The organism is Peribacillus sp. NPDC058002 (assembly GCF_042886655.1).
Lineage (GTDB): Bacteria > Bacillota > Bacilli > Bacillales > DSM-1321 > Peribacillus > Peribacillus aracenensis.
In genome coordinates this window covers 1-53,962 of sequence record NZ_JBHVQU010000013.1, presented here as the reverse complement: position 1 = coordinate 53,962, position 53,962 = coordinate 1, and the positions used below count along the sequence as shown (strand labels likewise).

Below are 53,962 nucleotides of genomic sequence, written 5' to 3'. Positions count from 1 at the left end.
CACCTAAATTGGCTGGAAAGCTTGAATCAGGTTTGATCTCGGACGTTACATTTATTGAAGAAGAAGGCGGAAATATCGTTTTCACCCGCCCGATATATTCTGGTAAAGCATTTGAAAAGAAAATTGTTACGGATGGCGTGATATTCGCGACAATCCGTCCGAACAATATCGAACCATTAGCTAAAGATGAGTCCCGCTCTGGTGGTGTTTCTACATTAAGTGTGGACATTAAGGATTTACGTACAATCATTAAAGATGTTGTCAGAAAAGCTAGTGAAGGGGTCGACCTTTCAGAAGCGAAAGTAATCATCGCAGGTGGACGGGGCGTGAAAAGTGAAGATGGTTTTGAACCGTTAAAGGAACTTGCACAAGTTCTTGGCGGAGCGGTAGGAGCTTCACGCGGAGCATGTGATGCGGACTATTGCGATTACTCTTTGCAAATCGGGCAAACGGGTAAAGTCGTAACACCTGACCTTTATATCGCCTGCGGAATTTCCGGTGCGATCCAGCATTTAGCGGGGATGTCCAACTCCAAGGTTATCGTTGCCATCAATAAAGATCCGGAAGCTAACATATTCAATGTAGCTGATTACGGAATTGTCGGAGACCTTTTCGAAGTCGTTCCATTACTTACGGAAGAATTCAAAAAACTAAAAGTTAACGCTTAAAATAATACAAATTAGGGGGCAAGACATTTGGCATAAGCCGACACATGTCTTGCCCCTTTATTTGGGCTAAGAGGCAAGGACTTCGGCCTGCATATTTATTCTTTTTTTGGACATCCTACCACTGAAGCAAAATATTAGCATCGATTCGAGCAACAATGGTATACTGTCTTTAGTTATTTGAGTAAATTTGAGGAGGAAATATATATGGCTATTGTAAATGCAACTGACCAAACTTTCACAACAGATACTAGCGAAGGTGTTGTTCTTGTAGATTTTTGGGCTCCATGGTGCGGACCTTGTAAAATGATCGCTCCAGTTCTTCAAGAACTTGATACTGAAATTGGCGATACAGCAAAAATCGTAAAAGTGGATGTAGATGAAAACCAAGAAACAGCAGGAAAATTCGGTGTAATGAGCATCCCGACATTAATCGTCCTTAAAGACGGTGAAGTGGTTGATAAGGTTGTTGGTTTCCAACCTAAAGAAGCACTTGCTGAACTTATTGCAAAACACGCGTAATAGTAAGTTAGCTAAAAAAAGCTTCAAGTCTGCGGACTTGAAGCTTTTTTCGCTATCTTGATATATAATGATTGTAAAAATGGGAGAACAGGAGGCTGAATCATGAATCAACAAATAAAGAATAAACTTGCCCTTCTTCCCGATCAACCTGGTTGTTATTTAATGAAGGATCGTCAGGGAACGATCATATATGTAGGCAAAGCGAAGGTGTTGAAAAATCGTGTCCGATCTTATTTTACGGGATCTCATGATGGAAAAACATTTCGGCTCGTGAATGAGATTGAGGATTTCGAATACATCGTCACCTCTTCCAATATCGAGGCTCTTATTTTAGAGCTGAACTTAATCAAAAAACATGACCCAAAATATAATGTCATGCTAAAGGATGATAAGACGTATCCTTTCATCAAGCTGACTGCGGAACGCCACCCGCGTCTAATCATTACGCGAAAAGTCAAAAAAGACAAAGGGAAATATTTCGGTCCTTATCCGAATGCATTTGCAGCTAACGAAACGAAAAAATTGCTCGACCGCATCTATCCCCTAAGAAAATGCAATACTTTACCAGATCGCGTTTGTCTCTATTATCATCTTGGCCAGTGCCTGGCCCCATGTGTATATGAAGTAGAGGAACAGGAATATAAAAAAATGGTGGATGATATCAACCGGTTCTTGAACGGCGGTCATACTGAAATAAAAAAAGAACTGACTGAAAAAATGCTAGTGGCATCTGAAGAGCTCGATTTCGAGAGGGCCAAGGAGTTCCGTGACAAGATTGCCCACATTGATATTACGATGGAGAAGCAAAAAATGATGACGACCGATTTCGTCGACAGGGATGTATTTGGCTTTGCCTATGATAAAGGGTGGATGTGTGTTCAGGTATTTTTTGTCCGGCAGGGTAAATTAATAGAAAGGGATGTTTCACTTTTTCCGGTCTATGATGAACCCGAACAGGAACTACTTACATTCCTGGGACAGTTTTACGAGATTACGAACCATTTTAAACCAAAGGAAATCTTGCTCCCTGAATCAGTGGATGCCGAAATGGCCGAAGGGCTGCTTGGGGTCAAAACGATTCACCCCAAAAGGGGGGCGAAAAAAGACATGCTTAAATTGGCGAATAAAAATGCCTCCATCGCCCTTCAGGAAAAATTCTCTTTGATTGAAAGGGATGAAGAAAGAACGATCAATGCGGTGGAAAACCTCGGGAACCAACTGGGCATCTACACCCCGCATCGAATTGAAGCTTTCGATAACTCCAATATCCAGGGAAGTGACCCTGTTTCCGCTTTAGTCGTGTTCATTGATGGGAAGCCGGAAAAAAGAGAGTACCGAAAATATAAAATCAAAACAGTCCAGGGACCTGATGATTATGAATCGATGCGTGAAGTGATCAGAAGAAGGTATTCACGAGTATTGAAAGAAGGGCTGCCGCTACCGGACTTGATCATCATTGATGGCGGAAAGGGACATGTCGAAGCCGTACGGGATATTCTGGAGAATGAATTGGGCCTTGAGATTCCGCTTTCAGGTCTCATTAAGGATGAAAAGCATAGGACATCTCAATTGATGATCGGAAATCCTCTTGAAATCGTACCTCTTGATTCTCGGAGCCAGGAATTTTACCTATTGCAAAGAATTCAGGATGAAGTGCATCGGTTCGCGATTACTTTTCATCGCCAGCTACGCGGGAAAAATGCGGTTCACTCCCAGCTTGATGATATTCCAGGAGTCGGGGAAAAACGAAGGAAGCAATTATTAAGGCATTTTGGATCATTGAAGAAGATCAAAGAGGCAACAGTCGAGGAAATCATGGAAGCTGGAATGCCAAAAGGGGTAGCCGAGGGAATCGTTAGAAAATTACAAGAATAATCTTGCTACCGATAAATCACTATGCTATGATTAAAAGGAATTTTTAACTAGACAACTTAAAAGTGCTGATAGAGGTGCGGAATTCAAGAGTAAAGACCTGGAGAAGTATGAGCTTCCATGAAAGGTTTTGAAAGGGGATGACGCCGAAGGAAGACAAGACTCATACCTTGTTTTCCTGGTCCGACATTTAATAAATGGCGGATTGTCAGGGTTTATACCCTGGAGAGCTATCTCACTGTGTTTACAGTATTGGATATGTGATCACAGCAATGAGATATTTCTCATTGCTTTTTTTATTGCCTAAAAAGTAGAGAGGGTGCATGAGGATGGCATTAATCGTTCAAAAATTCGGCGGAACATCCGTCGGTAGCGTAGAAAAAATCAAAAATGTTGCCAATCGGGTAATCGAGGAAGCGGAGAATGGAAATGAGGTAGTCGTCGTTGTTTCAGCCATGGGGAAAACAACGGACCAATTGGTTTCCATGGCCCGTGATATTTCCGGAACCCCGAGCAAAAGGGAAATGGATATGCTATTGACCACTGGGGAACAGGTAACGATTTCCCTGTTAACGATGGCATTGATTGAAGAAGGGCATGAAGCCATTTCGTATACTGGCTGGCAGGCTGGCATGCAAACGGAATCCGTTCATGGGAATGCCCGGATTTTAAACATTGATGCTTCAAGGATCCAAGCTCAGCTTCAACAGAAGAAAATAGTGGTCGTGGCCGGTTTCCAGGGGAACGATGTAAATGGGGAAATCACTACATTGGGGCGAGGCGGTTCAGATACGACGGCGGTTGCCATCGCTGCAGCTCTGAATGCGGATAGATGCGATATTTATACGGATGTAACAGGTGTTTTCACAACGGATCCACGCTACATAAAAGGCGCGCGAAAACTCCAATCCATTTCTTACGATGAAATGCTGGAACTTGCCAACCTAGGGGCGGGCGTCCTCCATCCAAGGGCTGTCGAATATGCAAAAAATTATCAAATTCCGCTTGAAGTCCGTTCAAGCATGGAGAGAGAATCAGGAACGATCATTGAGGAGGAAGCAACTATGGAAGAAAACTTAATTGTACGCGGCATTGCTTTTGAAGACAGTATTACGAGGGTCACAATTTATGGTTTGCCCCAATCACTTGGTGCATTATCCACAATCTTCACGACACTTGCGAAAAACCGGATCAATGTGGACATCATCATTCAAAGCATGACAGCCGAGGATACGACCAATCTATCTTTTTCCACAAAAAGTGGAGATACGGAAGCGGCCTTGATCGTGCTGGAAAATAATAAAGAACGATTGGGATTCGACCGGGTCGAAACGGAGAGCGGGTTGGCCAAAGTGTCCATCGTCGGTTCTGGTATGGTATCCAACCCCGGTGTGGCTGCCGAGATGTTTGAAGTGATGGCCAATACAGGCATCCAGGTGAAAATGGTCAGCACATCGGAAATTAAAGTTTCGACTGTCGTCAATGAAAAGGAAATGGTGAAGGCGGTTGAATCCCTTCATGAAGCATTTAAACTTGGTCAGCATGCAAATGTGCTAGCTTAAGTGCAGGAGTCCAATAAAAAACAGACTTCCGGTAAAAAGGGTAAGTCTGTTTTAAGGGCTAATTAGATTGGATCTCTGGGATCCCATTGGATGGTGAATATCACTTTTTTTGCGCGGCGTTTGATTTCTTCCGTTGATTCGCTGAGGAATTTTTTTTGCAGTGAAAACTGCTCGGCAAGGAAACCGGCTTCAAGCTGGAAGTGACAATCAGGGTGTAAGTCCAAGCGGCGGCTGATTATTTCACCCGTCAGGGATAATTCCATCTCGTGTTTCGTATACTTCATGATTTCAAGATTGCCCCATCCGGCGCTTTGGAAAAATTCAATAACTTCCTGATCGCCATTCAACGGGAATTTTCTTGCTAATTGTTTACCTGCCCAATAGAGGATTTGATTAGAGTCTTTTCCGAGAACATCGTTCAATAGAACTTCTCTGATTAATTCGTACCCGAAAGCTGGAACTTTGAATTCCTCAGCTTGAATTTCTTCAGTTTGAATCTCTTCTTCTATCGCAGCAGCAATATTTTTTTTCATAATTTATCGCCTCTTTCTGTAAATCTATTATAAACGTATTTCTTTTTCAAATTATACTGTTTTTTATTTATTTAAATAGCAAATGGAAAAAAATGAGAAATTATAGCGGGATATTAATAGATTAATTTGTAATTTCTCCAAAATATATACTTGATAGATTAAAAATTGACAATTTAATCCAATAAAATCTATTCTGAAAAAGAGATTTCTTGTATCCGTTTTCTTGACGCACATTGAAGTCAGGAGTAAAATGGACATGTCACATAATTGTAAAGGAAGTATAGAGGAGTTTTTTTGACTCTATACTATATTTTCACGCGGAGATAAAAGGTAGCCACCAGATTATCTTTGCATGATTTTTCACAAATTAAGGGGGGGCACTTAGTGGCAAAGAATCGTGAGTTTGGGAATCGCAGGCTTCATTCACTTCTAGGAGTAATTCCAATTGGTCTATTCCTAATTTTTCATTTATCGGTAAACTTTATGGCAACAAAAGGAGAAGAGACTTTTAATGGGGCAGTTCATTTGATTGAATTTACGCCCGTAAAGCTTTTGGTTGAATGGGTCGTCATCTATCTACCAATCCTTTTCCATGCTGTATACGGAATTTATATTGCCTTTACAGCAAAAAACAATTTGGGGAGATTTAGCTTCTTCCGTAACTGGATGTTCATGCTGCAACGCTTGACTGGAATCATAACTTTGATCTTCCTTGTTTGGCACATTTGGGAAACTAGAGTCCAAGCAGCTCTAGGGGCAACAGTTGATTTCGATATGATGGCGGAAATTTTCTCTAATCCATTCATGATCGGGTTCTATATTGTCGGTATTATCTCAGCAATTTTCCACTTTGCTAATGGATTATGGTCATTTGCAGTGAGCTGGGGTCTGACAGTTTCACCAAGATCGCAAAGAATCATGACATACTTTACATTGATCGTTTTCGTTCTTCTTTCTTATATCGGAGTTAGTGCAATTTTCGCTTTCGTATAAGAAGATAGAGTTCATTTATAAGTATTAGGAAAAACATAGCTTGGCTAATGGAAATAAGGGAGTGACAGAATTGGGTAAAGGTAAAATAGTTATCGTTGGTGGAGGTCTAGCTGGATTAATGGCTACGATCAAAGCAGCAGAGCTGGGACAACAGGTTGATTTATTTTCTTTAGTGCCTGTTAAACGCTCTCACTCAGTTTGTGCCCAAGGCGGAATTAACGGGGCAGTAAATACAAAAGGTGAAGGGGATTCTCCATACATCCACTTCGACGATACAGTTTATGGCGGAGATTTCTTGGCTAACCAACCGCCGGTTAAAGCGATGTGCGAAGCAGCACCATCGATCATCCACATGTTTGACCGTATGGGTGTAATGTTCAACCGTACTCCGGAAGGTCTTCTTGATTTCCGTCGTTTCGGTGGTACTCAACATAGCCGTACAGCATTCGCTGGTGCAACAACTGGTCAGCAATTACTTTACGCATTGGACGAGCAGGTTCGCCGTTATGAAGTTGAAGGCCTTGTAACGAAATATGAAGGCTGGGAATTCCTTGGAGCTGTTATCGATGATGAGCAAACAGCACGCGGTATCGTAGCTCAAAACCTGACTTCAATGGAAATCAAATCATTCCCTGGCGACGCAGTCATCATGGCGAGCGGCGGCCCTGGAATCATTTTCGGTAAATCAACTAACTCAATGATCAATACAGGATCAGCAGCATCCATCGTTTATCAACAAGGTGTAAATTATGCAAATGGTGAGTTCATTCAAATTCACCCGACAGCAATCCCTGGAGATGATAAGCTTCGTCTAATGAGTGAATCCGCTCGTGGTGAAGGTGGACGTATCTGGACATATAAAGACGGAAAACCTTGGTATTTCCTTGAAGAAAAATATCCTGCTTATGGTAACCTTGTACCTCGTGATATCGCTACACGTGAAATCTTCGACGTATGTATGAACATGAAGCTTGGTATTAACGGAGAAAACATGGTTTACCTGGATCTTTCTCATAAAGACCCTAAAGAACTTGATATCAAACTTGGCGGAATCATTGAAATTTACGAGAAATTCATGGGTGAAGATCCTCGTAAAGTTCCAATGAAAATTTTCCCTGCCGTTCACTATTCTATGGGCGGACTTTGGGTGGATTATGACCAAATGACTAACATCAAAGGTTTATTCGCTGCAGGTGAGTGTGATTACTCACAACATGGCGGTAACCGTCTTGGTGCGAACTCACTTCTTTCTGCAATCTACGGTGGTTCAGTCGCTGGACCGAATGCCGTTAAATATATTGAAGGCCTTGATAAAACTTCAGAATCCATTCCTTCTTCATTGTATGAAGGGTACGAAAAACAAGAACAGGAGAAATGGAATGAAGTCATGTCTCTTGATGGTAATGAAAACGCGTATATTCTACACAAAGAACTTGGTGAGTGGATGACACAGCATGTTACTGTAGTTCGTTACAATGACAAGCTGAAAGAAACGGATAACAAGATTCTTGAGCTGATGGAACGTTACAAGAAAATTAACATCAACGACACGGCAAAATGGAGCAACCAAGGAGCTGCCTTCACTAGACAGCTTCAAAACATGATGCAATTAGCTCGTGTAATCACAATTGGTGCTTTAAACCGTGACGAAAGCCGCGGAGCTCATTACAAACCTGATTTCCCAGAACGTAATGATTATAAATTCATGAAAACTACAATGGCGACATTCAAAGGCTTAAATCAAGCACCTGAATTCCATTACGAAGATATTGATGTATCACTTATCGCACCGCGTAAACGTGACTACACAACGAAACACTAAAGAGGGGGAGCAAAAAAATGGTTGAAACTAAATCTGAGACTAAAACAGTCCGTTTTATAATCACTCGTCAAGATACACCGGATTCAGCTCCTTATGATGAGGAATTCGAATTAGCGTACCGCCCGAATATGAACGTAATTTCCGCTCTAATGGAAATTCGTCGTAATCCAGTAACTGTACAAGGCAAGCACACTACAGCAATCGCATGGGACATGAACTGTCTTGAAGAGGTATGTGGTGCTTGTTCAATGGTTATCAATGGTAAACCAAGACAATCATGTACAGCTCTTATCGATCAATTGGAGCAGCCAGTTCGTCTAGCTCCAATGCGTACATTCCCTGTTGTTCGTGACCTGCAAGTCGATCGCAGCCGTATGTTCGACTCATTGAAAAAGGTAAAAGCATGGATTCCTATCGATGGAACTTACAATCTTGGACCAGGACCTCGTATGCCAGAAAAGAAACGCCAATGGGCTTACGAATTATCTAAATGTATGACTTGCGGTGTTTGTTTGGAAGCTTGTCCGAACGTAAACAGCAATTCAGACTTCATTGGGCCACAACCATTATCCCAAGTTCGTTTATTCAATGCACATCCAACAGGTGCAATGAACAAAGCTGAACGTTTAAATACGATCATGGGTGATGGAGGGCTTGCAAACTGCGGTAACTCGCAAAACTGTGTGCAGTCTTGTCCGAAAGGCATTCCATTGACGACTTCAATTGCCGCGTTGAACCGTGATACTACGATCCAACAATTCCGTAACTTCTTCGGCAGTGATGAAGTTTAATAAGTAACATGAAAGAACCTGTATCTTATGATATGGGTTCTTTTTTTATTGTTTTACGCACGTTGACTTGGTTGGGAATCGATTGCAAAATATAAACGATCGATAACTGGAATTAAAGTGTAATTGCGGCCCAAGCCAACGGTGAAGGATTTGATTAATGAAGTGAGCTTGATAAAATTAACCTGCTTCAATAGAAAATCCTTTTCATTATCGTTGTTTTCTTATAAAATGAGTGAATAGTCATTCAATTCAGAAAGGGTGTGCACAAGTTGGGCAGAATATCATATATCGATAATATAACGGAGTGGATCAATGATTTTTCTTTTAAACATGAGATTAAGGTCCGCTTTTCGGAAACTGATATGTTTGGGCACTTGAATAACACGATTCCTTTTACTTATTTTGAGGAAGCTCGGATTGAGTATTTCAACAGTATGGGGTTCATGAAGGATTGGGCCTCGGCTGAATGCGGTGAGATGCCGGTTGTTGCAAATTTACAGTGTGATTACCTGAAGCAGGTGTTTTTCAATGATCAGTTGACAATCCATGTGAAAGCTGACCATATCGGAAATTCTTCAGTGGACTTACATTATATGGGGGCCAAACAAGATGGCTCAATTTGTTTAACGGGCAGGGGGACGATTGTGCAAGTCTCAAAGGACACCGGAAAGCCCGTACCTTGGACGGAAGAGATGAAACGATCGATGTGGCATACAGAGCTGAACAATCCTAAAAATATTTCCATTTAGACAAGTAAAAGAGTCACTCCATTGCCCCAGCCGACATACTATATCTTGACTAAATAGACACCCACTCCGGGTTTTATGCTGGTGAAGGCAAGGAGGGTAACATTACTTGAAGGAGAACGAATTCACTCATAAGCCACTACTCACCAAAAGAGAAAAAGAAGTATTTGAGTTACTAGTACAAGACAAAACAACAAAAGAAATCGCAGGTGAATTGTTTATTAGCGAAAAAACAGTTCGAAACCATATTTCGAATGCGATGCAGAAGCTTGGAGTTAAAGGACGTTCGCAGGCAGTCATAGAACTCCTTCGTATGGGAGAACTTAAGCTTTAATGTGTTAACTCTTAATACGTAAGCCTTAAAAATAATTTCTCTCCCGTTTATTGGCAGCATATAAGGAAGGGCAAAGCAACCTGGTTGTTTTGACTTCTTTGGATGCTGCTTATTTTTATGTATGGGGTTTCATAATGCTTCCAGGCAATCAATCTTGAAAATCATTTCACTTTCATCCAAAATGGTAGTATGATAAGTTTCATGAAGTGGGGAGCTGTGTATATGGATGAAGAGAAGCAGGCGGCATATGTAGCCGATATCGAGAGGGAATTGCGCTATGTATCGACGTGGCTTAAACAAAGGGGAAGAGAAATTCTCCATGATTATAAAATTACCATTCCTCAATTCGTGGCTTTGCAATGGCTTTTTGAATCAGGCGATATGACGATTGGCGAATTGTCCACGAAGATGTTTCTCGCCTTCAGCACAACGACGGATCTGATTGACCGCATGGAGAAACATCAGCTTGTTCAGCGTGTCAGGGATGAAAAGGACCGGCGTGTGGTTCGAATTCACCTTCTTGAAGAAGGTGAACGGATTATCGAAGAAGTAATTAATAAACGGCAGCAGTACTTGAGTGGCGTGTTAGTCAATTTTAACGAATCTGACATCAGGTCCCTCAAAGGGATTCTAGCAAAACTACATCTAGAAATGAAAGAAAAATGAGGCGAGTTTTTTGAAACAACCGATAGGCATCATTGATTCAGGGGTAGGCGGCTTGACAGTAGCTAAAGAAGTCATGCGTCAGCTTCCAAATGAAAATATAATTTACTTAGGTGATACAGCAAGATGCCCTTATGGGCCGAGGACTAAAAAAGATGTCCAGACCTTCACATGGCAGATGACGAGGTTCTTGATGAAGAAGGATATAAAAATGCTGATCATCGCTTGCAATACGGCGACTGCAGCTGTATTGGACGAGATCAGGGCAATACTTCCGATTCCTGTGTTGGGTGTCATTCATCCAGGGGCAAGGGCGGCATTGAAAGTTTCTGAGTCCTTGAATATTGGCGTAATTGGTACGGAAGGCACGGTAAAAAGCAAAGCTTATGACGACGCGCTTGCTTCCATCAATTTCGATGTGAAAGTAGATAGTTTAGCATGCCCGAAATTTGTCCCGATCGTGGAAAGCGGGGAGTTTCAAGGGGGTATCGTCAATAGGGTCGTGGCACAAACCTTGAACCCGTTAAAGAAAACGAAGATAGACACATTGATCCTTGGCTGTACCCATTATCCACTGCTGGGGCCTGTAATCTCTTCCTATATGGGGGACGAAGTGCAAGTCATTTCCTCTGGTGAAGAGACGGCCCGTGAGGCAAGTGTCATTTTGGATTACTATAAATTAATCAATAAAAGCAAGCTCCGTCCAGTTCATCGCTTTTACACGACTGGTTCAAGAGATATGTTTGGTTCCATCGCGTCGAGCTGGCTCGGTATTCATGTCAATGACATCGAAACAATTAAAATTGATCACTTATAAGACTTCCATTTGGAAGTCTTTTTTTTCGGAAGGGGCAAAAATATATTGTTATGTAAATAGCTGCAAGCCAGGATGGATATATCGCTAGAGAAGATGAAGCCTAGATGGGCTTTAATTTAAGGGATAAAAAGGGAAAGGGGATTCGGGTGTTCCAATCAGGATTTCCTGAAATCCCAATGAAGCTGACAAAAATGCAGCAGTACGGGCAAGTTGCCCAGCTCCATTTCAGAGAGAAAAATAATTGGTCTATTTTCCCCCAGGGCTCGTATAAATAGGAGTACAAACTGTCCTAGGAGTGATTTTATGTCCAATAAATCAAAAGTAACAATGGTTGTGACCATTCTGGCATCTTCTTTTTGGCTCTCGGGCTGCGGATTATTTGGCGGTGAAGAGAAAAAGGAAATTGATCCACCAAAGGATGTTACATTAGTCGAGGATGAATCTTCATTGAAAGAAAAAGAAACGAATGGTGAGGAAAAGCCAGCGGCTGATGGAGAAGAAGGCGCTGTTGAATCGAAAACGGTGAAGACGGAGTTATATTTAATTGATAAAAGCGGGTATGTGGTTCCACAGACATTGGAACTTCCTAAATCGGAGGCTGTAGCTAAACAGGCCCTTGATTACCTTGTCAGTAACGGGCCAGTCACGGATAAACTTCCAAATGGGTTCAGGGCCGTCATTCCTGCCGATACCCAAATAAGCGTGAACATTAAAGACGGAGTGGCTGTGGCGGACTTTTCGCCGGAGTTCAAAAACTATCAGAAAGAGGATGAACTTAAAATCCTTCAAGCCATTACATGGACCCTGACACAATTCGACTCGGTCGATAAAATCCAAATGAGAATCAATGGGGAAGATATTTCCGAAATGCCGGTCAATGGCACACCGATAGATGAAAATATCTCAAGGTCGTCAGGAATCAATATCGATACGAGTGACGTAGTCGACATTTCCAATACAAAAGCACTGACCGTTTATTATGTAGGCGGTGACGAGGAGTACACTTATTATGTTCCGGTGACGCGCAGGATCAGTGAAACGGTGTCTGATAATGTAACAGCCGTCATTAAGGAATTAACGAAGAGTCCTTCGGGTTCCAGCCTGCAAACAGGGTTCATGAGTGATGTAGCTTTACTTGACGAGCCTAAAGTGGCAGAAGGTAAGGTCAGCCTCAACTTTAATGAAAATATCCTTGGAAGCTTTAAAGAGAAAAAGGTATCACAAGAAGTCCTTGATGCCTTGGTTCTTTCTTTAACGGAACAGAAAGGAATTGAAAGCGTTGAAGTACAAGTGCAGGGCAGCGCTGATGTTCTTAATGAAGAAGGAAAGAAATTATCCGAACCGGTGGTACGTCCAGAGAAAGTCAACACTGGCAGTTTTTAAAGAACGGAATAATATTAGAAATAGCGCAATGAGGCAGCCTGAAGCTGTCTCTTATTTTTTTGCCTCCAGAATTGAATTACCACCCTTTTAGAGCCCCTGTCGTATAAAACTTAATTATTGCTTTAGATGAGAACTAATACCCCTGTCAGGCAATTTCCCGTATCGTGAGAAAGTTTTTACATAAATAAATTTTTAAAAGGGGAAATTACTTTTAATAATGCGATAAATGGGGGGATATTCTGGATCTAAAGGTAATTCAGGCTGTACACATGTATGTTTTAATCATTATGAATACAGGATTCACGGTACATGTACTGCTCCTTCCCAATATCTTGACCGCATCTCAACGCGATGCTTGGCATAATGAGTGTTGTTCCCTGTATCGTTTGGACCCTATTTATTTTTTATATTTATAAAAAACTAGATAAAGAAGATATAAACGCTTTTCTAAAAAATGGTCTACACCTTTAAGTGTTAAAAAATCATGGACCCCACTGCAAAAATCATCGTGTTGGAACAGGAAAAGAAACCTTTATATGATTTAGAAGTTAGAGCAGTATAGATAACAATGATATGGAAAAAATCGAAAAAAGGTAGAAATAAAAGTTAAGGAAGATATTTTGAAGACATTGGAGACAGGGGGGAATCAATACAGACCTTTTTAACATCAGTGAAAAGGCATACAGATACCATGTGAATAAGTGGGATAATAAAATTATTAATTCCTTTGATAAGACTTCAATAAATAACATAAAAGTTAATATCCATAATAGTGAAAATTACAAACGTTAGATTACAAGTTTCGGCTTATTGCAGATGAGGGAGTTGTGTTAGACTTAAGTTATCTGGATGATGCAGCGGCCTTTTTTATCGTGAAAGGGAGCGCTGAATTCTTCCGTTTGGCACTGGAGAAGAAGTGGCTTTTACATATAACGAGTTACAGCGGATTCTTTCTTAGCCGCCAAAAGCTTCATGCCGATAAAATAAAAAAGGGTGAAATGAAAAATGAAGACAGTAATCATTGCAACGAAAAATAAAGGGAAAGCCAATGAGTTCGAAAGCTTATTCTCTGCAAAAGGATATGAAGTCAAAACACTTCTCGATGTACCGGGTGCTCCGGATGTTGAGGAAACTGGCACGACTTTTGAAGAAAACGCGATCCTGAAGGCAGAGGCCATTGCCCATCAGCTGGGCCACTTTGTCATTGCTGATGACTCCGGATTGATTGTAGATGCATTGGAGGGCCGTCCTGGCGTATATTCTGCGCGCTATGCTGGAGAGTCCAAGAGTGATGTAGCAAACACGGAAAAAGTCCTCCGGGAGCTGAAAGGCGTACCAAAAGAGGATAGAACGGCGAGATTTTATTGCGCATTGGCACTTGCGTCACCCAACCAGGAAACGATTACGGTATCAGGAACGATGGAAGGCTTGATTACAGAACATCCTTCTGGAACAAATGGATTCGGTTATGATCCAATCTTTTTTGTTGAGGAACAGGGCAAAACAAACGCCGAATTGACAAAAGGGGAAAAAAACAAAATCAGCCACCGTGCCAACGCATTGAGGGCTCTAGATGAAAAACTTGATCTATTTCTAAAAAGGGAAGAAGGAATATGACGATGAAAGTGCTAATAATGAGTGACAGTCATGGCTTAACTCATGAAATCAGCATGATTGCCGACCGTCATAAACAAGAGGTTGCTGCCATGATCCATTGCGGTGATTCAGAGTTGGATAGAAATGACCCTCACATGTCGGAATTCTTAGCCGTTCGTGGGAATTGTGACTATGATTCAACATATCCGAATGATATTGTGGAGAGTATCGCAGGCAAACGTTTCTTCCTTACGCATGGACACCTCTATAATATAAAAATGACCTTGATGAACCTTTCATATAAAAGTGAAGAGACAGGGGCGGATATTATTTGCTTTGGCCATTCCCATGCTGCAGGCTCAGAATTGATTGACGGCAAGCTCTTCATCAACCCGGGAAGCATTAGGCAGCCGCGAGGACGAAAAGAGAAAACCTATGCCATTTTGGATATCGGAAATGACCAACTTGAAATCATCTTTTATGACCTTGAAGGAAAAATCGTTGAGGGACTAAGAAATGCTTATCAAATGGAATGACTTCATGTATAATGAACAGGAAGCGTTTTTCCCCGCTTCCTGGTTCATAAAAAAAGAAAAAACTTTTTTTGAAAAACCGTTGACTTTCTTTTGATATCCTAATATAATAAGAAGTGTCCTAAGGGAACAGTTAAGGTATTACATAAGTTTTACCGCAACTCATATCATAAACGTCTCAGTAGCTCAGCTGGATAGAGCAACGCCCTTCTAAGGCGTCGGTCGGGAGTTCGAATCTCTCCTGGGACACTAACTAAAAAAGCCAAAACCTTCCAAGGTTTTGGCTTTTTTTACTTTTTTGGCTGTATAAAATAACGAGGGTAATTTCGATTCGCATCCTTTTATAATGTTCGTATAACGATAAGAAGTTTTTTATTTCATATTTATCGCAGGTGGATGATCCTTTTATGTCGAATTTGTTATAAATAAGGAGATGTTTAAATGAATAAAGATAGATTATTCAAGTTCATTCAAACTTCCACTCGGGGCAATTTTTTCTCAGTCGAAATAACCGAAGATGGAACTGAAGTGGTCCAATTAGCCAAGGAGTTAGAAAAAGAAGGAAGAATCAAGTTGAGGGAATGCACACGTAAAGAACAAGGTGTTTATCTGGAAGGAATACTTAAGTTTGTGCCTAGCTAATACTTAATGAGCTCTGACGAAGGACAAATACTATGCTCCATAGAAAAAGGCATCCATGATCGGGTGCCTTTTTTCTATTTCCAATCAATGTATTTTTTTATGATTTCACGGTTGCTGGAATTATAAAAAAATCAGGAAAAACATTGACAAAAAGCAAACAAATTAATATTATGTTTATTATATTATAAACTTTATAGGGAAGTGTTTGTTTTATGAAGGACGCTGAAATATTTTGGAGCGCGACTCAGGATGAGCTTAAACAAGGGTATATAGAAGGTGAGAATAAATATATTTGTTTGCTGTGCGGAAATGCAATTGAAAAGGGGATCGTATACCCGGAAGATGGAGTTCTTTATGAAGCGAAGAGGTATATGGGAATTCATATTGAACATGCACACCGCTCCGTTTTCGATTACTTGATTGATCTCGATAAAAAACTTACAGGTCTCACGGACCATCAAAATCGCCTTCTTCGCCTTTTTTACCAAGGGAAGAATGATGCTGAGGTTCAGGAGGAAATGGGGATTGGGAGTCCTTCCACCATTCGGAACCATCGCTTTGTGTTGAAGGAGAAAGAGCGTCAGGCTAAGTTGTTTTTAGCCCTGATGGAACTTTTGAAAGATAAAGATGAACATGCGCCGGCATTTATCCCGCTTCATCAAAAAGCAAGGATGGTCGATGATCGTTATAACGTTACCGAGGATGAAAAGGTGACTGTACTGAAAAAATACTTCCCTAAAGGCAGTCAGGATGCATTAAAGTCTTTCCCGCCAAAGGAAAAACAAAGGCTGATCATTCTCCAAGAAATTATTATGAACCGTTTTGAAAAAGAGCGGAAATACGAAGAAAAAGAAATCAATCAAATATTGGGTGCCGTTTATCCTGATCATGTTCTATTGAGAAGATATTTAATAGAATATGGATTCTTGGATAGAAAGCCTGATGGAAGCCAATATTGGCTGAAGAAATGATGACTGGAGGCATGAAATATGGATCGTAAAAAAGAATTGAAGCAATTATATAAAGAAACGAAAGTAGAAGCAGGTGTATACCAAATAAGAAATAAGGTAAATAATAAAGTCTTTATCGGAAGCACCAGGAATTTAAAGACGTTGAAGGGGAAACAATTTGAATTGGAAGTCGGAACAAACACGAATAAAGTGCTGCAAGGTGAGTGGAACGAATATGGGAAAGAGGCTTTTTCTTTTGAGGTACTGCAGGTAATGAAACCGAAAGAAACAGGTTTTTTTGATGCTAAACGGGAATTGAAAAAACTTGAAGAAGAGTGGCTTGAAAAAATACAGCCATACGAAGAACGGGGATACAATAGAATGAAATCCAACTGACTTGTATGCAGCCTTTAGAGATTCTGAATGATTCCCGGCTCCTGTGATTGTTGTCCTTTTACACGAATTACTAAACTTGCACAAAGGAACTTCGGGTCTGGGTGGGAAGAAAAAAATAAAAGAATACATGGATAAGGATAATAAAAACGGCTGAATTTGGGCGTGTTCAAACAGGGAGTCATTTATGGCTCCTTTTTTGCGTGAAGATATTAAGGGATCTCACTTGTTGTTAGTTTTTAAATGGTTTAAGCTAGTAATGAGGGAACTTTTTAAAATAAGGGGAAACCCGTGGGGGACCTTCACTAAATAATTAATTTTAGGAGTTGCGAATGAAAAAAATAGGATGGACGATAACGGGGATAGGGACAATCGTTGCGCTGGGGGCCTTTCTTTATCCTTTGAATGTTATTGATAAAACACTATGTATATATTTATTACTTGGCGGTGCAGGGCTAATGTTTGTCGGGTCTATGATCAGGGCTTTTCGGCTGCTGAAAAGGTGATTGATTTTTAAGGTTGAATAAAATTGTGCGATTAAGGTGATGACATGGAGAAAGACCAATTGAAATATGCGCAGCAGCATCTGGCTAATGAGCGCACCTTCTTAGCGTGGATAAGAACGGTGATTGCGATAGTGGGGGTTGGTTTTCTTGCGACAAGCCTGCATTTTACGATCGGTGTGCATCGGGATGCCCGGATTGATCTGATCAGTATCGTGCTGGGGATGTTTGCATGTGCATTGGGCTTTGTGATTACAGTTCTGGCGACATTCGGATATCTTCAGAAGAAGCGGCAAATCAATGAAGGAACGTTCCGGCCTTCAAGTGCGCATGTAATTCTAATCGCTGTTTTTATGGTCATATTGTTATCGATGATCATTTTATATTTTGTGTTCATAAAATTTTAAAAACTGCCCTAACCTAAATAGGGCAGTTTTTTTAGTATCATCTATTATATGCTTATTCTTACATCACCACGGGAAGATTTATACCATTAAGTAAATGCTATCAAAAAACGAAAGCTTGAAAAACACTGTATTTCAATTTGGGTTTGAAAGAGTAATAAAAACCTTTTAAAAGAATTTCATTCAGTATTTTACACGTCAGCCATGGGAAAGCTTAGTTTTCACCGGAAGGGAATATCAGCTGCAAGGAAAAGGTCGATCAAGTAATGTCTTTTGCCTTCCTTGAAAAAATATGAACAGCCATCATCAGTTTGTGAATAAACTTAACATGGTCAACGCTAGCTTTAAAGCTTTTGGAGGAACTTTACTTTATTCAATTTCGATTACGTTTTAATATTTGTTTAATTTCCGTTTTGTGAGATATGATAAAGAGGAACTATAAGGAGGTCATCAAGATGGTGGATATCAAAAAAGGTGAAAGTTCTTTTTTTGTCGAAGAATCTGGTGAGAAACTAGCGGAAATCACATTCTTTAAATCAGGTGATGATGAAATCACGGTGGATCATACTGTTGTTTCTGACAAGCTTCGCGGGCAAAAGGTAGGAAATGCCCTAGTTGAAAAGGTAATAGGATTCGCACGGGAGGAAAAACTGAAAATTGTTCCGGTATGTTCTTTCGTTCAAAAACAATTTGAAAAAAATGCAGAATACGAGGATGTATTGGCTAAATGAACTAGAGGGCTGACCAGGGGATGAGTAATATCACCTGTGTTCAGCCCTCTGTCATTTTTTTAGATGATCTTCACCCCCGCTATTTGGGAAAATCATTACCGGTGACTGGCATCATGTGGGTAGTGCGAGGATATTTCGGTGGGGAAGTTAAATTTAATGGGATGGTTGATATTTTAAAAATTAAAAATTGAAAAAACTTTTTTTGTAGAATGTGGTCATGATAGGTATGTAAGCGTATACAACAAATCTTTCAATTTGGAATTATCAAAAAATTTCAAAAAACCTGTTGACTACTACCTTAAATACACGTAAGATAATCACAAATACAAGACATCAAACATAAGCGTTTTGAAAAATGTGAATAATGCGAAAAGCATTGAAGAGGATAAGTAGTCTTTTAAAAAGGCAGTCACAGAGAGCCGGGTAGCTGAGAGCCGGTATTGTCCCGAAAGATGAACTCACCTTGGAGTTTCAGCTTGAACGTCAGACTAGTAGGGCTGAACGGGTGCGTACCAGTACCCGTTACCAAAACAGAGAATAGTGTAGGCTATTCAAAGTGCGCATGGATGTTCATGCGAAAAAGGGTGGTACCGTGGAGTGGCTCATCAAGCCTTTTCACCCCTTTAACTTGCCGAGTGCAAGTACATTTGGGGTGAAAAGGCTTTTTTGTATGCTTAAAAAGCTGAAAATTCTGAATCTTAGGAAAACGTTTAGTGGAAAAGTGAAGGAGGTTTTTACGAAATGACACAAAAGTCAGTTGTTGCTGATCGGAAGAGTGGAAAGACACATTATAGTGGAGCCGAATTTCTGCTGGATGCATTGAAAAAGGAAAATGTTGAAGTCATCTTTGGTTATCCGGGTGGATCTGTATTGCCGATTTATGACAAGCTTTACAGTTCAGAACTTTTTCATATTTTGACAAGGCACGAACAAGGTGCGATTCATGCAGCGGAAGGATACGCCAGGATTACCGGCAAGCCGGGGGTGGTCATAGTCACATCCGGTCCAGGGGCAACGAACATTGTCACCGGTTTGGCCGATGCGATGATTGACTCTTTACCGCTTGTGGTAATTTCGGGTCAGGTTGCTACCAGTGTAATTGGTTCGGATGCTTTCCAGGAAGCTGATGTACTGGGGATTACTACCCCGATCACAAAACATAACTATCAGGTGAGGAAGCCGGAAGACCTTCCGCGCATTATAAAAGAAGCTTTTTATATCGCTTCAAGCGGCCGCCCCGGTCCAGTATTAATCGATATACCTAAGGATATGGCCATTATACAAGGTGAATCGACTGATAAGGAGCCAGAAATGGATCTCCCTGGCTATCAGCCGACGACCAAGCCTAATTACTTACAGATCAGAAAGCTTGTTGAAGCCGTAAGCGGAGCGAAAAGACCGGTCATTCTTGCAGGGGCAGGAGTCCTGCATGCAAAGGCCTCCCATCTATTAAAGGAATATGTCGAGCAGCAAGGCATTCCCGTCGTCCATACTTTATTGGGTCTTGGAGGCTTTCCGGCGGAACATCCTCTCTTTATCGGAATGGGTGGTATGCATGGCTGCTATGCAGCAAACATGGCGTTATCGAAATGTGACCTATTAATCAATATCGGTGCCAGGTTCGATGATCGATTGACTGGGAATCTGGCGAAATTCGCACAGCATGCAACAGTGGCCCATATCGATATTGATCCAGCGGAAATCGGTAAAAATGTGCAGACAAAAATTCCGGTCGTCGGAAGTGCCAAGGAAGCACTGGCGGAGCTGATTGCGCAAAATGGAAAGAAACCGGAAATTGATGTATGGACAACGCAGCTGACGGCATGGAATGAAGAGTTTCCATTGCGTTATACACATGAAGAAGGCGTACTGAAACCTCAGCGTGTCATCCAGATGCTTCATGAAAAAACGAATGGGGAGGCCATTGTTACGACGGATGTTGGACAGCATCAAATGTGGGCAGCACAATACTATCCGTTTAACAAACCGAATTCATGGGTCACTTCCGGTGGATTGGGGACGATGGGCTTTGGCTTACCTTCGGCTCTTGGAGCTCAATTGGCGAATCCGAAAGCGACGGTGCTTTCCATTTCGGGGGATGGTGGATTCCAGATGTGCCTGCAGGAACTTTCGGTCATTGCCGAAATGAATTTGCCGATCAAGATCATCATCGTCAACAACGGGGCACTCGGGATGGTAAGACAGTGGCAGGAACTCTTTCATGATAACCGATTCTCACACAGTATTTTTCAATCGCATCCGGATTTCGTGAAATTGGCCGATGCTTATGGTATACCAGGATACAAAGTGACGACGGAGGAAGAGGCTAGCAACTGTCTGGATGCAGCGTTAAAGACTGATGGTCCAGTGTTGATTGATTTCCGTGTAAAACAAAACGAAAATGTCTTCCCGATGGTAGCACAAGGAAAAGGGCTTGATGAAATGGAAGGAGTTTAATCAATGAAGGGAATTCTTAGCCTAACCGTGAACAACCGGCCAGGTGTCCTGAATCGGATTACGAACCTGTTCACGAAAAGAAATTATAACATTGAAAGCATGACTGTCGGACCCTCCGAACAGAATGGCATTTCAAGGATGACCTTCGTGGTCGATGTTGATGATGAAGCTGTCATTGAACAGATCACCAAGCAATTGAATAAGCAGGTCGATGTTTTGAAAGTTTTTGATATTACGAATCAATCGATTGTGGCGAGGGAACTGGCACTCATTAAAATATTGGTGACCACACAAACCCGAGCCGAGATTTATTCAGTCATCGAACCCTTCCGAGCGTCAGTTATAGATGTCAGTAAAGATAGCCTGACAGTTCAAATCACTGGGGAATCGGATAAAATCGAAGCCTTCATTGAACTGATCAAGCCATATGGCATCAAGGAATTGGCAAGGACAGGGACAGCCGCCATCCCGCGTGGAATGCAAATTGCACACGCTAAGAGTGCAACAATCGTATAAACCAAAACAAAAAAACAAAACAAAAACAATGATGAAAAGGGAGATGTAATTATTATGGCAAAAGTATATTATAACGCAGAAGCAAACGAGAATTTTTTCAACAATAAAAAGGTAGCGGTAATCGGATATGGTTCACAAGGACATGCACACGCACAAAACCTACGTGACAGCGGTGTAGATGTAATCATCGGAATCAGGAAAGGTAAATCATTCGATAAAGCGGTGGAAGACGGCTTTAATGTTTACACAGTGAAAGAAGCAGCTGAACAGGCAGACGTAATCATGAACCTATTACCGGATGAAACTCAGCCGAAAGTATACCAAGAAGAAATCAAACCGGTATTGCGTGCAGGGCAAGCGTTAATGTTCGCACACGGATTCAACGTCCATTTCAATCAAATCGTTCCCCCGGCAGACGTGGATGTATTATTAGTCGCTCCAAAAGGTCCGGGACATCTTGTTCGCCGTACATATGAACAAGGTGCAGGGGTGCCGGCATTATTCGCCATCTATCAAAATGTAACGGGTGAAGCAAGGGAATTGGCGCTTGCGTATGCTCGGGGAATCGGTTCATTAAGAGCTGGCGGTTTGGAAACCACTTTCCAGGAAGAAACGGAAACGGATCTATTTGGAGAACAGGCAGTACTTTGCGGCGGATTGACTGCCCTTGTGAAAGCTGGATTCGAAACCTTGACAGAAGCTGGATATCAACCGGAAGTAGCATATTTCGAGTGTTTACATGAACTTAAATTAATCATCGACCTTATGTATGAAGGAGGAATGGAAAACATGCGCTATTCCATTTCTGACACAGCTCAATGGGGAGATTTCGTTTCTGGACCACGCGTTGTGACGGAAACTACGAAAGAGTCAATGAAAGCGATCTTGAAAGACATCCAAGATGGTGAGTTCGCTAAGGGATGGATCTTGGAGAACCAAGCGAATCGTCCAGTCTTCAATGCGATCAATAATCGTGAAAACCAACATCAAATCGAAGTGGTTGGCCGTGAGTTAAGAAAAATGATGCCATTCGTGAAACCTCAACAACAAGAGAAAGAAGTGGTTGCCGTTGCGAAAAATTAATATATTTGAAACTACACTTCGAGATGGGGAGCAATCAGCCGGTGTAAATTTGAATTTTACCGAAAAACTTGAAATTGCTTATCAGCTTGAAAGATTGGGTGTTGATATTATCGAAGCCGGTTTTCCGGCAGCATCCAAAGGGGATTTCAACTCAGTACAGGAAATCGCGCGCAAAATCAAAAACAGCTCTGTCACAGGGCTGGCGCGTGCTGTAAAGGGTGATATTGATGCAGCTTGGGATTCATTAAGGGGCGGCGCAGAACCAAGATTGCATACGTTCATCGCCACTTCGCCCATTCATCGTGAATATAAGTTGAAAATGTCGAAGCAGCAAGTGATTGAAAAGGCGGTAGAAATGGTTAAGTACGGGGCAGCGCGTTTTCCGATCGTGCAATGGTCTGCAGAAGATGCAAGCCGTACAGAACTTGACTATTTGGCTGAAATCGTTGAAGAGGTCATTCAAGCTGGTGCCAAGGTCATTAACATCCCGGATACTGTAGGGTATGCAGCTCCAATCGAATACGGAAACATTTTCAGGTACCTTCGTGAACATGTTCCTTCTATTGATAAAGTTAGTTTATCCGCACACTGCCACGACGATCTTGGAATGGCGACAGCCAATTCGTTGGCTGCCATCGAAGGAGGGGCTACGCAAGTCGAAGGGACAATCAACGGAATCGGAGAACGTGCCGGAAATGTGGCCCTTGAAGAAGTGGCGATGGCACTCTACATCCGTAAAGATTTCTATCAAGCGGGAACGGATCTTGTACTGAATGAAATTAAAAGGACCAGTGACTTGGTCAGCCGCCTTACGGGAATGCAAGTTCCAGCTAATAAAGCCATTATTGGTGCCAATGCATACGCGCATGAATCTGGCATTCACCAGGATGGCGTGTTAAAAGAAAAAACGACGTACGAAATCATATCACCTGAACTCGTCGGTGTTTCGTCCAATTCACTCGTTTTAGGAAAGCATTCAGGACGCCATGCTTTCAAAGAAAGATTACAAGAGTTGAATTTTACGGTAACGGATGAGGAAATGAACTCGTTATTCGTCCAATTCAAGGAATTGGCCGATAATAAAAAGACGATGACGGATGAAGATATCGTTGCACTGGTGCTTGAAGAGAAAGCGACGAATATCAGTTTTTATGACATGGTTGCCTTACAGATTTCCCACGGTACCCATCAGACGGCGACTGCGACGGTCACGCTGAAAAAAGGCGATAATGAAGAGATTCAGGAAGCGGCTACAGGTGCGGGAAGTGTAGAAGCCCTATATAACACGCTTGAAAGATGTTTGGGCAGCGAGATCAGCTTGCTGGACTATCGAATTCAATCGGTTGGCGGCGGAATGGATGCCCTTGCCCAGGTTTTTGTGAAAATTGATTATAACGGAGTGGAAACAAGCGGCCGCGGTCTTGATCAGGACGTCTTGGAAGCATCCGCCAAAGCATATTTGAATGCTGTGAACCGTGTGATCATCATGAAGGAACTAGAAGAAAAAGCAGTATTACTATAGGAAGGGGAGATTTCGATGAAAAGGAATATTGCGGTGCTTCAAGGAGATGGCATCGGGAAAGAAGTAACAAGAGGCGCTGTAGAAATCCTCGAAGCCGTTGCCCAAAGATATGGACACGATTTTGAATTTCAATATGGTGAGATTGGCGGCGGGGCCATCGATAACACAGGTTCACCCCTGCCGGATGAAACAGTGGAGATTTGTAAAAACAGCGATGCGGTATTATTAGGGGCCGTTGGAGGGCCTAAGTGGGATGACCAGCCTGCGCACCTAAGACCGGAACGAGGTTTGCTGAAAATCCGAAAAGATTTGAATCTTTATGCCAACATCCGTCCAATCAGCTATTATTCCAGCTTGTCGGGATCTTCTCCTCTTAAAAAGGAATTCATTGAAGATGTGGATTTCGTGATTGTCAGGGAACTAACTGGCGGCCTTTATTTCGGAAAGCCAAGTGAGCGCGTTGAAAAAGAGGGGAAAGAGGCAGTCGTCGATACCCTTTTCTATCAGAAAAGCGAAATGAAGCGCATCATTGAACTTGCTTTTGCATTAGCATCGGATCGCAAGAAAAAAGTAACATCCGTGGATAAAGCGAATGTTCTTGAATCCAGCAGGATGTGGCGTGAGACGGCTGAAGAAATTGCCAAGGACTATCCGGATGTAACCCTTGAACATATGCTTGTTGATAATGCAGCCATGCAATTGATCAAAAACCCGAAACAATTTGATATTATCGTGACGGAGAATATGTTCGGCGATATTTTAAGCGATGAAGCTTCGGTATTGACTGGCTCGCTTGGAATGCTTCCTTCCGCCTCCATTTCAACAAAAGGGCCAAATCTATATGAACCGATTCATGGCTCTGCCCCGGATATCGCGGGAAAAAATCTGGCCAATCCGATTGGGACGATTTTATCGGCGGCTTCCATGCTGCGTCTATCCTTTGGTTTGGAAGATGAAGCGAAAGCCGTTGAGCAGGCGGTGGAAAGGGTCCTTGAATATGGCTTGAGAACAGGCGATATCGCAAATGGCCAACCGAATATTACGTCCACTTCAGAAATGATTGCAGAAATTAAAGCAAATCTTTTAGACCAGGAAGCCATTTCCAACATCATGGGAGCTTACGCATAAACTTCTTTCACGGCCTAACATTAGGCCGTGTTTTTTAAAAAAAATACAAGATTGATCGAGGTGGGATAGTGATGGGAAAGTCGATTATAGAGAAAATATGGAATCGCCATATTGTAAATGAAGAGGAGAATAAACCGGATCTAATTTATATTGACCTTCAATATATTCATGAAGTGACCTCCCCGCAAGCATTTGAAGGTTTGAGATTAAAAGGACGCTCAGTCAGGAGACCAGGACGCACTTTCGCGACAATGGATCATAATGTGCCAACCGTTAATCGCTATTTCATCGAGGATGATATTGCAAGGAAACAATTAGAGGCGCTTGAGCAAAACTGTAAGGAGTTCGGTATCCGTCTTGCTGATTTAGACAGCCCGGATCAAGGTATCGTTCACGTTATCGGGCCGGAATTAGGCCTTACACAGCCAGGGATGACGATTGTCTGCGGTGACAGTCATACTTCCACACATGGTGCGTTTGGCTCGATTGCGTTTGGAATCGGTACGAGTGAGGTCGAGCATGTTTTGGCCACACAAACCCTATGGCAAACAAAACCCAAAACATTAAAGCTTGAGGTTAATGGCAAGCTTGGTCATGGCGTGATGGCGAAAGATGTCATTTTATATGTGATTTCTAAATTCGGTGTCGATTTCGGTACGGGACATATCATTGAGTATTGTGGGGAGGTTTTCCGCGATATGTCAATGGAAGAGAGAATGACGGTTTGCAATATGTCGATCGAAGGCGGGGCAAGAGCCGGGCTGGTAGCTCCCGATGAAACAACTTTCTCTTATTTGAAAGGTCGTAAATATTTGCCGAAAGGAGAAGAGTTCGAGCGATGTGTTCAGGATTGGAAGTCACTTTCCAGTGATGAGGATGCTGTATATGACCAAGAAATCATTCTTGATGGCAGTCTGATTTCACCAATGGTCAGCTGGGGGACGAATCCTGGAATGGCTAGTGGAGTGGACGGAAAAGTACCTACCTTCGCAGAAGATATCATGGATCCTAAAGAACTGAATCGGGCCATTGAGTATATGGGTCTTGAGGAAGGTATGCCGATCACGGAAATTCCCGTACAACATGTATTCATAGGATCGTGCACCAATTCACGCATTGAGGACTTACGGCAAGCCGCAGAAATGATCGAAGGCCAAACTGTTCATAAAGGGGTTCGGGCGATGGTCGTTCCTGGTTCACAAAGCGTCAAAAGGCAAGCGGAAGATGAAGGGTTGGATGAGATTTTCAAATCAGCGGGATTCGAATGGCGTGAATCGGGCTGCAGCATGTGCCTCAGCATGAATCCTGACGTTGTTCCCGCCGGTGAGCATTGTGCCTCCACAAGTAATCGGAACTTTGAAGGCAGGCAAGGAGCTGGAGCAAGAACGCACCTGGTTAGTCCGGCCATGGCTGCCGCGGCAGCCATTCATGGGAAGTTTGTCGATATCAGGAATTTGAAAAGAACTGAACAAGTCCATTAAGAATACGAATTAACCGGAGGTGCAGAGAATGGAACCCATTATTATATATAAAGGAAGAGCGGCGGCACTTGACCGTAAAAACGTGGATACGGACCAAATCATTCCTAAGCAATTTTTAAAACGGATTGAGCGAAGCGGATTTGGCGAGTTTTTATTCTATAACTGGCGTTTTGATGAAGATGGAAAGGAACGTCCTGATTTTGAATTGAATCAGCCCTATAATCAAAACACGTCCATTTTAATAGCAGGTGAGAATTTTGGCTGCGGTTCTTCGCGTGAGCATGCCCCTTGGTCATTGAAAGACTACGGATTCGATATCATCATCGCTCCTTCTTATGCTGATATCTTTAAAAGTAATTGCATGAAAAATGGCATGGTCCCCATCGCTTTAACCCAGACTGAAGTAAGCTATTTAATGGAGAGGGTGTCGGCACCTGATTATGAGTTGACGATCGACCTTCCCAATCAGACATTGAAAGATGGTCAAGGGTTTGAAACAAGCTTTGAAATTCATCCATATTGGAAGGAAATGCTCATCAAAGGCTGGGATGAAATTTCGATAACGCTCCAATATGATAAAGAGATTTCTGCCTATGAATCTCAAAAAAAGACTGTAACGAGTATTTAATCGAAGAAGGTCATATCCCGTTCTCCTTTCATAATTGAAAGGATGCGGGATTTTTTTTATAGGGGAAAGCCGAAAAGGCGTTCATCAGGCATATAATTTTTTGTGTTTCCAGCTATTACATGCTAAACTGTTTCTCAAAAAGCGAACGGTGAGGCGGAAAATAGGATGGATAATGAGAACAACGAAAAGAAGGTCGGAGAAACCAAAATTATCGCCTTTCCAAATCTCGGTGAAAGGCTGATTGTAAAAGGGCTGGATGAGCTTGGAAACAGAAACTTTAAAGCGGCTGCACAGCTTTTCAGCCAAGCCAGGGAGTATGAGCCCGAAAATGATGAAGTTTGCATGGGACTAGTGGTCTCATTAGTCGAACTTGAGTATTACCAGGAGTCAAAAGAGTTGTGTATAGAGATGCTGAATAAAGGCATCGGCGACTATTTTCAATTGATCAATATTTATTTGATGGTACTGCTGCAATTAGGCGAACATCAGGAAATGGTCACGACGATCGAACTGCTATTTGAAGAAAGCCAAATTCCTTTTGATAAAGAGGAACATTTCGAAAAGATGCTTCAGTTCAGTAAAAGGGCCCTTGAGGATAAAAAAGAGGAAAAGGAAAGGCAAAATCAGCAGCTTTCAGAGGAATTGCAGGAGGATGAACTTTTTGAAGGGAAAACGGATAATGACATGCTTATGGTCATTTCAAAACTCACGAATATCAATATTCGACCATTTATCCCTCAAATCGAAGAATTCCTACAAAAAGATGAGGAACACCCTTTCTTTAAAACGATGCTCCTTAACATCCTTATCGACCAGGAATATAACGAGGAAGTGACGTTGAAGAAATTCAATCAATCAAAGTCGGTCATACCAAGCGAATTGAAAAGTTTGAAGGAGACGGACTTTTATAAGAAGGTAACCGGGCTGACCGAAGAGGAAATCAGTCAGGATAATCCGAGCTTATTTGAAATGGTCCATAGTTTGATTGAACGTCATTCTTTTTTATTGTTTCCTTTTGAACCCGGACCAGAAAGTTTGCCTGCATGGGCAGCTGCCTATCATGCCTTGGCGGAAGAATACATGACCGGGGAAGTTTTCATGAGGGAATTAGCGGACCTTTACCAAGCTGATGAGGAAAGCGTTGCGGATATTCTTTCCAATATAAAAGAAATTGAAGAAATTTCTTATCCCATTATTTAAGCTATTGCTGTTGTAACAGATTAATCCTGTGGTATAATGTAGTGGTTGTAATGTATAATCGTCTAATTTTGACGATTACCCCAATATTTTTGGGGTATATTTGAAGGATGACTTGTTAACACTTGCAAAGCATATTCATCCAATGCTTATTATTGAAGTATATAGATTTTTGGAGGGAAACACATGTCTGTAAAATGGGAAAAACAAGAAGGTAACCAAGGCGTACTAACAATCGAAGTTGACGCTGCAAAAGTAAACGAAGGTTTAGACGCAGCTTTCAAAAAAGTAGTGAAACAAGTAAATGTACCTGGCTTCCGTAAAGGTAAAATGCCACGTCAAATGTTCGAAAAAAAATTCGGCGTAGAATCACTTTACCAAGATGCGCTTGATATCATTCTTCCAGATGCTTATGCAAATGCTGTCGAAGAAGCTGGAATTCAGCCTGTAGATCGTCCAGAAATCGACATCGAGAAAATGGAAAAAGGCGAAAACCTGATCTTCACTGCAACTGTAACAGTTAAGCCTGAAGTTAAATTGGGAGATTACAAAGGTGTTGAAGTTGAAAAATTCAATACTGAAGTAACTGACGAAGATGTTGAAAACGAATTGAAAACTTTGCAAGAGCGTCAAGCTGAGCTTGTCGTTAAAGAAGAAGGACAAGCTGCTGAAGGCGATACAGTTGTTCTTGACTTCGAAGGATTCGTTGATGGTGAAGCATTCGAAGGCGGAGCTTCAGAAAACCATTCATTGGAAATCGGTTCAAACTCTTTCATTCCAGGATTTGAAGAGCAACTTGTAGGTCTTGAAACTGGCGCTGAAAAAGATATCGAAGTTACATTCCCTGAAGAATACCATGCTGCTGAACTTGCAGGTAAACCAGCTGTATTCAAAGTGAAAATTCACGAAATCAAAACAAAACAACTTCCTGAGTTGGATGATGAGTTCGCGAAAGATGTCGACGACGAAGTGGAAACTTTGGCTGAACTTAAAGAAAAAACAAAACATAAATTAGAGCATGACAAAAAACATGAAGAAGAAAACTTCATTCAAAACACTGTAATTGGTAAAGCTGTTGAAGGTGTAGAAATAGACGTTCCTGAAGCAATGATTTCAAACGAAGTTGACCGCATGATGAATGAGTTCTCTCAACGCATTCAATCTCAAGGTCTTAATTTGGAGCTTTACTACCAATTCTCAGGTCAAGATGAAGAAGCTTTAAAAGCGCAAATGAAAGAAGAAGCTGAAGGACAAGTTCGTACGAGCTTAACTCTTGAAGCGATCGCTGAAGTTGAAAAACTTGAAGCTACTGACGAAGATGTAGAAGCTGAACTTGCACAAATGGCTACTATGTACAATATGGAAGTTGACGCGATCAAACAAGCTCTTGGAAACTTAGAAGGAATCAAAGGCGATCTTAAAATTAAGAAAGCAATTGACTTCTTGGTAGAAAACAGCAAAACAGTTGACGCAAAATAATTGTTATTAAATAAGTAGATTAAAATATTTCCTTTAAAAAACAAGGCGCGAGTAATCGTGCCTTGTTTTATACATATTGAGAATCAGTGTAAATTTCAAATATCGGTTATTTCCTGATTGATTTTTTTGGGATTTCGGTGTAGATTAGTTCTAATACCGCATATACATATTTATACAGCAAATGCTGCTTTTAAAAATCTAAAGTTTTGGGCATACTGGTAAAGGGCAAATACATATTGATTGATTATTGTACTTATTTAACAACTCGGACCGTGAGCATTTTTGTTACTAAACTTCCAAGAACATGATAAAATGCAAAACATACTTAGGATTTTGGAATGTTTAAGTAGATGTGTGCCTAGTTTCTTTTCATTACGATTGGGTACCGCTATGTTATAGAGTTGGAAGAGTATTTAAAGGGGTGAACGTACATGTTTAAATTTAATGATGAAAAAGGACAGTTAAAATGTTCTTTTTGCGGTAAAACACAAGAACAAGTCCGTAAACTGGTTGCTGGTCCAGGTGTCTATATTTGTGACGAGTGTATAGAACTTTGTACGGAGATCGTCGAAGAAGAGCTGGGAACTGATGAAGAAGTAGAATTCAGAGATGTTCCTAAGCCTATGGAAATCCGTGAAATTCTTGACGAATATGTGATTGGACAAGAACAGGCGAAGAAATCTTTGGCTGTCGCTGTTTACAACCATTATAAACGTATCAATTCCAATAGCAAAGTCGACGATGTGGAGCTTTCAAAAAGTAACATCGCCCTAATCGGACCGACTGGAAGCGGGAAAACCCTTCTTGCGCAAACATTGGCGCGATTACTGAATGTTCCTTTTGCCATTGCTGATGCCACTTCATTGACGGAAGCTGGATATGTTGGGGAAGATGTCGAAAACATCTTGCTAAAATTGATCCAAGCAGCAGATTATGATGTGGAAAAAGCGGAAAAAGGCATCATTTATATTGATGAAATCGATAAAGTTGCCCGTAAATCGGAAAATCCTTCCATTACACGTGACGTGTCTGGTGAAGGTGTGCAACAAGCTTTATTGAAAATACTTTAAGGAACGGTTGCAAGCGTTCCGCCTCAAGGTGGCCGTAAACATCCACATCAGGAATTCATCCAAATCGATACGACTAATATTTTGTTCATCTGCGGCGGTGCCTTTGATGGCATCGAACCGATCATCAAACGCCGTCTTGGTCAAAAAGTCATCGGCTTTGGCTCTGATGTGAAAAAGGATGATATTGCAGAAAAAGAATTGCTTTCCAAAGTCCTTCCTGAAGACTTGCTTCGTTTCGGATTAATTCCGGAATTCATCGGACGTCTTCCGGTAATTGCGACTCTTGAGCAATTGGATGAAGCTGCTTTGATTGAAATCCTTACACAGCCGAAAAATGCCCTTGTTAAACAATATCAAAAATTGCTTGAGCTTGACGATGTTGAATTGGAATTCGAACAGGAAGCGCTAAGTGAAATTGCTAAAAAGGCAATTGAACGTAAAACTGGTGCACGTGGTCTGCGTTCCATCATCGAAGGCATCATTCTTGAAGTGATGTTCGATCTGCCTTCACGTGATGACGTTGCAAAATGTGTAATCACTGGCAGCACGATTTCGAAAAACGAATCTCCAAAGCTCGTCCTAAAAGACGGTACAACCATCAAAGGCCAAGAAAAGAAAACATCTGCTTGATCTTATGGAAAAGCAAGGCTGCCAGTTCAACCTGGCAGTCTTTTTGTTTGTTGGAATGGAAGGTGCGAGACTCCTGATTGAATACGCGTCCTAGGGAGACCCCGTAGGCGCAGGGCGCCGAGGAGGCTCCCGGACCGCCCGCGGAAAGCGGTGCCTGTAGTGGAAAATCAATTCGAACTTCAAAAAAACAGTAGGGTAAAACCAATTTAATTTTGAGTTATTTACAGTCTAGACTGCCAGTTCAACCTGGCAGTCTTTTTCTTTGTCTTTTTATAAATTGTTGTTATTTAGGATAAAAACGCCAAAATTTTCAACACGAATTTCTTGGATAATTTCGCCCTTCCAAAGGAGATACTAACAGAAATGACAAACTAGGAGAGTGCAGGAGGGAATACGATGAATTGGACAGGATTGGCGTTGTTTATCCAGCTTTTTTTTGGGATCATTATTGGATTGTATTTTTTGAACTTATTGAAAGGCCAGCGGACACAAAAAGTTTCCATTGACCGTGATTCACGTAAAGAGATGGACCAATTACGGAAGATGAGATCGATTTCGTTAACAGAGCCATTGGCAGAAAAGGTTAGACCAAGCACATTTAATGAAATCGTCGGTCAAGAAGATGGGATTAAATCTTTAAAAGCTGCTTTATGTGGGCCGAATCCCCAGCATGTGATAATTTACGGTCCCCCAGGGGTAGGGAAAACGGCAGCTGCCAGACTTGTTTTGGAAGAGGCGAAGAAAAATGGCAAGTCCCCTTTTAAGAATTCGGCCGTTTTCGTTGAATTGGACGCCACTACAGCCAGGTTCGATGAACGGGGGATTGCCGATCCGCTCATTGGTTCTGTGCACGATCCAATCTACCAAGGAGCTGGGGCAATGGGGCAGGCTGGCATTCCGCAGCCTAAGCAGGGGGCAGTCAGCAATGCTCATGGCGGCGTACTGTTCATAGATGAAATAGGGGAGCTTCATCCAATACAGATGAATAAACTGTTAAAGGTATTGGAGGATCGCAAGGTCTTTCTGGAAAGTGCTTATTATCAAGAGGAAAATCAAAATATTCCCACTCACATCCATGATATTTTTAAAAATGGGCTGCCGGCTGACTTTCGGCTGATTGGAGCCACAACAAGAACGCCAAATGAAATCGCGCCTGCGATACGTTCAAGATGCATAGAAGTGTTTTTCCGAGAACTTGACCGGGAAGAAATAATCACCGTGGCTAAGAATGCCTCTGATAAAGTGGGGATCACCATCAGTGAAAAAGGCTTGCAGTCGATTTCGGATTATGCCCGAAATGGCAGGGAAGCTGTCAACATGATTCAGACTCTTGCAGGAATATCAATTAATGAAAACAGGACGTTTATCAGGGAAGAAGATATAGATTGGATGGCCCATAGCAGCCAGCTGACACAAAGAATGGACAGGAAAATAGAATCGAATTCTAAAATAGGCCTTGTCAACGGTCTTGCAGTCTATGGTCCCAACAGCGGGGCGTTGCTGGAAATCGAGGTTACGGTCATGGCTGCTTCTGATGAAAAGGGTTCGATAAACATTACAGGCATCGTTGAAGAAGAGAGTATCGGCGGCGGGAGTGGCAAATCGATTCGCCGCAAGAGCATGGCAAAAGGTTCGATAGAAAATGTCATTACGGTTTTACGGTCGATGGGAGTGCCTGCCGATCAATTCGATATCCATGTGAACTTTCCTGGCGGAAGTCCAGTAGATGGCCCTTCTGCAGGAATTGCCATGGCCACAGGCATATACTCGGCCATATATAAAATCCCTGTTGATCACACCGTGGCGATGACTGGGGAAATAAGCATTCATGGCGGCGTTAAACCGATCGGCGGTGTCATTCCGAAAATCAAGGCGGCTAAACTAGCTGGGGCTAAGAAAGTAATCATCCCAGCCGAAAACATGCAGCCACTTCTATCTGAAATCAAGGATATAGAAATCATTCCCGTTACGAATGTAAAAGAAGTGCTGGATCAGGCACTGAAAAAAGAATTGATGTCGGAACAAATCCTTACAACCTTGGACCTATCGAAAAAAGAAAGTGTATAAAGGAAATGCCCCGGCTAAAAAATGGAACCGGGGCATTTTAAGGACCATATTGGCGTTCCCGACAAACCTGACGTAAAATAAACCGCATTCAGACGTGCTTTTTTATCCAATATTGGAGATAATAAAAGCAGTCGAAACGTGTTAAGGTAAACGAATAGACACTTCTATATAAATAGGATAGAATTGTTAAAAGGTTGAGAACATGGGTAAATAGTTTACAACGACGATACTAATTAGATGGAGGTGTCAGGAAATGACTGATAAAGAAATCATCGTCCCCCTCCTGCCGCTAAGAGGATTGCTTGTATATCCAACGATGGTACTTCATTTAGATGTAGGCCGAGATAGATCAGTGCAAGCCCTTGAGAAAGCAATGGTGGAAGACCATCTTATATTTTTGACGACACAACAAGATGTTTCGTTGGACGAACCAGGTGAAGAAGATTTATTTACAATGGGAACTTTAACAAAGGTAAAACAGATGTTGAAGCTTCCGAATGGTACAATCCGGGTGTTGGTGGAAGGATTGAACCGCGCAGAAGTCATTGAATTTTACGATTATGAGACACATTATGGTGCCAAGATTAAAATATATGAAGACAGTGATGAAAAGGATGCTGAACATCAAGCATTAATGCGCACACTACTGGATTATTTTGAACAATACATAAAAATGTCCAAAAAAATAACCGGTGAAACGTTTTCTTCCACTTCGGATATTGAAGAGCCTGGGCGATTAGCGGATATAATCGCTTCACATTTGCCTTTGAAATTGAAGGAGAAGCAAGAAGTGCTTGAGACCATTGATATGAAAGAGCGTTTAAGCCGTGTCATCGAGATCATCAATAACGAGAAGGAAGTTCTTTTTCTCGAGAAAAAGATCGGCCAGCGTGTTAAGCGTTCGATGGAACGGACTCAAAAGGAATATTATTTACGAGAACAAATGAAAGCGATCCAAAAGGAATTGGGCGATAAAGAAGGAAAAACAGGGGAGATTGAGGTCCTCAACGAAAAGATTGAAGAAGCAAATATGCCTGAGCACATTAAAGAAACGGCATTAAAGGAATTGGACCGTTATGAAAAAGTTCCTTCGAGCTCAGCGGAGAGTTCTGTCATCCGCAATTATATCGAATGGCTGATATCGCTTCCGTGGACCAAAGCGACCAAAGATGACTTGAATATTCATAAAGCCGAAAAAATCCTGAACCGGGACCACCATGGTTTGGAAAAGGTGAAGGAGCGGGTGCTTGAATATTTGGCCGTCCAGCAATTGACCAATTCATTGAAGGGACCGATCCTCTGTTTGGTGGGACCGCCAGGGGTCGGGAAAACGAGCCTGGCTAAATCGATCGCTTCATCCCTGAATAGGAATTTTGTCCGTATATCTTTAGGTGGAGTGCGCGATGAATCAGAAATCCGCGGACATCGCCGCACATATGTAGGGGCGATGCCGGGACGGATCATTCAAGGCATGAAAAAAGCCGGAACGATCAATCCTGTCTTTTTATTGGACGAAGTCGATAAGATGTCCAATGACTTTAGGGGAGATCCATCTGCAGCGATGCTGGAAGTGCTTGATCCGGAGCAAAATCATAATTTCAGTGATCATTATATTGAAGAAACCTACAATCTTTCAAAAGTCATGTTCGTCGCGACGGCGAATAATTTGGGATCGATTCCCGGTCCGCTTCGTGATCGTATGGAAATCATTTCGATTGCAGGTTATACTGAGATAGAGAAACTTCATATAGCCAAGGATCACTTGCTGCCTAGACAGCTGGAAAACCATGGTTTATTGAAGACACAACTGCAAATCCGTGAGGAAGCTCTAACAAAAATCATCCGTTACTATACTCGGGAAGCCGGCGTTCGGAGTCTGGAGCGACAGCTTGCAAGCATCTGTCGGAAGACTGCAAAAATCATCGTGTCCGGAGATAAAAAGCGGGTCGTCATTTCTGAAAAGAATGTCGAGGAGTTTTTAGGGAAAACCATGTTCCATTATGGACAGGCGGAAGTCGAGAACCAAGTAGGTGTAGCCAATGGGTTAGCTTACACGTCGGTAGGTGGCGATACGCTGCAAATCGAGGTTTCCTTATCACCAGGTAAAGGCAAGCTGATACTGACAGGAAAGCTTGGCGATGTAATGAAAGAGTCAGCACAGGCTGCTTTCAGTTATGTCCGTTCAAAAACCGAGAAACTTCAGATTGATGCGAACTTCCATGAAAAATATGATATCCATATTCATGTCCCCGAAGGTGCGGTCCCAAAAGATGGCCCTTCTGCAGGCATCACGATTGCAACAGCGTTAATATCGGCCCTTACAAATAGGCCGATCAGAAAAGAGGTAGGCATGACAGGCGAAATTACATTACGCGGACGGGTTCTTCCGATCGGCGGGCTTAAAGAAAAATCTTTAGCGGCCCATCGTGCAGGACTTACGAAAATCATCATCCCGCAAAATAACGAAAAGGATATTGATGATATCCCGGAAAGTGTCCGTAAAGCATTAACTTTTGTTCCAGTTTCACACGTCGATGAAGTCCTTGAGCATGCATTGGTAGGTGTGAACGAATGAAAGTGACTAGTTCAGATATTGTCATCAGTGCTGTGAAGCCTGAACAATATCCCAATACCCCAATACCGGAATTTGCCTTGGCAGGCCGTTCCAACGTTGGGAAATCCAGTTTCATCAACAAAATGATCAATCGAAAAAACTTGGCGCGCACATCCTCTAAACCGGGTAAGACGCAAACCTTGAATTTTTATATCATAAATGAAGCACTCCATTTTGTGGATGTACCTGGTTATGGTTATGCAAAAGTATCTAAGACCGAGCGTGATGCTTGGGGCAAGATGATTGAAACGTACTTCACTTCCCGTGACCAGCTCCGCGCTGCGCTTCTGATCGTCGATTTGCGTCATCCGCCGACAAAGGATGATATCGCAATGTATGAATTCCTGAAGCATTATGATCTGCCCCGGATCGTTATTGCCACTAAAGCGGATAAAATTCCAAAAGGCAAATGGCAAAAGCACTTGAAAATCACGCGCCAAACATTAAATATGGAAAAAGAAGATGAATTGCTTCTATTCTCCGGTGAAACAGGCGAAGGTAAGGAACAAGCATGGGGCGTCCTTAAGAAATATATGTAAAAGAAAAGGGTATTCCGCATCTGGAATACCCTTTTTCATTATGGAATTCATAAAAATTGGCCAAACAAAAATTTTCACTTTTTTCGAACCAAAAAATAAATGCCGATTGCCATCAAGGCAAATGGCCAAAACCTTTCGATGTTCGCAGTAGTTGTATCAACAAACCCGAAAGACGTTTTGATTTTATCATAGAATAAAAAGGTGATCGAGATGATGAATATTACCATACCATGAAACATTCCAGAATTTGTTTTACGTGCCCGGAGAATAAATCCCAGAGAGATGATTAAAATAAAGATACCTATATTATCCGGCCAAATATCCAGGTTCTCGACGATGTGGAAGTGAGCCCCGAACCCGAGTAAGATGACGCCTGGCAGGATGGACTCATATTCATTACCGCTATATGCCTGAATCAGGAAGGCGGCACCAACTATACATAATAAAGTGGGCCAGCTGAAAAAGCCTGGAAAGATTTCGATTTGGGAATGTTCAAGAAAAAAATAGAGCCCGAAACCGATTAAAACGATTCCTGGGAAAATACGCTGCGTTTTCATTTTATCCTCCTATGCAATTCGATTACTTGAAGTTTTTTGCCATTTTTGATATGGTACTTTTGTACACAATGTCGAAATATGTATGTAACATACAAAACCCGCTTAGACACCTTTTGTAACAATTCAGGCGTTTTGGCTGTCTTTTCCATGGTAGCATACGTTTTCATAAACTGTTCATATTATTTGCGTGAAACCATTTTAGTACATGGTATAATAAATTTACATGAAAAATTTTGGGGGTGCAAAACAAAAGGATGCATATTCTAGCGGTTGGTATAAATTACAAAACTGCCCCTGTAGAAATTCGGGAAAAACTATCGTTTAACGAAGCCGAACTTGCCGAGGCAATGAAAGCTCTTAAAAATAAAAAAAGCATCTTGGAAAACATTATCATTTCAACATGTAACAGGACGGAAATATATGCGGTCGGTGACCAGCTTCATACAAGCAGGTATTATATAAAGGAATTTCTTTCGGAATGGTTTAATATCGATAAAGAAGAATTTTCTAAATATCTGTTCATTTATGAAGGCGATGGGGCCGTCGAGCATTTATTTTCAGTTACCTGCGGCTTGAATTCCATGATACTGGGAGAAACTCAGATTTTGGGACAAGTACGTTCAAGCTATCTGTTAGGGCAGAAGGATGATACCATCGGTACCGTTTTTAACCATCTCTTCAAGCAAGCCCTTACATTAGCTAAGAAAGCTCATTCGGAAACCGAAATCAATACCAATGCCGTTTCCGTCAGCTATGCGGCAGTCGAGCTTGCAAAAAAAATCTTTGGAGGCCTGAACGGCAAGAATGTCTTGATTCTTGGGGCCGGTAAGATGGGTGAGCTGGCCATTCAAAATCTTCATAGCAATGGCGCAGACAGCATTACGGTCATTAACCGTACCTTCCAGAAAGCGGTCGACCTGGCCGAGAGATTCAATGGTACGCCGAAACAGCTTCAAGAGCTGCAATGCGCTTTAGTGGATGCCGATATCCTGATTACTTCCACTGGATCAAAAGATCTTCTTGTAACAAAAGAAATGATGTCATTCATCAATAAGCTTCGTAAAGGCCGTCCTATTTTCATGGTCGATATCGCAGTGCCGCGTGACCTCGATCCAACATTGGGTGAGCTGGAAAATGTCTTCTTGTATGATATTGACGATCTTGAAGGGATCGTGCAAGCCAATATCGAAGAACGTAAAAAAGCTGCCGAGAAAATAGAATTGATGATCGAATCGGAAATCGTGGACTTCAACCAATGGATTAATTTGCTTGGTGTGGTTCCCGTCATTTCTTCATTACGGGAAAAATCCCTAACGATCCAGAAGGAAACGATGGAAAGCATCGAAAGAAAGCTTCCGCATTTGAGCGAACGTGACAAAAAAGTTCTGAACAAGCATACGAAAAGCATCATCAACCAAATGCTGAAAGATCCGATCCTTTATGCAAAAGAGCTGGCAGATGAGCCGAATGCAAAAGAGCAATTGAATAATTTCGTGAAAATTTTCCATTTAGAGGAATTGATTGAAGACCAGCTGGTTGCGGATGAAAAAGAACGGAACAGCTCCAAGTCATCCCTATTGAATCCAGTTCCTGTCCAGTAATGAGGTAGAGATGGAATTACTAATGACAAGATTGCATGAAGCCACTGTTTTGTTGTATGCCGTAAGTATGCTTTTATATTTTATCGATTTCCTTAATAATAACCAGAAGGCGAATAGGGTCGCCTTCTGGTTGCTTTCTATTGTTTGGGTGCTGCAAACAATTTTTTTGTTTCTGTATGTGTTGAAAACGGGAAGGTTCCCGGTATTGACGATTTTTGAAGGACTATATTTTTATGCATGGGTCCTCATATCGTTATCTTTAATCATCAACCGATTGTTAAGAGTCGATTTTACGGTCTTTTTTACGAATGTATTAGGTTTCATGGTCATGGCCATCCATACATTCGCACCTGTTCAGATAGAATCTCAAGTGCTTGCACAGCGCCTCGTTTCGGAGCTATTGCTCATACATATCACTTTTGCCATCCTATCATATGGGGCATTCACGCTTTCTTTCGTTTTTTCACTTTTATACTTAATTCAATATGATTTACTGAAAAGGAAGAAATGGGGAAAACGCCTGCTTCGACTCGGCGATTTAACAAAGCTCGAGCATATGTCTTATGTCCTCGCGGTAATAGGTGTTCCATTATTGGTGGTCTCCCTTATCCTGGGGATTCAATGGGCTTATATAAAAGTGCCTGGGGTATCCTGGCTGGACATGAAGATCATCGGCTCATTCATTTTGCTTATCGCTTACAGTGTGTTTTTATACTTGAAAATTCGGAAACAAATGTATGGAAGGACGCTAGCCTTTCTGAATATTGGTTCTTTCATGATTGTGTTGATTAACTTTTTCCTTTTCGGAAGCCTTTCAACATTCCACTTTTGGAATACTTAGGAGGAAACTATGAGAAAAATAATTGTCGGTTCTAGACGTAGTAAATTAGCGATCACCCAAACGAACTGGGTTATCGATCAACTTAAAGAGCTTGGGGTCCCATACGAGTTCGAGGTGAAGGAAATTGTCACAAAGGGTGACCAAATCCTTGATGTAACACTTTCCAAGGTAGGCGGAAAGGGCTTATTCGTTAAAGAAATCGAACAAGCGATGCTTGATAAAGAAATTGATATGGCCGTACATAGTATGAAAGATATGCCTGCTGTGCTGCCTCCAGGCTTGACGATTGGCTGCATACCACCTAGGGAGGACCATCGGGATGCCTTGATTTCAAAGAACCATGAAACTCTTTCCGAACTGAAGCCCGGTTCCATCATAGGTACAAGCAGCTTGCGCCGCGGCGCGCAAATTTTGGCTAGAAGGCCGGACCTTGAAATTAAATGGATTCGCGGTAATATCGATACCCGTCTGAATAAGCTGAAAACGGAAGATTATGATGCCATCATTTTAGCAGCGGCCGGACTATCAAGAATGGGATGGGAACAGGACATCGTAACGGAATTTTTAGATGAGGATATTTGCATTCCGGCAGTTGGACAAGGAGCACTTTCCATTGAATGCCGCGAAGACGACAAGGATCTGCTGGCTGAACTTGCGAAATTGACCTGTGAGAAAACGAAAAGAACGGTTGAAGCGGAACGTGCCTTTTTGGATAAAATGGAAGGCGGATGCCAGGTGCCGATTGCCGGATATGCGGTGGCAAAAGAAAATGGATCCGTTTCGTTGACGGCTTTGGTCGCTGCCCCGGATGGAAAGGTGATTTATAAAGAAATGGTCGAGGGCGCCGATCCCGAGGCTGTTGGGCATGCTGCTGCCAAACAGATTAGTGAAATGGGCGGTAAAGAATTGATCGATCGCGTAAAAGAAGAGCTTGATCAGTAATGAATCCCGTTCAACCTCTTAAGGATTATCAGGTGTTAATCACCAGAGGGAAAGGACAGGCAGATGGTTTAAAAGAGTCGATCGAAAAAAATGGCGGAACGCCGCTTCTTGTGCCATTGCTTGAGTTCACTCTTCCTGATCATTTGGAAGATGTACAACAGCGGTTAGAAGAGTTGCTTACATATGACTGGATCATTCTGACCAGTCAAAATGGGGTGGATTTCTTCTTTAAGCTACTTGGAGACCAGCCTTTAAAGCTTCCGAAAATAGCCGTAATCGGCTCCAAAACAGAAGCGGCCCTGAAACGGCATGGATATAAGGCGGATTTCGTTCCAGCTCAGTTTGTTGCCGAAGGGTTCGTGGCGGAGTTCAATACCCGGCTTGATCCGGGGGCACGCGTGCTGCTGGCAAAAGGAAATCTCGCAAGGGCAGTCATTGCGGAGGCAATCAATGAAGCTGGTGCATCTTGTGATGAAGTGATTATTTATCATACAGTGCTTCCCCGAAGCAGTGAAAAAAAACTGGTGCGTCTTATAAAGAACCATGAAATCGACATCATAACCTTTACGAGTTCATCGACGGTCAATCATTTTTTGCAGATCATGAAACGCCATGAATTGGATACATACATAGACCGGATCATCATCGCAGCAATCGGGCCGATTGCCGCTAAAACAGCTGAAAAACATGGGCTATCCGTCGATGTATGTCCAGATGTATATACGACGGATGCCATGGTTGCGGAGTTAATACGCTTCATCTTGAAAAGAAGTGAAAAGGGAGGAACTTTAAAATGAAAAACATTCCATTCAATCGCCACCGCCGCTTGCGTGCAAGTGCTGGCATGAGGGCATTAGTCCGTGAAACACAATTGCATAAAGAGGATTTGATCTATCCGATCTTCGTCATCGACGGGGAAAATGTGAAAAATGAAATCAACTCCATGCCGGGCATCTATCAGCTATCGATGGATAATCTGGGGGCCGAAATGGATGAGGTCGTGAGTCTGGGAATCAAATCAGTCATTTTATTCGGTGTCCCTTTTGATCATGATAAAGACGAACAAGGCACAGGGGCATTTCATCACAACGGACTTGTGCAAGAGGCAACCCGCTTTATTAAAAAACAATATCCAGAAGTTATTGTCATTGCGGATACCTGCCTTTGTGAGTATACAAGCCATGGCCATTGCGGGGTTGTTGAAGGGGAAAAAATCCTTAATGACGCCTCTCTTGACCTTCTTGCCAAAACGGCAATCAGCCAGGCAGAGGCCGGCGCCGATATCATTGCGCCTTCCAATATGATGGACGGTTTCGTTGCGGCCATCCGTACAGGTCTGGATGAAGCGGGTTATGAAGATATTCCGATCATGTCCTATGCGGTGAAATACGCTTCGGCTTTTTACGGCCCATTCCGTGATGCTGCGAATGGTGCGCCACAATTTGGCGACAGGAAAACTTACCAAATGGATCCCGCCAATCGCCTTGAAGCGTTCCGTGAGGCTGAATCCGATGTTGCTGAAGGTGCGGATTTCCTAATCGTGAAACCAGCCCTTTCCTATATGGACATCATCAGGGACGTTAAGAATAACTTTAATCTTCCGGTTGTTTCCTATAATGTCAGCGGTGAATATTCAATGGTCAAGGCTGCTGCCCAAAATGGCTGGATTGATGAAAAAGCGATAGTGATGGAAATGCTGACAGGTTTGAAACGCGCAGGTTCCGACTTGATCATTACGTATTTTTCAAAAGAGGTAGCACGCTGGATAAATGAAGATAATCAATGATATAAAAAATATAACCTGTAATGGAAAAAGGGGATGGAATCATGCGGTCATATGAAAAATCGAAAAAAGCGTTTGCCGAAGCAAAAAATTTGATGCCAGGCGGCGTGAACAGCCCGGTACGTGCCTTTAAATCTGTGGACATGGATCCCATTTTCATGGAGCGTGGAAAAGGCTCAAAAATGTATGATATCGATGGAAATGAATATATCGACTATGTTCTATCATGGGGACCGCTTATCCTTGGACACACGAATGACCGTGTCGTGGAATCATTGAAAAAGGTAGCGGAATCAGGTACAAGCTTTGGAACTTCTACGCTGATCGAGAATGAACTGGCCAAGTTGGTCATTGAACGGGTGCCATCGATTGAAATGATTCGGATGGTATCTTCAGGAACCGAAGCGACGATGAGTGCACTAAGGCTGGCACGAGGCATTACAGGCCGTGATAAAATCCTGAAATTCGAAGGTTCCTATCATGGCCATGGCGATTCATTGCTAATCAAAGCGGGTTCCGGCGTTGCAACGTTAGGTTTACCGGATAGCCCTGGAGTACCGGAAGGCATTGCTAAAAATACGATTACCGTAGCATATAATGATCTTGCTGCAACCAAATATGCGTTTGAACAATTTGGCGAAGACATCGCTTGCATCATCGTGGAACCTGTTGCAGGGAACATGGGCGTGGTTCCGCCACAACCTGGTTTCCTCGAAGGCTTACGTGAAGTGACGACCCAATACGGGGCTTTATTGATCTTTGACGAAGTTATGACAGGGTTCCGTGTAGGCTATAATTGTGCACAAGGCTATTTTGGCATCATACCTGACCTGACTTGCCTTGGGAAAGTAATTGGCGGCGGCTTGCCTGTCGGAGCATTCGGAGGCAAGCGCGAATTCATGGAACAGATTGCCCCGAGTGGGACAATCTATCAAGCAGGGACATTATCTGGTAACCCTCTTGCGATGACGGCTGGCCTTGAAACGCTGAGCCAATTGACTCCAGAATCCTATGATGAGTTCACCCGAAAAGGGGATATGCTCGAAAAAGGAATTGGAGAAGCAGCGGAAAAGTACGGAGTTCCCCATACATTCAACCGTGCCGGTTCCATGATTGGACTTTTCTTTACTAATGAAGAAGTCATAAACTATGATACAGCTAAAACATCCGACTTAGAGTTCTTTGCTTCTTACTATAGGGAAATGGCGAATCAAGGCATCTACTTGCCGCCGTCACAGTTTGAAGGTTTATTCCTTTCCACTGCACATAGTGATGAAGATATTGAAAAGACCATTGCAGCGGCAGAACAGGCTTTTGCAAAATTAAAAAAATGATGCAAGGCATCATGAACTACCGCTATATTAGATAATAATTTGAACTGGCTACCCTTTCTACCAAAGGCTTTTGGAGAAAGGCAGCCAGTTTTTTTTGCATACAATCAGTAAATGGAAGAAACGAATCAAAAGTAGGAGGCCGAATTAATAAGACGGTAGTCCGGATCATGCCGGATTTTTCAGCCCGATTGATACATAATTGGATCTCCTTCTTTTTAAAAGGCTTAGGAAAGATAAGGAGTATTGCAAATGAAATGAAGGAATAATCAGCTTCCTTCCTTCATAGATTGATATTGGTATAGGTACCGTTTCCTGAAGCTGAAAGGAGGAGTTGTCTTGTCGCAAGAAAATGAATCGTATTTACGATTTTCTTTAGAGGAATCCGTTTGGTTCCAGAAGGGACAGGAAGTGGCTGAGCTATATTCCATTTCCCTTGATCCGAATGTGGCGATTCAAGAAAGTGATCAATATGTTTATATACGAGGCTCGTTAGATTTAAGCGGTGAATACAAAGGCTCGCAAAATGGTGAAGAAGAGGAGTTTTCGCAGACCTTTTTGCCAAAAGCAGTTCAAAAGGTCGAGAGGCATCTTGATGGACTTAATGAGTTCACACACCGTTTTCCGGTTGATATAACGATTCCGAATAATCGGATTGCCTCATTGGATGAGGTCGATGTCTCGATTCAAAGCTTTGATTATGCCATGCCAGAGCATAATTGTTTGAAATTGCAGGCGGACCTTTTGATAACCGGAATCTATAATGATTCATATGTGGAAGAACGTTTCGATACTGAGCAGGAAGTTGGGGAAACAGAGGAACAGGAAGAAACGGATGGGGAAAACGAGTCATATATTCCTTATGCAGCTGCTGTGCCGCCAATCCCGGATTTTCAGCCTGTTTTCCGTGATGAGGAGGAAGAAGAGTTATACGCGCCTTTTTCTGCAGAATCAAAACGAGTTTCCGAAGCAAACGAAGAAGAAGAAGAGGAACCGATTTTTTTAAGCGATCAGCATAATGCCCCAGTTTTTGAAATGCCCGTTTCACCATATCCGGAAGAGGAGGAGTGGGAAGCGGAAGTGCATAGAGAGGAAGAAGCTGTAGAAGAAGAAGTAATTGGCAATCCGCATGACTCCGAGGAAATGGTACCTTCAATGGAAGAGGCGAAACTGGAGGAAGTACCAAGCAGGCAGGATTCCATGGAGAAGGTGGATATTCCTAAGGTGACATTGAGAGAAGATGTAGTGGAAGAGCCAAGTCATGCAACCATGCATCAAAATAGCCCTGTTTCAAATTTAGAATCCGAGGATGTTATCTGGCAGGGAGAAGATGACGTTGCAGCGGGCCCTATCCTTAATGAGAATGTGAAGGTGGAACAGGAAGAGGAATCCAATTCGTCCATAAGCGATCTATTCAAAAAGAGGGAAAGACCAGCGCCTCCGGCTAAGGAGGGTAAGTATTTCAAAGGCAGGAAACAAGCCGCGGAACGTGATGATAAAGAAACGGCCAATCATGATGAAAAGCAGCTATCCATCATGGATTTATTCGGACGGAAACAAGAAGAAGAACTAGTAAGGATGAAGGTTTGCATTGTTCAGCAAGGGGAAACGCTTGAAGACTTGGCTCAACGATATGATGTTACGGTTCAATCGATACTTTTCAGCAATGAATTGGAGTCGAATCAGAACGTCCATGAAGGGCAAGTCATCTATATACCGAAGGCGGTTGCATATAAGAATTGACCAGGACAGAGAGCAGAGCATATGGTCTGCTCCTGTTTTTTAGGTGCTAGAGGAATCGGATCGTTCAGTTTTTTAGAGAAAGTGAGTGAGTCTCGTGAGGGAAAACGAGAATCAGCAGCCTGCCAATCGGGATTGGGACGCGGAGACCGTATTGAAGGAATATGCCATGTATGTACAATATATTGAGGACTTCGGACGTGTAAAAAAAGTATACAGTGATCGCGGTACATTTGCCTTGAAATCCATGGTACCGCAGAACGGCATTGATTTTATGAAAAATGTTCAAAAATTGTACCATCGCGGCTATAACCGGATCGTTCCCATTTATCAAACGATGGATCAGCGTTACGCCGTTCTTCATAATGGACGTTTGTATTACCTGATGCCCTGGCTCAATAATGAAAGGGACGGGGAGCGCGATGAAAATCATAAGCAAATGTTCAGGGAGCTCGCTCGGATGCATACACTTTCCGTTAAGGAAATACAAGTGGATATCGAGGAACGGGAAGCCCATTATGAGCGGACGCTTGATGCCTGGAATAACGAGAAGGAATTCATCGATGAGTATATTGTCAGCTGTGAAAAGAAGTGGTATATGTCTCCATTCGAACTGACGGTTTGTTCTTTCTACACGGATATTTCACAGGCGCTGAGGTACTCGATCAAGAAATTTGAAACCTGGTATGAAAAAACGAAGGATAGTGAAAAGGTTCGAACCGTGGTCACGCACGGAAAGGTTTCCATGAAGCATTTCGTTTATGATGAGCGGGGTTATGGCTACTTCATCAATTTTGAGAATTCGAATACAGCTCCGCCGCATTTCGATTTACTGCCATTTCTCGTTAAATCAGCCAGGACCTATCCTGTCCAATGCGATGACTGCGTTGACTGGCTATATAACTATTTTCGTTATTTTCCGTTGAAAGAAGAAGAATTGCTGCTCATGCAAAGCTATCTGGCATTCCCTGGGTCAGCTTTGGAATTAGTGAAGGGTTACTCCGATGGCACGGGCCATCGTTCAGAGCTTGATAATGTTACACAACTGCAGCGGCAATTTTGGCTTTTGAAAAATATTGAATATATGGTGATGAAAATTGAAGAAATCGAACAGCAGAAAAAGGCAGCCGCCGAGGCTACCAAAGAAGAAGAACAATCACCCCCAAGCTAAATATACATGATTGGATCATCTCCAGTCATGTATATTTTTTTGCTGTAAGGGAATACTTAAATCCATTCGAAATACAAAGACATGGCCAGGAAAATAAAGGCGATTAGCAGGAGCATATCGAAGAAAGTCGGGAAAATCAGCGTACGTAATCCTTGGAACACAATAAAGGGGAAGATGAACTGCTGGCAGACACCGCGGAATTTCTTCACCCAAGGCGGTAAAGTATAGGGAGTATATCTTCGCTTCATAATATTACCTTCCTTTTTAGGACTTCTTATATTCTATGGGTGGGCAGTGAAAAAGGTGAAACAGCCGTCACATTCACTGTTTCTGGCGGATAAAATAAAGAAAATGAACTTGAATTGTATCAAAAGGGATGATTCCTGAGAAAGTAAGCGAAAAGATGATTGACTCGAGCCCCATGTTTTTTGTACTATATACTATATGCATTCAATGATTTTACTTATGAATATAAATCAATGCAAAGACCGGAAATAGTAAGATGAAATGCACTTTTCAGAGAGGAAACCAAATTGGTGCGAGGTTTCCAGGCAGCAGCATCCGAAGTCGTCCGCGAGCAGTCTTCGTGAACCCCTTAGTAGCGAAGGCCGGTGAAGAGCCGTTATCCGATTTGAGAGCCGAAAGAGATTTTTTTCTTTTTCGGAAAAAAGGTGGCACCGCGAACAACTTCCTTCGTCCTTTTGTGATGATGGAAGTTTTTTTTATGCCCAAAAAGGAGGAAATGTTATGGAAGAGAACCAAATTTCTATGCCGACTAAATATGATCCGCAAACGATAGAGAAAGGCCGCTACAAATGGTGGCTTGATGGAAAATTTTTCGAAACGACGGGTGACGATAAAAAAGAACCATATACGATTGTCATCCCGCCGCCTAACGTGACAGGTAAGCTTCATCTTGGCCACGCTTGGGATACGACGCTTCAAGATATATTGACACGCATGAAGAGGATGCAAGGCTATGACGTTTTATGGTTACCGGGCATGGACCATGCCGGTATCGCCACTCAAGCGAAAGTGGAACAGAAACTTCGTGCTGAAGGCGTGAGCCGTTATGACCTTGGGCGAGAAAAATTCGTCGAAGAGACTTGGAAATGGAAAGAGGAATATGCGAGCCATATCCGTGAACAATGGTCAAAGCTCGGTCTTGGACTTGATTATACACGTGAACGCTTCACTCTTGATGAAGGGCTTTCAAAAGCTGTGCGCGAAGTGTTCGTTTCGCTTTATAACAAGGGCTTGATTTATCGCGGCGAATACATCATCAACTGGGATCCATCAACGAAAACGGCGTTATCCGATATCGAGGTTATTTACAAGGATGTGCAGGGCGCATTTTACCATATGAAATATCCTTTGGTTGACGGATCAGGAGAAATTGAAATTGCCACCACCCGTCCAGAAACGATGCTTGGCGATACTGCTGTGGCTGTACACCCTGAAGATGACCGTTATAAACACTTGATCGGCAAAATGGTCCGCTTGCCAATTACAGGCCGGGAAATCCCAATTGTCGGTGATGATTATGTCGATATGGAATTCGGTTCAGGCGCGGTCAAAATTACTCCGGCTCATGATCCGAATGACTTCGAAATCGGGAACCGTCACGATTTGGAACGCATCCTTGTCATGCATGAAGATGGCTCGATGAATGAAAAGGCTGGTAAATATGAAGGCATGGACCGTTTTGAATGCCGGAAACAAATCGTAAAGGACCTTCAGGAAGAAGGAGTACTTTTCAAAATCGAAGATCACCTTCACTCAGTCGGCCACTCAGAAAGAAGCGGTGCTGTTGTTGAACCATATCTTTCGACTCAATGGTTCGTTAAAATGCAGCCGTTGGCTGATGCATCCGTTGAGCTTCAAAAAGGAACCGATGAGGAAAAAGTTCATTTCGTACCGGACCGTTTCGAAAAAACGTACCTGCATTGGATGGAAAATATCCGCGACTGGTGCATTTCCCGTCAGCTTTGGTGGGGCCACCGCATTCCAGCCTGGTACCATAAAGAAACAGGTGAAGTGTATGTAGGTCACGAAGAACCTGCGGACGCTGAAAACTGGGAACAAGATACAGATGTCCTTGATACATGGTTCAGCTCGGCATTATGGCCGTTCTCGACTATGGGCTGGCCTGACAAGGACAATGTCGATTTCCAACGCTACTATCCAACCGGGGCACTTGTGACAGGCTATGATATCATTTTCTTCTGGGTATCACGGATGATTTTCCAAGCTCTTGAGTTCACTGGTGAACGTCCATTTGAAGATGTGCTGATCCACGGTCTGGTTCGTGACGAACAGGGGCGCAAGATGAGTAAATCGCTTGGCAATGGTGTCGATCCGATGGATGTAATCGATCAATACGGTGCCGATTCGCTGCGTTACTTCTTATCCACTGGCAGCTCGCCAGGACAGGACCTTCGTTATAGCACGGAAAAAGTGGAAGCGGTTTGGAACTTCTCCAATAAGATTTGGAACGCATCCCGTTTTGCTTTGATGAACATGAACGGCATGACTTATGACGAAATTGATTTAAGCGGTGAGAAGTCTGTAGCTGATAAATGGATCTTGACGCGTTTGAATGAAACGATTTCAAACGTAACCAGACTTGCGGACCGTTATGAGTTTGGTGAAGTGGGCCGTGTGCTTTACAACTTCATTTGGGATGATTTCTGTGACTGGTATATTGAAATGGCGAAGCTTCCGCTATATGGCGATGACGAAGCAGCTAAGAAGACGACGCGCTCGATCTTGGCTTATGTACTGGATAACACGATGAGATTGTTACACCCATTCATGCCATTCATTACCGAAGAAATCTGGCAGAACCTACCGCATCAAGGTGAGTCCATCACTGTTGCCGCTTGGCCGGAAGTGAATGAAGGGTTGACGGATACAGCTGCAGCCGAGGAAATGAAGCTGCTGGTTGAAATCATCCGCTCCGTCCGTAATATCCGTGCTGAGGTGAACACACCGCTAAGCAAAAAAATCAATTTAATCTTAAAAGCGAAAGATGAATCCATCTTAGGGACTTTACAGAAAAACAGCAGCTATATCGAGCGTTTCTGTAATCCTGAACAATTGACAATCGGAATCGAAGTCGAAGAACCTGCTCAAGCCATGACAGCTGTCGTAACTGGCGTAGAGCTAATCCTTCCGCTTACAGGACTGATCAACATTGACGAAGAAGTGAAACGTCTTGAAAAAGAACTCGACAAACTTAATAAAGAAGTTGAGCGCGTACAGAAAAAATTGGGCAACGAGGGCTTCGTTAAAAAGGCGCCGGCAAGCGTCATCGAAGAAGAACGTGCAAAGTAAAAAGACTATAGCGAAAAACGCGACTCTGTAATCCACAGGATCAGCGAACTGAAACAATTGTAAAACAAAAGGATGAACCAGCTTGAAGCCGGTTCATCCTTTTTGTGTTTAAATGCTATTCAAGAAAAATATTCCATTAGGATGATATTCTTTCTTTTATGAATGAAAGGTACTCCCGTACGATATTCATATCACTTAGTGCACTTAATGTCCGGCTGCCGACGACATCCTCGATTTCGTTGAGCATGAGGCTGCCATCTTCCGCCAATATGAAATCGATACCGACCAGGCCAAAATCAAACGAACTCATTACTCTTTCAACAAGGGCTAATTCAGAAGCGGTCAGCTCATATAGAGAAGCCGATCCGCCCAGCGTATAATTTGCCTTGAAACTGGAAGCGGACTCTCTAAGTACAGCAGCCTTCACTTTTTTCCCAACCACAAAGACGCGGATATCCCTGCCGAATAAGCCAGGTTTTTGGACTATCCAATTTCCATCATTCAGTTCGGCAAGATCATCGGCATGCTCGATTAGATATACTTGTTTCCCGCCGCGACCACGTATTTCCTTAGCAATGAAAGGGAACTCCATGTCATCTGCACTCGGCCTCCCGTTACAATATACGGTATCGGCCATTGGAATCCCGAGCGAGGACAAATATTGATGCGTCTTTGCTTTGTCGTTCGCGATTTCCGATACGAAGGAGGAGTTAAAGCAAGCAATCCCCAGTTGCTCAAGTTGCTTTGTAAAAAAAGGGTCGATGGTCCGGACGATAGCAAAGTCCGGCAATGAAATGGGCTGTGTCCCATGTTCCACGTACAACTTGTTGAAACGATGACCGATCCTAAGATCTTCCCGAAAGTGAAAGTGTAAATCAAGGTCAAGCTTACTTGCTTCATCAAGCATCCAATCTATGTATCCCTTATTCTTCAAGGCATCTTTACGGTTATAAATCAACCAGCCTGCTTGTTTTTTCATCAGATGCACTTCCTTTTCCTAATTCTTTCAAGATATAATCGAACATACTATCAGCGATGTTGATGCCTGTACATTCATAAATATTCAGTAAATGCGAATTCGAATTCACTTCGCACAAAAGCGGACCTTCTTCACCGAACAACAAATCGACGCCAGCGAAGTCGGCACCCAAAATTTGCGCACATCGGATGGCAAGTTGTGCTTCTTCACTGGTGGGTATATAAGGTGCAGCCTGTCCCCCGGCAGTCATATTAGCTCGGAAGTCTTGCTCGGAATGGCGTTGCATCGCTGCTATGACTTGATTTCCCACGACATTCACACGAATGTCCCGACCTTTGCTATGCTTGATGAATTCCTGGAGTATAAATGGCTTGTGGCCAAGATTATGGATCGTCTTTAGTAACTCATCCTCTGTTGGGATTAAATATACTTGTTCCCCAAAAGAACCGTACGCTTCCTTAACGACAAGGGGATACCCAAGTTCATTGCCGATTTGCATGAAAGCATCCATATGGACCCTTTCTATCCCTTCGTAGGTAAAAGGGGGGAATATGGTTTTCGGCATCGGGATGCCATGGCCGGTCAATGCTTGATGTGTTTTTGCTTTGCTGTCGCAAATATCGATCGCTGTACTGCTGTTATATACGGGGATGCCGAGCAATTCCAAATGGCGTGCCAAATGAATGTCTTTATCCATGAACAGGACAAAATCAGGCAGCTTATCAAAGGCACCTTTAAGCAGTGGCACTCCTTTTTCGATAATGGGAAAGAGATCTGAATTGCGGATAAGGGTTGCCATGATATCTTTCCTTTCAGCCGCCTCTTTAATGAACAAAGCCAAACTGGAAAACTTATCATGCTGTAAATAGCCATTAACGACAATCCAACAGTGGAAATCTGAAGGTTTCATTGTAAAGCACTACCTTTCATCTAGGTTAATCGTTCATATATTGATAAAATAATCTTAACGCATAAGAGCGGTATAAAGAAAGAGGAGGCTCAACGATAATGGTAACAACCATGAAAGAAATCAATCATTTTTTTGAACGGCGCCAAATTCAATTGGGCATGAATTTTGGCCTATCACGAATGGAAACATTGTTAACTGAATTAGGTGACCCGCACAAGGCGCTAAAGTATATTCACATTGCAGGATCCAACGGGAAAGGATCAACACTGCAATATATTAAAGAAATCCTGCTTGCCCAAGGCATTCGGGTCGCTTCCTTCACTTCGCCTTATTTAATACGGATGAATGAGCAGCTGAAGATTAACGAGGATGAAATCAGTGATAAGGATTTTATCGCTGTCTTCCAGGAGCTTTGGCCGATCATTCAAGGGATGGACAGTAAGGGGAATGGTCCCACTCAGTTCGAAATTTTGACCGCCATGGCATTCTCTTATTTTAGCAAAAAGGAAGTGGATTTGGTTTTGATGGAAACCGGTTTGGGAGGCAGGCTCGATACAACGAATGTCATCCAGCCGTTTCTTTCGATCATTACCTCGATTTCTTTGGAACATACGAACATCCTGGGAAACACACTTGGGGAAATTGCTTTTGAGAAGGCGGGCATCATTAAAAGCGGGGCGCCGATCATTAGCGGAGTCACAGCCGGGGAACCAGCAAAAGTAATTGAAGAAAAAGCGTCGTCATTAGGCGTACCTTATTACCAATTAGGCAAAGACTTTCATGTAGGCAAAATAAAGCAAAGTGAAAGAGGGCAAAGTTTCTCCTTTTCGCTTGCAGACAGGTCCATCGAAAATGTGGAAATGCGGATGTTAGGGCGCCATCAAATGGAGAATGCGGCATTGGCCATTGCTGCTGTCACATTAGGAATGGAAAATATCGATGAAAAAAGCATACTTAAAGGAATAGGGGAAGCGAAATGGAATGGCCGCTTTGAAAAAATATCGGATGAGCCATTGGTGATCATTGATGGTGCACATAATCCTGCCGGCATCGACGTACTGAAGGAAACGCTAAAAGTGCATTACCCCGACTATAAGTACCGATTCGTATTCAGTTCATTTAAAGATAAAAATTATTCCGATATGCTTCATGGACTTGAAACGGAAGCGATGGAAATCATCATTACCGAATTCGACCATGAACGGGCGGCGGATGCGAAAACGCTTTATGAAAAGTGCAGTCATCCAAATAAAAGTATAAACTGGGATTGGCAGGCGGCAATAACGGAAGGCAGAAGGAAAACAGGGAAAAAAGAGATTCTTGTCATCACAGGGTCCCTTCATTTCCTTTCACTTGTGAGGGAGTTCCTGATCAGAGAAGGTGCCTAAAGGGATGTACCTTTACCGGCGGACTAATTATCTTTCCCGAATGTTGAGAAATGAGGCACTTTATCATGGAAACCAAAGCCTAGGAACCAACGGTAAGCCATATTTGTTTAACTTCTTCAACTGTTATACGCATTGAACGAATACCGAAGTTATATTGAATGAAAGTCAGTTTGACTAATATAACTAGATCAGTACTTGGGCGTCCTATCTCTGAATACAAATCTTTCACCAAGTCATAAATGAAAGTGAAGTCAATGACAGCCTCAATTTTACGAACCAAATGGTTCGCATGCACCAGTTGATCTAAAGTAATCATTTCAAGTTGATCACGCTGAATAGAATCATATTTAGAAAGCATCCTCATCACCTGGCAAAAGGGTTCTATCTATAAGTTAAAACAAAGTTGATTGGAGCGGGTGTTCGAGACTCCTGCTTAGAAAAGCGAGTCCAGGGGAGACCCCGCAGGCGCAAAAGCGCCGAGGAGGCTCCCGGACCGCCCGCGGAAAGCGAGTGCCTG

General features: G+C 42.5%; 49 protein-coding genes, 1 tRNA gene, 2 pseudogenes, 1 riboswitch and 2 other annotated features. Of the genes and pseudogenes, 46 read left to right on the top strand and 6 right to left on the bottom strand.

The features are described from left to right. The 4 genes from ACFVSH_RS04910 to ACFVSH_RS04895 form a co-directional block, all read left to right on the top strand. A partial coding sequence (locus ACFVSH_RS04910) for an electron transfer flavoprotein subunit alpha/FixB family protein (protein ID WP_387705107.1) occupies window positions 1–668 on the top strand: 668 nt, incomplete at its 5' end. A gap of 198 nt (window positions 669–866) precedes the next feature. Next, window positions 867–1,187: a thioredoxin gene (gene trxA, locus ACFVSH_RS04905; protein WP_328113193.1), complete on the top strand. Its 321-nt coding sequence runs from the start codon at window positions 867–869 to the stop codon at window positions 1,185–1,187. 102 nt (window positions 1,188–1,289) lie between these two features. Then, on the top strand, window positions 1,290–3,062 hold the full coding sequence (gene uvrC, locus ACFVSH_RS04900) for an excinuclease ABC subunit UvrC (RefSeq protein WP_387705105.1): 1,773 nt from the start codon (window positions 1,290–1,292) through the stop codon (window positions 3,060–3,062). A 61-nt stretch (window positions 3,063–3,123) separates the two neighbouring features. Beyond that, window positions 3,124–3,300: riboswitch (Lysine riboswitch) on the top strand. An 88-nt stretch (window positions 3,301–3,388) separates the two neighbouring features. Beyond that, window positions 3,389–4,621 (top strand): aspartate kinase, encoded by a 1,233-nt coding sequence (locus ACFVSH_RS04895; RefSeq protein ID WP_387602539.1) that lies wholly within the window; start codon window positions 3,389–3,391, stop codon window positions 4,619–4,621. Window positions 4,622–4,683: 62 nt separating this feature from the next. Here the strand turns inward: ACFVSH_RS04895 and ACFVSH_RS04890 are convergent, their stop codons facing one another. After that, window positions 4,684–5,154, bottom strand: a complete 471-nt coding sequence (locus ACFVSH_RS04890; RefSeq protein WP_387602541.1) for a YslB family protein — start codon at window positions 5,152–5,154, stop codon at window positions 4,684–4,686. A gap of 384 nt (window positions 5,155–5,538) precedes the next feature. Here ACFVSH_RS04890 and ACFVSH_RS04885 point away from each other — a divergent pair, with 384 nt between their 5' ends. The 32 genes and pseudogenes from ACFVSH_RS04885 (at window position 5,539) to yihA (ending at window position 36,866) form a co-directional block, all read left to right on the top strand. Next, complete coding sequence (locus tag ACFVSH_RS04885; RefSeq protein WP_387602544.1) at window positions 5,539–6,147, top strand: succinate dehydrogenase cytochrome b558 subunit; 609 nt, start codon at window positions 5,539–5,541, stop codon at window positions 6,145–6,147. A gap of 70 nt (window positions 6,148–6,217) precedes the next feature. Beyond that, complete coding sequence (gene sdhA / locus ACFVSH_RS04880) at window positions 6,218–7,969, top strand: succinate dehydrogenase flavoprotein subunit (protein WP_387705109.1); 1,752 nt, start codon at window positions 6,218–6,220, stop codon at window positions 7,967–7,969. A gap of 17 nt (window positions 7,970–7,986) precedes the next feature. Then, window positions 7,987–8,760: a succinate dehydrogenase iron-sulfur subunit gene (gene sdhB, locus ACFVSH_RS04875; protein WP_034308984.1), complete on the top strand. Its 774-nt coding sequence runs from the start codon at window positions 7,987–7,989 to the stop codon at window positions 8,758–8,760. A gap of 269 nt (window positions 8,761–9,029) precedes the next feature. After that, window positions 9,030–9,509: an acyl-CoA thioesterase gene (locus tag ACFVSH_RS04870; protein ID WP_387602547.1), complete on the top strand. Its 480-nt coding sequence runs from the start codon at window positions 9,030–9,032 to the stop codon at window positions 9,507–9,509. Between the two features lie 106 nt (window positions 9,510–9,615). Further along, window positions 9,616–9,840, top strand: a complete 225-nt coding sequence (locus tag ACFVSH_RS04865) for a helix-turn-helix domain-containing protein (protein ID WP_028392149.1) — start codon at window positions 9,616–9,618, stop codon at window positions 9,838–9,840. A 222-nt stretch (window positions 9,841–10,062) separates the two neighbouring features. Further along, a complete protein-coding gene (locus ACFVSH_RS04860; RefSeq protein WP_098370109.1) occupies window positions 10,063–10,506 on the top strand; it encodes a MarR family winged helix-turn-helix transcriptional regulator in 444 nt (147 codons plus the stop codon). A gap of 10 nt (window positions 10,507–10,516) precedes the next feature. Then, window positions 10,517–11,320 (top strand): glutamate racemase, encoded by an 804-nt coding sequence (racE, locus tag ACFVSH_RS04855; protein WP_387705103.1) that lies wholly within the window; start codon window positions 10,517–10,519, stop codon window positions 11,318–11,320. Window positions 11,321–11,623: 303 nt separating this feature from the next. Continuing rightward, a complete protein-coding gene (locus tag ACFVSH_RS04850) occupies window positions 11,624–12,703 on the top strand; it encodes a GerMN domain-containing protein (protein ID WP_260285349.1) in 1,080 nt (359 codons plus the stop codon). Window positions 12,704–13,530: 827 nt separating this feature from the next. Beyond that, a complete protein-coding gene (locus tag ACFVSH_RS04845; RefSeq protein ID WP_387602553.1) occupies window positions 13,531–13,740 on the top strand; it encodes a hypothetical protein in 210 nt (69 codons plus the stop codon). Next, window positions 13,709–14,320, top strand: coding sequence for an XTP/dITP diphosphatase (locus tag ACFVSH_RS04840; RefSeq protein WP_387705102.1), 612 nt, complete (start codon window positions 13,709–13,711; stop codon window positions 14,318–14,320). Before ACFVSH_RS04845 ends, ACFVSH_RS04840 begins: the two co-directional genes overlap by 32 nt. A gap of 2 nt (window positions 14,321–14,322) precedes the next feature. Next, complete coding sequence (locus ACFVSH_RS04835) at window positions 14,323–14,835, top strand: metallophosphoesterase (RefSeq protein WP_387602558.1); 513 nt, start codon at window positions 14,323–14,325, stop codon at window positions 14,833–14,835. A gap of 172 nt (window positions 14,836–15,007) precedes the next feature. Further along, window positions 15,008–15,081, top strand: a tRNA-Arg gene (locus tag ACFVSH_RS04830). Window positions 15,082–15,273: 192 nt separating this feature from the next. After that, window positions 15,274–15,474: a hypothetical protein gene (locus ACFVSH_RS04825; RefSeq protein WP_048688856.1), complete on the top strand. Its 201-nt coding sequence runs from the start codon at window positions 15,274–15,276 to the stop codon at window positions 15,472–15,474. A gap of 212 nt (window positions 15,475–15,686) precedes the next feature. Next, the gene (locus tag ACFVSH_RS04820) at window positions 15,687–16,445 is read left to right on the top strand and encodes a DUF2087 domain-containing protein (RefSeq protein WP_387602561.1); all 759 of its coding nucleotides are present in this window, start codon (window positions 15,687–15,689) and stop codon (window positions 16,443–16,445) included. 18 nt (window positions 16,446–16,463) lie between these two features. Then, window positions 16,464–16,820 carry a GIY-YIG nuclease family protein gene (locus tag ACFVSH_RS04815; protein ID WP_260285343.1) on the top strand — a complete coding sequence of 119 codons (357 nt, stop codon included), beginning with the start codon at window positions 16,464–16,466 and terminating at the stop codon, window positions 16,818–16,820. Window positions 16,821–17,149: 329 nt separating this feature from the next. Further along, complete coding sequence (locus ACFVSH_RS04810) at window positions 17,150–17,323, top strand: hypothetical protein (RefSeq protein ID WP_192205984.1); 174 nt, start codon at window positions 17,150–17,152, stop codon at window positions 17,321–17,323. 44 nt (window positions 17,324–17,367) lie between these two features. Then, a complete protein-coding gene (locus ACFVSH_RS04805) occupies window positions 17,368–17,727 on the top strand; it encodes a YidH family protein (protein WP_260285342.1) in 360 nt (119 codons plus the stop codon). 452 nt (window positions 17,728–18,179) lie between these two features. Further along, window positions 18,180–18,455, top strand: a complete 276-nt coding sequence (locus tag ACFVSH_RS04800; protein ID WP_081395481.1) for a GNAT family N-acetyltransferase — start codon at window positions 18,180–18,182, stop codon at window positions 18,453–18,455. Between the two features lie 20 nt (window positions 18,456–18,475). Further along, window positions 18,476–18,646: a hypothetical protein gene (locus ACFVSH_RS04795; RefSeq protein WP_387705100.1), complete on the top strand. Its 171-nt coding sequence runs from the start codon at window positions 18,476–18,478 to the stop codon at window positions 18,644–18,646. Between the two features lie 176 nt (window positions 18,647–18,822). Further along, window positions 18,823–19,081 (top strand) — a binding site (T-box leader). 115 nt (window positions 19,082–19,196) lie between these two features. After that, on the top strand, window positions 19,197–20,912 hold the full coding sequence (gene ilvB, locus ACFVSH_RS04790) for an acetolactate synthase large subunit (RefSeq protein ID WP_260285340.1): 1,716 nt from the start codon (window positions 19,197–19,199) through the stop codon (window positions 20,910–20,912). 3 nt (window positions 20,913–20,915) lie between these two features. Next, window positions 20,916–21,428 (top strand): acetolactate synthase small subunit, encoded by a 513-nt coding sequence (ilvN, locus tag ACFVSH_RS04785; RefSeq protein ID WP_260285339.1) that lies wholly within the window; start codon window positions 20,916–20,918, stop codon window positions 21,426–21,428. A gap of 54 nt (window positions 21,429–21,482) precedes the next feature. Beyond that, window positions 21,483–22,511: a ketol-acid reductoisomerase gene (gene ilvC, locus ACFVSH_RS04780; protein WP_192205980.1), complete on the top strand. Its 1,029-nt coding sequence runs from the start codon at window positions 21,483–21,485 to the stop codon at window positions 22,509–22,511. Then, window positions 22,498–24,033 carry a 2-isopropylmalate synthase gene (locus ACFVSH_RS04775; protein WP_387602571.1) on the top strand — a complete coding sequence of 512 codons (1,536 nt, stop codon included), beginning with the start codon at window positions 22,498–22,500 and terminating at the stop codon, window positions 24,031–24,033. Before ilvC ends, ACFVSH_RS04775 begins: the two co-directional genes overlap by 14 nt. Before the next feature lie 15 nt (window positions 24,034–24,048). Next, window positions 24,049–25,161, top strand: a complete 1,113-nt coding sequence (leuB, locus tag ACFVSH_RS04770) for a 3-isopropylmalate dehydrogenase (RefSeq protein WP_192205978.1) — start codon at window positions 24,049–24,051, stop codon at window positions 25,159–25,161. A 71-nt stretch (window positions 25,162–25,232) separates the two neighbouring features. Continuing rightward, window positions 25,233–26,642, top strand: coding sequence for a 3-isopropylmalate dehydratase large subunit (leuC, locus tag ACFVSH_RS04765; RefSeq protein ID WP_387705098.1), 1,410 nt, complete (start codon window positions 25,233–25,235; stop codon window positions 26,640–26,642). Between the two features lie 28 nt (window positions 26,643–26,670). Continuing rightward, window positions 26,671–27,270: a 3-isopropylmalate dehydratase small subunit gene (leuD, locus tag ACFVSH_RS04760; protein WP_387705096.1), complete on the top strand. Its 600-nt coding sequence runs from the start codon at window positions 26,671–26,673 to the stop codon at window positions 27,268–27,270. 165 nt (window positions 27,271–27,435) lie between these two features. After that, the gene (locus ACFVSH_RS04755) at window positions 27,436–28,470 is read left to right on the top strand and encodes a tetratricopeptide repeat protein (protein ID WP_387602579.1); all 1,035 of its coding nucleotides are present in this window, start codon (window positions 27,436–27,438) and stop codon (window positions 28,468–28,470) included. A gap of 183 nt (window positions 28,471–28,653) precedes the next feature. Next, window positions 28,654–29,946, top strand: a complete 1,293-nt coding sequence (tig, locus tag ACFVSH_RS04750; protein ID WP_387602582.1) for a trigger factor — start codon at window positions 28,654–28,656, stop codon at window positions 29,944–29,946. 431 nt (window positions 29,947–30,377) lie between these two features. Next, a pseudogene (clpX, locus tag ACFVSH_RS04745) lies at window positions 30,378–31,646 on the top strand (ATP-dependent protease ATP-binding subunit ClpX). A gap of 396 nt (window positions 31,647–32,042) precedes the next feature. Beyond that, window positions 32,043–33,713, top strand: coding sequence for an ATP-dependent protease LonB (lonB, locus tag ACFVSH_RS04740; protein WP_387705094.1), 1,671 nt, complete (start codon window positions 32,043–32,045; stop codon window positions 33,711–33,713). Between the two features lie 253 nt (window positions 33,714–33,966). Continuing rightward, window positions 33,967–36,288: an endopeptidase La gene (gene lon / locus ACFVSH_RS04735; RefSeq protein WP_387602587.1), complete on the top strand. Its 2,322-nt coding sequence runs from the start codon at window positions 33,967–33,969 to the stop codon at window positions 36,286–36,288. After that, the gene (gene yihA, locus ACFVSH_RS04730) at window positions 36,285–36,866 is read left to right on the top strand and encodes a ribosome biogenesis GTP-binding protein YihA/YsxC (RefSeq protein WP_034308918.1); all 582 of its coding nucleotides are present in this window, start codon (window positions 36,285–36,287) and stop codon (window positions 36,864–36,866) included. The genes lon and yihA overlap by 4 nt, the downstream gene beginning before the upstream one ends. Before the next feature lie 74 nt (window positions 36,867–36,940). Here the strand turns inward: yihA and ACFVSH_RS04725 are convergent, their stop codons facing one another. Further along, entirely contained in the window at window positions 36,941–37,423 is a 483-nt protein-coding gene (locus ACFVSH_RS04725) for a LiaI-LiaF-like domain-containing protein (RefSeq protein ID WP_260285330.1), read from the bottom strand. A 254-nt stretch (window positions 37,424–37,677) separates the two neighbouring features. On the opposite strand from ACFVSH_RS04725, the gene hemA reads away from it, so the two are divergent. The 8 genes from hemA to ysxE all read left to right on the top strand — a co-directional run bounded on the left by hemA (window position 37,678) and on the right by ysxE (window position 46,832). Next, complete coding sequence (hemA, locus tag ACFVSH_RS04720; protein ID WP_387705092.1) at window positions 37,678–39,024, top strand: glutamyl-tRNA reductase; 1,347 nt, start codon at window positions 37,678–37,680, stop codon at window positions 39,022–39,024. A gap of 22 nt (window positions 39,025–39,046) precedes the next feature. Further along, window positions 39,047–39,865, top strand: coding sequence for a cytochrome C assembly family protein (locus ACFVSH_RS04715; RefSeq protein WP_253513634.1), 819 nt, complete (start codon window positions 39,047–39,049; stop codon window positions 39,863–39,865). 9 nt (window positions 39,866–39,874) lie between these two features. Continuing rightward, window positions 39,875–40,807 carry a hydroxymethylbilane synthase gene (hemC, locus tag ACFVSH_RS04710; protein WP_387602595.1) on the top strand — a complete coding sequence of 311 codons (933 nt, stop codon included), beginning with the start codon at window positions 39,875–39,877 and terminating at the stop codon, window positions 40,805–40,807. After that, complete coding sequence (locus tag ACFVSH_RS04705) at window positions 40,807–41,604, top strand: uroporphyrinogen-III synthase (RefSeq protein WP_387705090.1); 798 nt, start codon at window positions 40,807–40,809, stop codon at window positions 41,602–41,604. The genes hemC and ACFVSH_RS04705 overlap by 1 nt, the downstream gene beginning before the upstream one ends. Then, window positions 41,601–42,593: a porphobilinogen synthase gene (gene hemB / locus ACFVSH_RS04700; RefSeq protein WP_076364930.1), complete on the top strand. Its 993-nt coding sequence runs from the start codon at window positions 41,601–41,603 to the stop codon at window positions 42,591–42,593. The genes ACFVSH_RS04705 and hemB overlap by 4 nt, the downstream gene beginning before the upstream one ends. Before the next feature lie 41 nt (window positions 42,594–42,634). After that, complete coding sequence (gene hemL / locus ACFVSH_RS04695; RefSeq protein WP_387602602.1) at window positions 42,635–43,924, top strand: glutamate-1-semialdehyde 2,1-aminomutase; 1,290 nt, start codon at window positions 42,635–42,637, stop codon at window positions 43,922–43,924. A gap of 336 nt (window positions 43,925–44,260) precedes the next feature. Next, the gene (spoVID, locus tag ACFVSH_RS04690) at window positions 44,261–45,664 is read left to right on the top strand and encodes a stage VI sporulation protein D (protein WP_387705088.1); all 1,404 of its coding nucleotides are present in this window, start codon (window positions 44,261–44,263) and stop codon (window positions 45,662–45,664) included. A 94-nt stretch (window positions 45,665–45,758) separates the two neighbouring features. Further along, window positions 45,759–46,832 (top strand): spore coat protein YsxE, encoded by a 1,074-nt coding sequence (gene ysxE, locus ACFVSH_RS04685; RefSeq protein ID WP_387602607.1) that lies wholly within the window; start codon window positions 45,759–45,761, stop codon window positions 46,830–46,832. A 56-nt stretch (window positions 46,833–46,888) separates the two neighbouring features. On the opposite strand, the gene ACFVSH_RS04680 is transcribed toward ysxE, so the two are convergent. Continuing rightward, window positions 46,889–47,080, bottom strand: coding sequence for a hypothetical protein (locus ACFVSH_RS04680; protein ID WP_192205965.1), 192 nt, complete (start codon window positions 47,078–47,080; stop codon window positions 46,889–46,891). Window positions 47,081–47,307: 227 nt separating this feature from the next. Further along, window positions 47,308–47,536: a binding site (T-box leader), on the top strand. Between the two features lie 43 nt (window positions 47,537–47,579). Between ACFVSH_RS04680 and ACFVSH_RS04675 the strand changes: the two genes are divergently transcribed. Next, window positions 47,580–50,168, top strand: a complete 2,589-nt coding sequence (locus ACFVSH_RS04675; RefSeq protein WP_387705086.1) for a valine--tRNA ligase — start codon at window positions 47,580–47,582, stop codon at window positions 50,166–50,168. A gap of 136 nt (window positions 50,169–50,304) precedes the next feature. Here ACFVSH_RS04675 and ACFVSH_RS04670 read toward each other — a convergent pair whose 3' ends face one another. Both ACFVSH_RS04670 and ACFVSH_RS04665 read right to left on the bottom strand, forming a co-directional pair. After that, complete coding sequence (locus ACFVSH_RS04670; protein WP_387705085.1) at window positions 50,305–51,147, bottom strand: ATP-grasp domain-containing protein; 843 nt, start codon at window positions 51,145–51,147, stop codon at window positions 50,305–50,307. After that, window positions 51,116–52,057 carry an ATP-grasp domain-containing protein gene (locus tag ACFVSH_RS04665; RefSeq protein WP_387705083.1) on the bottom strand — a complete coding sequence of 314 codons (942 nt, stop codon included), beginning with the start codon at window positions 52,055–52,057 and terminating at the stop codon, window positions 51,116–51,118. Before ACFVSH_RS04665 ends, ACFVSH_RS04670 begins: the two co-directional genes overlap by 32 nt. Before the next feature lie 98 nt (window positions 52,058–52,155). Between ACFVSH_RS04665 and ACFVSH_RS04660 the strand changes: the two genes are divergently transcribed. Further along, complete coding sequence (locus ACFVSH_RS04660) at window positions 52,156–53,445, top strand: bifunctional folylpolyglutamate synthase/dihydrofolate synthase (RefSeq protein WP_387705081.1); 1,290 nt, start codon at window positions 52,156–52,158, stop codon at window positions 53,443–53,445. A 29-nt stretch (window positions 53,446–53,474) separates the two neighbouring features. Here the strand turns inward: ACFVSH_RS04660 and ACFVSH_RS04655 are convergent. Beyond that, window positions 53,475–53,803 (bottom strand): annotated as a pseudogene (locus tag ACFVSH_RS04655) (transposase); the annotation flags it as partial. Window positions 53,804–53,962 lie beyond the last annotated feature (159 nt).

Coding starts and splice junctions, on each gene's coding strand:
- uvrC (WP_387705105.1), top strand. CDS start 1,290: ATGAATCAACAAATAAAGAATAAACTTGCCCTTCTTCCCGATCAACCT.
- ACFVSH_RS04895 (WP_387602539.1), top strand. CDS start 3,389: ATGGCATTAATCGTTCAAAAATTCGGCGGAACATCCGTCGGTAGCGTA.
- ACFVSH_RS04890 (WP_387602541.1), bottom strand. CDS start 5,154: ATGAAAAAAAATATTGCTGCTGCGATAGAAGAAGAGATTCAAACTGAA.
- sdhB (WP_034308984.1), top strand. CDS start 7,987: ATGGTTGAAACTAAATCTGAGACTAAAACAGTCCGTTTTATAATCACT.
- ACFVSH_RS04860 (WP_098370109.1), top strand. CDS start 10,063: ATGGATGAAGAGAAGCAGGCGGCATATGTAGCCGATATCGAGAGGGAA.
- ACFVSH_RS04850 (WP_260285349.1), top strand. CDS start 11,624: ATGTCCAATAAATCAAAAGTAACAATGGTTGTGACCATTCTGGCATCT.
- ACFVSH_RS04840 (WP_387705102.1), top strand. CDS start 13,709: ATGAAGACAGTAATCATTGCAACGAAAAATAAAGGGAAAGCCAATGAG.
- ACFVSH_RS04835 (WP_387602558.1), top strand. CDS start 14,323: ATGAAAGTGCTAATAATGAGTGACAGTCATGGCTTAACTCATGAAATC.
- ACFVSH_RS04825 (WP_048688856.1), top strand. CDS start 15,274: ATGAATAAAGATAGATTATTCAAGTTCATTCAAACTTCCACTCGGGGC.
- ACFVSH_RS04820 (WP_387602561.1), top strand. CDS start 15,687: ATGAAGGACGCTGAAATATTTTGGAGCGCGACTCAGGATGAGCTTAAA.
- ACFVSH_RS04815 (WP_260285343.1), top strand. CDS start 16,464: ATGGATCGTAAAAAAGAATTGAAGCAATTATATAAAGAAACGAAAGTA.
- ACFVSH_RS04810 (WP_192205984.1), top strand. CDS start 17,150: ATGAAAAAAATAGGATGGACGATAACGGGGATAGGGACAATCGTTGCG.
- ACFVSH_RS04805 (WP_260285342.1), top strand. CDS start 17,368: ATGGAGAAAGACCAATTGAAATATGCGCAGCAGCATCTGGCTAATGAG.
- ACFVSH_RS04800 (WP_081395481.1), top strand. CDS start 18,180: ATGGTGGATATCAAAAAAGGTGAAAGTTCTTTTTTTGTCGAAGAATCT.
- ACFVSH_RS04795 (WP_387705100.1), top strand. CDS start 18,476: ATGAGTAATATCACCTGTGTTCAGCCCTCTGTCATTTTTTTAGATGAT.
- ilvB (WP_260285340.1), top strand. CDS start 19,197: ATGACACAAAAGTCAGTTGTTGCTGATCGGAAGAGTGGAAAGACACAT.
- ilvN (WP_260285339.1), top strand. CDS start 20,916: ATGAAGGGAATTCTTAGCCTAACCGTGAACAACCGGCCAGGTGTCCTG.
- ilvC (WP_192205980.1), top strand. CDS start 21,483: ATGGCAAAAGTATATTATAACGCAGAAGCAAACGAGAATTTTTTCAAC.
- leuB (WP_192205978.1), top strand. CDS start 24,049: ATGAAAAGGAATATTGCGGTGCTTCAAGGAGATGGCATCGGGAAAGAA.
- leuC (WP_387705098.1), top strand. CDS start 25,233: ATGGGAAAGTCGATTATAGAGAAAATATGGAATCGCCATATTGTAAAT.
- leuD (WP_387705096.1), top strand. CDS start 26,671: ATGGAACCCATTATTATATATAAAGGAAGAGCGGCGGCACTTGACCGT.
- ACFVSH_RS04755 (WP_387602579.1), top strand. CDS start 27,436: ATGGATAATGAGAACAACGAAAAGAAGGTCGGAGAAACCAAAATTATC.
- tig (WP_387602582.1), top strand. CDS start 28,654: ATGTCTGTAAAATGGGAAAAACAAGAAGGTAACCAAGGCGTACTAACA.
- lonB (WP_387705094.1), top strand. CDS start 32,043: ATGAATTGGACAGGATTGGCGTTGTTTATCCAGCTTTTTTTTGGGATC.
- lon (WP_387602587.1), top strand. CDS start 33,967: ATGACTGATAAAGAAATCATCGTCCCCCTCCTGCCGCTAAGAGGATTG.
- yihA (WP_034308918.1), top strand. CDS start 36,285: ATGAAAGTGACTAGTTCAGATATTGTCATCAGTGCTGTGAAGCCTGAA.
- ACFVSH_RS04725 (WP_260285330.1), bottom strand. CDS start 37,423: ATGAAAACGCAGCGTATTTTCCCAGGAATCGTTTTAATCGGTTTCGGG.
- hemA (WP_387705092.1), top strand. CDS start 37,678: ATGCATATTCTAGCGGTTGGTATAAATTACAAAACTGCCCCTGTAGAA.
- ACFVSH_RS04715 (WP_253513634.1), top strand. CDS start 39,047: ATGACAAGATTGCATGAAGCCACTGTTTTGTTGTATGCCGTAAGTATG.
- hemC (WP_387602595.1), top strand. CDS start 39,875: ATGAGAAAAATAATTGTCGGTTCTAGACGTAGTAAATTAGCGATCACC.
- ACFVSH_RS04705 (WP_387705090.1), top strand. CDS start 40,807: ATGAATCCCGTTCAACCTCTTAAGGATTATCAGGTGTTAATCACCAGA.
- hemB (WP_076364930.1), top strand. CDS start 41,601: ATGAAAAACATTCCATTCAATCGCCACCGCCGCTTGCGTGCAAGTGCT.
- hemL (WP_387602602.1), top strand. CDS start 42,635: ATGCGGTCATATGAAAAATCGAAAAAAGCGTTTGCCGAAGCAAAAAAT.
- ACFVSH_RS04680 (WP_192205965.1), bottom strand. CDS start 47,080: ATGAAGCGAAGATATACTCCCTATACTTTACCGCCTTGGGTGAAGAAA.
- ACFVSH_RS04675 (WP_387705086.1), top strand. CDS start 47,580: ATGGAAGAGAACCAAATTTCTATGCCGACTAAATATGATCCGCAAACG.
- ACFVSH_RS04670 (WP_387705085.1), bottom strand. CDS start 51,147: ATGAAAAAACAAGCAGGCTGGTTGATTTATAACCGTAAAGATGCCTTG.
- ACFVSH_RS04665 (WP_387705083.1), bottom strand. CDS start 52,057: ATGAAACCTTCAGATTTCCACTGTTGGATTGTCGTTAATGGCTATTTA.
- ACFVSH_RS04660 (WP_387705081.1), top strand. CDS start 52,156: ATGGTAACAACCATGAAAGAAATCAATCATTTTTTTGAACGGCGCCAA.